General features: G+C 40.6%; 54 protein-coding genes and 1 other annotated feature (1 of these 55 cut by a window edge). Of the genes, 52 read left to right on the top strand and 2 right to left on the bottom strand.

Annotated features, from left to right (window positions below; translation table 11 throughout):
* Window positions 1-94: 94 nt before the first annotated feature.
* The 21 genes from JNUCC25_RS21435 (at window position 95) to pyrE (ending at window position 20993) form a co-directional block, all read left to right on the top strand.
* Window positions 95-349 carry a YlmC/YmxH family sporulation protein gene (locus JNUCC25_RS21435; RefSeq protein WP_013058951.1) on the top strand — a complete coding sequence of 85 codons (255 nt, stop codon included), beginning with the start codon at window positions 95-97 and terminating at the stop codon, window positions 347-349.
* Window positions 350-423: 74 nt separating this feature from the next.
* A complete protein-coding gene (pgeF, locus tag JNUCC25_RS21430) occupies window positions 424-1245 on the top strand; it encodes a peptidoglycan editing factor PgeF (RefSeq protein ID WP_029320498.1) in 822 nt (273 codons plus the stop codon).
* A gap of 7 nt (window positions 1246-1252) precedes the next feature.
* On the top strand, window positions 1253-1936 hold the full coding sequence (locus JNUCC25_RS21425; protein ID WP_053487709.1) for a YggS family pyridoxal phosphate-dependent enzyme: 684 nt from the start codon (window positions 1253-1255) through the stop codon (window positions 1934-1936).
* 16 nt (window positions 1937-1952) lie between these two features.
* Entirely contained in the window at window positions 1953-2417 is a 465-nt protein-coding gene (locus JNUCC25_RS21420) for a cell division protein SepF (protein ID WP_013058948.1), read from the top strand.
* A gap of 3 nt (window positions 2418-2420) precedes the next feature.
* Complete coding sequence (locus tag JNUCC25_RS21415) at window positions 2421-2690, top strand: YggT family protein (protein ID WP_013058947.1); 270 nt, start codon at window positions 2421-2423, stop codon at window positions 2688-2690.
* A 51-nt stretch (window positions 2691-2741) separates the two neighbouring features.
* A complete protein-coding gene (locus tag JNUCC25_RS21410; RefSeq protein WP_013058946.1) occupies window positions 2742-3515 on the top strand; it encodes a YlmH family RNA-binding protein in 774 nt (257 codons plus the stop codon).
* An 84-nt stretch (window positions 3516-3599) separates the two neighbouring features.
* Complete coding sequence (locus tag JNUCC25_RS21405; protein WP_013058945.1) at window positions 3600-4094, top strand: DivIVA domain-containing protein; 495 nt, start codon at window positions 3600-3602, stop codon at window positions 4092-4094.
* 69 nt (window positions 4095-4163) lie between these two features.
* Window positions 4164-4384, top strand: a binding site (T-box leader).
* A 70-nt stretch (window positions 4385-4454) separates the two neighbouring features.
* Window positions 4455-7220 carry an isoleucine--tRNA ligase gene (gene ileS, locus JNUCC25_RS21400; RefSeq protein ID WP_013058944.1) on the top strand — a complete coding sequence of 922 codons (2766 nt, stop codon included), beginning with the start codon at window positions 4455-4457 and terminating at the stop codon, window positions 7218-7220.
* Window positions 7221-7390: 170 nt separating this feature from the next.
* Window positions 7391-7678 (top strand): conjugal transfer protein TraR, encoded by a 288-nt coding sequence (locus tag JNUCC25_RS21395; RefSeq protein WP_013058943.1) that lies wholly within the window; start codon window positions 7391-7393, stop codon window positions 7676-7678.
* Between the two features lie 80 nt (window positions 7679-7758).
* Window positions 7759-8226, top strand: a complete 468-nt coding sequence (gene lspA, locus JNUCC25_RS21390) for a signal peptidase II (protein ID WP_013084844.1) — start codon at window positions 7759-7761, stop codon at window positions 8224-8226.
* Window positions 8223-9137: an RluA family pseudouridine synthase gene (locus tag JNUCC25_RS21385; protein WP_013058941.1), complete on the top strand. Its 915-nt coding sequence runs from the start codon at window positions 8223-8225 to the stop codon at window positions 9135-9137. The genes lspA and JNUCC25_RS21385 overlap by 4 nt, the downstream gene beginning before the upstream one ends.
* A 191-nt stretch (window positions 9138-9328) precedes the next feature.
* Window positions 9329-9871, top strand: a complete 543-nt coding sequence (gene pyrR, locus JNUCC25_RS21380; protein WP_013058940.1) for a bifunctional pyr operon transcriptional regulator/uracil phosphoribosyltransferase PyrR — start codon at window positions 9329-9331, stop codon at window positions 9869-9871.
* Window positions 9872-10027: 156 nt separating this feature from the next.
* Window positions 10028-11335: a uracil-xanthine permease family protein gene (locus JNUCC25_RS21375; RefSeq protein ID WP_013058939.1), complete on the top strand. Its 1308-nt coding sequence runs from the start codon at window positions 10028-10030 to the stop codon at window positions 11333-11335.
* A gap of 148 nt (window positions 11336-11483) precedes the next feature.
* Window positions 11484-12422, top strand: a complete 939-nt coding sequence (locus tag JNUCC25_RS21370; protein WP_013058938.1) for an aspartate carbamoyltransferase catalytic subunit — start codon at window positions 11484-11486, stop codon at window positions 12420-12422.
* A complete protein-coding gene (locus tag JNUCC25_RS21365; protein ID WP_013058937.1) occupies window positions 12385-13674 on the top strand; it encodes a dihydroorotase in 1290 nt (429 codons plus the stop codon). The genes JNUCC25_RS21370 and JNUCC25_RS21365 overlap by 38 nt, the downstream gene beginning before the upstream one ends.
* Window positions 13659-14744 (top strand): carbamoyl phosphate synthase small subunit, encoded by a 1086-nt coding sequence (locus JNUCC25_RS21360; protein WP_013058936.1) that lies wholly within the window; start codon window positions 13659-13661, stop codon window positions 14742-14744. Before JNUCC25_RS21365 ends, JNUCC25_RS21360 begins: the two co-directional genes overlap by 16 nt.
* Window positions 14744-17956, top strand: a complete 3213-nt coding sequence (gene carB, locus JNUCC25_RS21355) for a carbamoyl-phosphate synthase large subunit (protein ID WP_029320518.1) — start codon at window positions 14744-14746, stop codon at window positions 17954-17956. Before JNUCC25_RS21360 ends, carB begins: the two co-directional genes overlap by 1 nt.
* The gene (locus JNUCC25_RS21350) at window positions 17953-18726 is read left to right on the top strand and encodes a dihydroorotate dehydrogenase electron transfer subunit (protein WP_013058934.1); all 774 of its coding nucleotides are present in this window, start codon (window positions 17953-17955) and stop codon (window positions 18724-18726) included. Before carB ends, JNUCC25_RS21350 begins: the two co-directional genes overlap by 4 nt.
* The gene (locus JNUCC25_RS21345; protein ID WP_013058933.1) at window positions 18723-19664 is read left to right on the top strand and encodes a dihydroorotate dehydrogenase; all 942 of its coding nucleotides are present in this window, start codon (window positions 18723-18725) and stop codon (window positions 19662-19664) included. The genes JNUCC25_RS21350 and JNUCC25_RS21345 overlap by 4 nt, the downstream gene beginning before the upstream one ends.
* Complete coding sequence (gene pyrF, locus JNUCC25_RS21340) at window positions 19636-20358, top strand: orotidine-5'-phosphate decarboxylase (protein ID WP_013058932.1); 723 nt, start codon at window positions 19636-19638, stop codon at window positions 20356-20358. Before JNUCC25_RS21345 ends, pyrF begins: the two co-directional genes overlap by 29 nt.
* Window positions 20355-20993 (top strand): orotate phosphoribosyltransferase, encoded by a 639-nt coding sequence (gene pyrE / locus JNUCC25_RS21335; protein WP_013058931.1) that lies wholly within the window; start codon window positions 20355-20357, stop codon window positions 20991-20993. The genes pyrF and pyrE overlap by 4 nt, the downstream gene beginning before the upstream one ends.
* A 50-nt stretch (window positions 20994-21043) precedes the next feature.
* Here the strand turns inward: pyrE and JNUCC25_RS21330 are convergent, their stop codons facing one another.
* On the bottom strand, window positions 21044-22756 hold the full coding sequence (locus JNUCC25_RS21330) for an Rqc2 family fibronectin-binding protein (RefSeq protein WP_041816621.1): 1713 nt from the start codon (window positions 22754-22756) through the stop codon (window positions 21044-21046).
* Between the two features lie 141 nt (window positions 22757-22897).
* Here JNUCC25_RS21330 and JNUCC25_RS21325 point away from each other — a divergent pair, with 141 nt between their 5' ends.
* The 17 genes from JNUCC25_RS21325 to spoVM all read left to right on the top strand — a co-directional run bounded on the left by JNUCC25_RS21325 (window position 22898) and on the right by spoVM (window position 40770).
* On the top strand, window positions 22898-25576 hold the full coding sequence (locus tag JNUCC25_RS21325) for a cation-translocating P-type ATPase (RefSeq protein WP_064472096.1): 2679 nt from the start codon (window positions 22898-22900) through the stop codon (window positions 25574-25576).
* Between the two features lie 153 nt (window positions 25577-25729).
* Window positions 25730-26605: a YicC/YloC family endoribonuclease gene (locus JNUCC25_RS21320; RefSeq protein ID WP_029320527.1), complete on the top strand. Its 876-nt coding sequence runs from the start codon at window positions 25730-25732 to the stop codon at window positions 26603-26605.
* A 46-nt stretch (window positions 26606-26651) separates the two neighbouring features.
* On the top strand, window positions 26652-26912 hold the full coding sequence (locus tag JNUCC25_RS21315; RefSeq protein ID WP_013084831.1) for a DUF370 domain-containing protein: 261 nt from the start codon (window positions 26652-26654) through the stop codon (window positions 26910-26912).
* Between the two features lie 13 nt (window positions 26913-26925).
* Window positions 26926-27540 (top strand): guanylate kinase, encoded by a 615-nt coding sequence (gene gmk, locus JNUCC25_RS21310; RefSeq protein ID WP_013058927.1) that lies wholly within the window; start codon window positions 26926-26928, stop codon window positions 27538-27540.
* A gap of 2 nt (window positions 27541-27542) precedes the next feature.
* Window positions 27543-27764 carry a DNA-directed RNA polymerase subunit omega gene (rpoZ, locus tag JNUCC25_RS21305; RefSeq protein WP_013058926.1) on the top strand — a complete coding sequence of 74 codons (222 nt, stop codon included), beginning with the start codon at window positions 27543-27545 and terminating at the stop codon, window positions 27762-27764.
* Window positions 27765-27944: 180 nt separating this feature from the next.
* Complete coding sequence (gene coaBC, locus JNUCC25_RS21300) at window positions 27945-29162, top strand: bifunctional phosphopantothenoylcysteine decarboxylase/phosphopantothenate--cysteine ligase CoaBC (protein ID WP_029320530.1); 1218 nt, start codon at window positions 27945-27947, stop codon at window positions 29160-29162.
* Complete coding sequence (gene priA, locus JNUCC25_RS21295; protein WP_013058924.1) at window positions 29159-31573, top strand: primosomal protein N'; 2415 nt, start codon at window positions 29159-29161, stop codon at window positions 31571-31573. The genes coaBC and priA overlap by 4 nt, the downstream gene beginning before the upstream one ends.
* A 70-nt stretch (window positions 31574-31643) precedes the next feature.
* Window positions 31644-32117 (top strand): peptide deformylase, encoded by a 474-nt coding sequence (gene def / locus JNUCC25_RS21290; protein ID WP_013084828.1) that lies wholly within the window; start codon window positions 31644-31646, stop codon window positions 32115-32117.
* A 10-nt stretch (window positions 32118-32127) separates the two neighbouring features.
* Window positions 32128-33066 (top strand): methionyl-tRNA formyltransferase, encoded by a 939-nt coding sequence (fmt, locus tag JNUCC25_RS21285; protein ID WP_029320535.1) that lies wholly within the window; start codon window positions 32128-32130, stop codon window positions 33064-33066.
* Window positions 33059-34399: a 16S rRNA (cytosine(967)-C(5))-methyltransferase RsmB gene (gene rsmB, locus JNUCC25_RS21280; RefSeq protein ID WP_029320537.1), complete on the top strand. Its 1341-nt coding sequence runs from the start codon at window positions 33059-33061 to the stop codon at window positions 34397-34399. Before fmt ends, rsmB begins: the two co-directional genes overlap by 8 nt.
* Before the next feature lie 2 nt (window positions 34400-34401).
* Entirely contained in the window at window positions 34402-35493 is a 1092-nt protein-coding gene (gene rlmN, locus JNUCC25_RS21275) for a 23S rRNA (adenine(2503)-C(2))-methyltransferase RlmN (RefSeq protein ID WP_013058920.1), read from the top strand.
* Window positions 35494-35497: 4 nt separating this feature from the next.
* A complete protein-coding gene (locus JNUCC25_RS21270; protein ID WP_013058919.1) occupies window positions 35498-36241 on the top strand; it encodes a Stp1/IreP family PP2C-type Ser/Thr phosphatase in 744 nt (247 codons plus the stop codon).
* Window positions 36242-36246: 5 nt separating this feature from the next.
* Window positions 36247-38292: a Stk1 family PASTA domain-containing Ser/Thr kinase gene (gene pknB, locus JNUCC25_RS21265; protein WP_028410789.1), complete on the top strand. Its 2046-nt coding sequence runs from the start codon at window positions 36247-36249 to the stop codon at window positions 38290-38292.
* 13 nt (window positions 38293-38305) lie between these two features.
* Complete coding sequence (rsgA, locus tag JNUCC25_RS21260) at window positions 38306-39187, top strand: ribosome small subunit-dependent GTPase A (protein ID WP_013058917.1); 882 nt, start codon at window positions 38306-38308, stop codon at window positions 39185-39187.
* Between the two features lie 2 nt (window positions 39188-39189).
* Window positions 39190-39846 carry a ribulose-phosphate 3-epimerase gene (gene rpe / locus JNUCC25_RS21255; protein ID WP_013058916.1) on the top strand — a complete coding sequence of 219 codons (657 nt, stop codon included), beginning with the start codon at window positions 39190-39192 and terminating at the stop codon, window positions 39844-39846.
* 116 nt (window positions 39847-39962) lie between these two features.
* Entirely contained in the window at window positions 39963-40610 is a 648-nt protein-coding gene (locus tag JNUCC25_RS21250) for a thiamine diphosphokinase (RefSeq protein ID WP_013058915.1), read from the top strand.
* A 79-nt stretch (window positions 40611-40689) separates the two neighbouring features.
* Window positions 40690-40770, top strand: coding sequence for a stage V sporulation protein SpoVM (spoVM, locus tag JNUCC25_RS21245; protein WP_016765421.1), 81 nt, complete (start codon window positions 40690-40692; stop codon window positions 40768-40770).
* A gap of 57 nt (window positions 40771-40827) precedes the next feature.
* On the opposite strand, the gene rpmB is transcribed toward spoVM, so the two are convergent.
* Window positions 40828-41016 (bottom strand): 50S ribosomal protein L28, encoded by a 189-nt coding sequence (gene rpmB / locus JNUCC25_RS21240; protein WP_013058914.1) that lies wholly within the window; start codon window positions 41014-41016, stop codon window positions 40828-40830.
* Between the two features lie 314 nt (window positions 41017-41330).
* Between rpmB and JNUCC25_RS21235 the strand changes: the two genes are divergently transcribed.
* The 14 genes from JNUCC25_RS21235 to ftsY all read left to right on the top strand — a co-directional run.
* Window positions 41331-41693, top strand: a complete 363-nt coding sequence (locus JNUCC25_RS21235) for an Asp23/Gls24 family envelope stress response protein (protein WP_013058913.1) — start codon at window positions 41331-41333, stop codon at window positions 41691-41693.
* Window positions 41694-41709: 16 nt separating this feature from the next.
* Entirely contained in the window at window positions 41710-43377 is a 1668-nt protein-coding gene (locus tag JNUCC25_RS21230; protein ID WP_029320552.1) for a DAK2 domain-containing protein, read from the top strand.
* Between the two features lie 195 nt (window positions 43378-43572).
* Complete coding sequence (locus JNUCC25_RS21225) at window positions 43573-44601, top strand: PTS sugar transporter subunit IIC (protein ID WP_016765419.1); 1029 nt, start codon at window positions 43573-43575, stop codon at window positions 44599-44601.
* 213 nt (window positions 44602-44814) lie between these two features.
* The gene (gene sdaAB / locus JNUCC25_RS21220) at window positions 44815-45477 is read left to right on the top strand and encodes an L-serine ammonia-lyase, iron-sulfur-dependent subunit beta (RefSeq protein ID WP_013058911.1); all 663 of its coding nucleotides are present in this window, start codon (window positions 44815-44817) and stop codon (window positions 45475-45477) included.
* A 99-nt stretch (window positions 45478-45576) separates the two neighbouring features.
* Window positions 45577-46464 carry an L-serine ammonia-lyase, iron-sulfur-dependent, subunit alpha gene (gene sdaAA / locus JNUCC25_RS21215; RefSeq protein WP_014458410.1) on the top strand — a complete coding sequence of 296 codons (888 nt, stop codon included), beginning with the start codon at window positions 45577-45579 and terminating at the stop codon, window positions 46462-46464.
* Window positions 46457-48505 (top strand): ATP-dependent DNA helicase RecG, encoded by a 2049-nt coding sequence (gene recG, locus JNUCC25_RS21210; protein WP_140457038.1) that lies wholly within the window; start codon window positions 46457-46459, stop codon window positions 48503-48505. Before sdaAA ends, recG begins: the two co-directional genes overlap by 8 nt.
* A gap of 501 nt (window positions 48506-49006) precedes the next feature.
* Window positions 49007-49570, top strand: coding sequence for a transcription factor FapR (fapR, locus tag JNUCC25_RS21205; protein ID WP_013058909.1), 564 nt, complete (start codon window positions 49007-49009; stop codon window positions 49568-49570).
* Between the two features lie 20 nt (window positions 49571-49590).
* On the top strand, window positions 49591-50595 hold the full coding sequence (gene plsX, locus JNUCC25_RS21200; protein ID WP_028410795.1) for a phosphate acyltransferase PlsX: 1005 nt from the start codon (window positions 49591-49593) through the stop codon (window positions 50593-50595).
* Between the two features lie 3 nt (window positions 50596-50598).
* Window positions 50599-51543 carry an ACP S-malonyltransferase gene (gene fabD, locus JNUCC25_RS21195; protein ID WP_454222440.1) on the top strand — a complete coding sequence of 315 codons (945 nt, stop codon included), beginning with the start codon at window positions 50599-50601 and terminating at the stop codon, window positions 51541-51543.
* Window position 51544: 1 nt separating this feature from the next.
* Window positions 51545-52285 carry a 3-oxoacyl-[acyl-carrier-protein] reductase gene (fabG, locus tag JNUCC25_RS21190; protein WP_013058906.1) on the top strand — a complete coding sequence of 247 codons (741 nt, stop codon included), beginning with the start codon at window positions 51545-51547 and terminating at the stop codon, window positions 52283-52285.
* Window positions 52286-52423: 138 nt separating this feature from the next.
* On the top strand, window positions 52424-52657 hold the full coding sequence (gene acpP, locus JNUCC25_RS21185) for an acyl carrier protein (RefSeq protein ID WP_013058905.1): 234 nt from the start codon (window positions 52424-52426) through the stop codon (window positions 52655-52657).
* Window positions 52658-52836: 179 nt separating this feature from the next.
* On the top strand, window positions 52837-53583 hold the full coding sequence (rnc, locus tag JNUCC25_RS21180) for a ribonuclease III (RefSeq protein WP_013058904.1): 747 nt from the start codon (window positions 52837-52839) through the stop codon (window positions 53581-53583).
* 77 nt (window positions 53584-53660) lie between these two features.
* Entirely contained in the window at window positions 53661-57221 is a 3561-nt protein-coding gene (gene smc / locus JNUCC25_RS21175; RefSeq protein ID WP_454222439.1) for a chromosome segregation protein SMC, read from the top strand.
* 25 nt (window positions 57222-57246) lie between these two features.
* Window positions 57247-57671 carry the 5' portion of a signal recognition particle-docking protein FtsY gene (ftsY, locus tag JNUCC25_RS21170; protein ID WP_013058902.1) on the top strand. 574 nt of this gene lie beyond the right edge of the window, so the window shows 425 of its 999 coding nt (coding positions 1-425); it begins with the start codon at window positions 57247-57249; the stop codon falls past the right edge of the window.

Raw genomic sequence — 57671 nt, 5'->3', positions numbered from 1 at the left:
ATGGCAGAGAAAAAAATAAGCTTTTCCTTCATGAAATGAAAATTTGAAAATATACATAGGCTAAGGAATAAAGTTGGCTATAGGAGGAGAGAGCATGTTAAAGATTTCAGAATTTCAGCTGAAAGATGTAGTGAATGTAGCTGATGGCAAAAAACTTGGAAATGTAGGGGATATTGATATTGACTTAACAACGGGAAAAATACAGGCCGTCATTATCGGAGGCTCTCGTGTATTGGGCTTCTTTGGAAAAGATGATGAAATTGTGATTCCGTGGAAAAATATTGTGAAAATTGGTTCTGATGTCATTTTAGTACGTTATAAAGACGCATTTCAGCCTGAAGAGAATTAGTTTTTTGTCAACAGCACCTAGCAATCTGTGGTACAATATGTGAGAACAAATGAAACAAGGGATGTGTCACATACATGAATCCTGAGCCATTAAAAAAAAGTCATCACGAGTCGTTTATGTGGCTGAGCCCTTGGGTAGAAAAGAATGATATGCTTGTTGCTGGTTTCACCACAAAAAATGGTGGTGTGAGTAAACCTCCATTTGCTTCTTTTAACCTAGGGCTTCACGTAAACGATAACGTAGAAGATGTTATTACAAATAGAAAAATTTTAGCAGCCGAACTAGACATGTCTTTTGAAAGCTTTGTATGTGCTGAACAAGTACATGAAGCAACTGTTCAAAAAGTAACAAAAGCCGACTGTGCAAAAGGAATCTACAAGTATGAAGAGGGCATAAAAGCAACGGATGGCATTTATACAAATGAATCTGATATTTTGTTAGCTTTATGTTATGCAGATTGTGTTCCGCTGTACTTCTATGCGCCTGATCACCATTTAGTTGGTCTTGCTCATGCTGGGTGGAAGGGAACAGTGAAAGATATTGCAGGAAATATGATTCGACGTTGGGTAGAGCAAGAAAATGTTCCGGTTGAAGATATTTACGTGGCGATTGGCCCTTCGATTGAAGATTGCTGTTATGTTGTCGATAACCGCGTCATTACACAAGTAAACGAAGTAGTTGGCCAAAATGGATATCAAGAAGTAAGCCCTGGACAATACGCGCTTAATTTAAAAAAAGTCAATAAGCTGCTGATTCAAAACGCAGGCGTATTGCCGGAACGAATTTTAACATCGTCGTATTGTACAAGCTGTGAAGATGACCTGTTCTTCTCACATCGCCGCGACCAAGGGAAAACAGGACGCATGTTTAATTTCATAGGCTTTAAGGAGGAGTAATTACATAGTGACAGCTAGCGTAAGTGAAAATCTAGAAGCAGTTCAACAAACAATTGCTGAAGCGTGTAAAAAAGTTAATCGAAATCGAGAAGATGTAGAGCTGATTGCTGTAACAAAATACGTTTCCACAAAACGAGCAGCAGAAGCAGTGGATGCAGGCATTTTACATCTCGGAGAAAACAGGGATGAAGGTCTTCTAGAAAAGTATGAATCAATCGGTGAGAAAGCGACCTGGCATTTTATCGGAAGCTTACAAACAAGAAAAGTAAAAAATGTGATTGATAAAGTTGACTATATTCATTCACTAGACCGATTATCTTTAGCAAAAGAAATTGATAAACGTGCAGAACATCGTATAAAATGTTTTGTACAAGTTAATGTTGCCGAAGAACAATCAAAGCATGGCCTTGCTGTAGAAGATGTAATTCCATTTATTCAATCTCTTGAAGCATTTGCAAATATCCAAGTGGTCGGATTGATGACAATGGCCCCTCACACAGATGATGAGTCTACGCTTCGCAGCTGTTTTAAAGGTCTAAAGAAATTGCAGAATCGCATACAAGAACTAAACTTGCCATATGCACCGTGTACAGAGCTATCAATGGGAATGTCAAACGATTATGCAATTGCAATTGAAGAAGGAGCAACATTCATTCGACTAGGAACCACGTTAGTTGGGAATGAACGTTAAGGAGGTGTAATTCAAGATGAGTATGAAAAATCGCTTTAGAAGTTTTTTTGCTCTTGATGACGATACTGAATATGTAGAAGAACATTACGAAGAAGAAGAGTCGGTAGAAGAGCCTGTACAGCAGTCGAGACCAGCGAAAGCTAGTCAGCAGCCGAATCAGCAGCAAAACGTGATTAGCTTGCAAAGCGTTCAAAAATCATCAAAAATGATGCTTTGCGAACCTCGCGTCTATGCCGAAGCACAAGAAATTACGGATCATTTAAAAAATCGTAAAGTCGTAGTTGTGAATTTACAGCGCATTCAACGAGATCAAGCAGTGAGAATTGTCGACTTTTTAAGTGGTACAGTTTATGCTTTAGGCGGGGACATTCAAAAAATTGGAACCGACATCTTTTTATGTACACCTGATAATGTAGACGTAAGCGGAAGCATTTCAGATATGATGGGAGAACATGATACAACAAACGTAAAGAGGTGGTAGTTTTTGGACATCGTTTTTGGGATTCTTGGAAAATTAATTGGGCTTTACTCATGGGCACTAATTATTTACATTTTGATGTCTTGGGTACCCGATGTAAGGGCGTCTAAGTTTGGTCAGCTGCTTGGCAGTATTTGTGAGCCTTACTTAGAGCCTTTTCGTAAAATCATTCCGCCTATTGGCATGATTGATATTTCACCTCTTGTCGCAATCTTTTTATTGCGATTTGCGGAAAGAGGCGTGTATTCACTTAATAATGTGGTGGGGTTTATTTAAAAAAGGAATCGCTGGATTCCTTTTTTACATACCAATAGTAGGAGTAATAATATGTCTATTTATGAACATTTTAGGCAAGAAGAACATGGATTTATTGACCAGGTTCTTCAGTGGAAAGAAGATGTCCTACATCAATACAGCCCAAAATTAACGGACTTTTTAGATCCAAGAGAGCAGCAGATTGTGACGGCTATTGTCGGGACTGAAGGAGAGGTTCAAGTTTCATTTGATGGTGGACAACCGTTTGCTGAACGCAAGCGTGCGCTGCTATACCCGGATTACTATGTACCTGAAAGCGAAGATTTTCAGTTGCATATGTATGAGCTCAATTATCCTAAAAAGTTTGTGACGATTGAACATCCTCAAGTTCTTGGTTCGGCGATGTCCTTAGGACTGCGCCGTTCAAAATTTGGCGATATTTTGGTCGCGGGAGACGATATTCAGCTTGTAGCTGCAGAGGAAATTTCTTCTTATATTGAGATGAATTTAACATCAATTGGAAAAGCCAAAGTTTCACTTTCTTCTATTCAAAGGGAGCAGCTGCATGTGGTAAAAGAAGAGCTGATTGAACACGTTTATACAGTTTCTTCAATGAGGCTTGATGTTTTGCTGTCGACCATTCACAATTTATCAAGACAAAAAGTCCAGCCGTTTATTGCAAATGGAGCGGTAAAAGTAAATTTTAAAGTCATTGAACAGCCTTCTTTTGAATGTCATGAAGGTGATATTTTGTCACTTCGTGGTCACGGCAGAAGTCGTATCGTTTCACTTGAAGGTAAAACAAAAAAAGAAAAATGGCGAATTGTTGTAGGAAAGCAGAAATAAAGAAATCTACTAGCAGGAAATTTTAAAATTATGTCGAATAAACCATTACTAATGACGTAATGAGACAACACGGAGGTGGCCTAGATGCCTTTAACCCCTTTGGATATTCATAACAAAGAGTTTAATCGCGGATTTCGCGGATATGATGAAGATGAAGTAAATGAGTTTCTTGACCAAGTAATTAAAGACTATGAGCTGGTAATGCGTGATAAAAAGGAGTTAGAAGGAAGAGTATCTGAATTAACAGATCGTCTTGGACATTTTACTAACATCGAAGAAACGTTAAATAAATCAATTTTAATTGCTCAAGAAGCAGCGGAAGATGTGAAGCGAAACGCTGAAAAAGAAGCGAAGCTCATTATAAAAGAAGCAGAAAAAAATGCGGACCGTATTATTAATGAAGCACTGTCTAAGTCTCGTAAAATTGCGATGGACATTGAGGAGACGAAAAAGCAGTCTAAAGTATTTAGAACACGTTTCAAAATGTTAATCGAAGCACAGCTTGAAATGTTAAACAGCGACGACTGGGATCAGTTGATGGATTATGAGATGCCAGCGCTAGAAGAAAAAATTGACTAGTCAAGACATCATCTTGACTTCTCACGTTTTGTTGTCATATAATTTGGTAACAGATGAAATTTCATATCTAACAGTACGGAGACAGGGACAGTAGCTTTTTTAGTTTGTCAAAGCGAATCGAGGATGGTGTGAGCTCGATAACAAACAAAAAAGTGAAAATCACCCTAGAGTACCATTGCTGAACTGATGATAGTAAGCAGTGGCGGTTTATTCACGTTACGAATGCAAAGAGGATTTGCGTGCAGCAAATCTACTAGGGTGGTACCGCGGGAGGCCTTCTCGTCCCTTTTTGGGATGAGGAGGTCTTTTTGTTATGGTACAAAAAGATATGAAATTTACGTTTTTTTTGGAGGGTAAAACATGGAATATAAAGATACATTATTGATGCCAAAAACTGAATTTCCGATGCGTGGAAATTTACCGAACCGCGAGCCTAAAATGCAAGAACAGTGGGCTGAAATGAATATTTATGAAAAAGTACAAAAACGTACGGAAGGCCGTCCGCTATTTGTCCTGCATGATGGACCTCCATATGCGAATGGCGATATTCACATGGGACATGCATTAAATAAAATTTTAAAAGATTTTATCGTTCGCTATAAGTCGATGTCAGGCTTCTGCGCACCTTATGTACCAGGCTGGGATACACACGGTTTGCCAATTGAAACAGCTTTAACAAAAAATAAAAAAGTAAACCGCAAAGAAATGACGGTAGCTGAGTTCCGTAAGCTTTGTGAACAGTATGCTTGGGAACAAGTAAACGGCCAGCGTGAGCAGTTCAAGCGTTTAGGCGTACGCGGAGATTGGGATAATCCATATGTAACGCTTCAGCCACAGTACGAAGCGCAGCAAATCAAAGTGTTTGGTGACATGGCGAAAAAAGGCTACATCTACAAAGGGTTAAAACCTGTGTACTGGTCCCCTTCAAGTGAGTCTGCTTTAGCAGAGGCGGAAATCGAATACTATGACAAGCGTTCAGCTTCTATTTACGTAGCGTTTAACGTAAAAGATGGTAAAGGTGTGCTTGAACAAGATGAAAAATTCATCATTTGGACGACAACACCATGGACAATGCCAGCTAACCAAGGGATTGCTGTCAATCCTGAGCTTCAGTACAGCGTAGTTGAAGCAGATGGAGCGAAATATGTAGTGGCAACTGAACTGATTGAAACAGTTGCTAAAGAAATTGAATGGGCTGACTATAAGACGCTTCGTACGGTAAAAGGTTCAGAACTTGAGCGTGTAGTAGCTGAGCATCCAATCTACAAGCGCGATTCTTTAGTTGTTCTTGGCGATCACGTAACAACCGATGCTGGTACTGGGTGTGTTCATACAGCACCGGGACACGGGGAAGACGACTTTATCGTTGGTCAAAAATACGGTTTGGAAGTTCTTTGTCCAGTCGACAGTAAGGGTCATATGACGAATGAGGCGCCAGGATTTGAAGGATTATTCTATGATAAAGCGAATAAGCCGATTACAGACAAACTAGAAGAAGAAGGCGCGCTGTTAAAATTAAGTTTCATTACCCACTCATACCCACATGACTGGCGTACAAAGAAACCAACAATTTTCCGTGCAACGGCACAGTGGTTTGCGTCTATTAAAGATTTCCGTGAAGATTTATTAAAAGCAGTAGAAAAAACAAAATGGGTGCCTACTTGGGGTGAAACGCGACTTTATAACATGGTGCGTGACCGCGGAGACTGGTGTATTTCTCGTCAACGTGCATGGGGCGTTCCGATTCCGGTATTTTATGCTGAAAATGATGAGCCAATCATTACGGATGAAACAATCGAACACGTATCAAATCTATTTAGAGAGCATGGATCAAACGTATGGTTTGAGCGTGAAGCAAAAGACTTGCTTCCAGAAGGCTTTACTCATGAAGGAAGCCCAAATGGCCGCTTCACAAAAGAAACAGACATCATGGACGTATGGTTTGACTCTGGCTCTTCACATCAAGCTGTTCTTGAAGAGCGTGAAGACTTACAGCGTCCGGCTGATTTGTATTTAGAAGGTTCTGACCAATATCGCGGCTGGTTTAATTCAAGTCTTTCTACAAGTGTAGCTGTAACGGGTGAAGCACCTTATAAAGGGGTACTTAGCCACGGGTTTGCTTTAGACGGTGAAGGTCGCAAAATGAGTAAGTCATTAGGAAACGTTGTAATTCCAGAAAAAGTAATGAAACAACTAGGTGCAGATATTTTACGTTTATGGGTAGCTTCTGTAGATTACCAAGCTGATGTTCGTGTATCTGATAACATTTTAAAACAAGTAGCAGAAGTATATCGTAAAATCCGCAACACGTTCCGTTTCTTACTAGGAAACTTAGCGGACTTTAATCCAACAACTGATGCTGTAGCCGTTGAAGACCTTCGTGAAGTAGACCGCTACATGCTTGTGAAGCTGAACAAATTAATTGATAAAGTGAAAAAATCTTATGATTCATATGAATTCTCAAGCATTTATCACGCAGTGCATAATTTCTGTACAATTGATATGAGTTCATTCTACTTAGACTTTGCAAAAGATGTATTGTACATCGAAGCAGAAAATAATGTAGAGCGTCGCAGCATTCAAACGGTCCTTTATGAAACGTTATTATCGTTAACGAAATTAGTGTCTCCAATTCTTTCTCATACAGCAGACGAAGTATGGGTTCACATTCCAAATGTAACGGAAGAAAGCGTGCAGCTAGTTGATATGCCAGAGGTTCAAGAAATCGAAGGAGCAGATCAATTAGTAGAAAAATGGGATGCATTCATGGAGCTTCGTGATGAAGTATTAAAAGCGCTAGAACAAGCTCGTAATGAAAAAGTAATCGGTAAGTCTTTAGAAGCAAAATTAACGCTGTATCCAACAGCAGATACGAAAGAACTGTTAGCATCTATTTCTGAAAATGTAGGTCAACTCTTCATCGTTTCAGATCTTGAGGTAGCGGAAGGTGAAGCACCTGCTGAAGCACAAAAATTCAGCTATGCTTCAATTGTTGTAAGTAAAGCAGAAGGTGAGAAGTGTGAGCGCTGCTGGGTTGTATCACCAACAGTTGGCGAAGATCAAGATCACCCGACCTTATGTACACGCTGTGCGGATGTTGTAAAAAATCACTACGTTCAGCAGTAATTAACAAAAACACGTCCTTTTTGGGCGTGTTTTTTGCTGTACGAAATTCCCAAATACAATGGTATAAAGCATTTAAAGCCTTAGGAAAAACTTGTGTTGTAGATTCGATGGAAAACTCGGTAAACCTAACATCATTAATACTTCATCTTATCAGCACAGGAGGCGTTTGCATGTATGAAAATTATCTTTCCATTGGACAGGAATTAGCTCTTATTAAAGAAGAATTACAAGATCGCCTAGTGAGATATGCTACAGAACAATCTGGTTATATAGATGAAAAGGAACGTTATGTAATAGAAATGATTAAAGCAGATTTAAAAGATGTAGAACACGCGTTAGCAAAGCTTGACGTTGGTGCGTTCGGAATTGATGAACTAACTGGCGAAGTGATGTCTATTCATAAATTAAAAGTAATGCCGACGGCCCGCACAAACGAAGATTTATTTGTTTTATGGTGAGAAGCGAGAAAAAAAATGAATTATGTGCTAAAATGCTTTAGTATGGATTCGTTTGATTTTATTGCGGGAGGAAAACGTTTGTGTTTTATTATCTTATCGCTTTAGCTGTTATACTTATTGATCAGGTAACAAAATGGATGATTGTAAAAGAAATGTATTATGGACAAAGCATCACCGTAATTGAAAACTTTCTTTACATTACCTCTCATCGTAACAGAGGAGCCGCGTGGGGGATTTTACAAGGACAGATGTGGTTCTTTTATCTCATTACGGTGGTTGTGGTAGTCGGTTTAATAATTTATATTCAAAAGCTCAAAAAACAAGATAAATGGTTCGGTATTGCGCTAGCATTAATGTTAGGCGGCGCCATTGGAAACTTTATTGATCGAGTGGTCCGTAAAGAAGTAGTTGATTTCGTAAATACATACATCTTTACGTATGATTTTCCGATTTTTAACGTAGCTGATTCGGCACTTGTCGTCGGAGTAATCATCATGTTTATTATGACGCTGTTTGAAGGGAAAATGAAGAAGGAGCACAAAGAATGAATGTAATTGAAACAGTTATAAATGAAGAACAAGCAGGAGAACGTATTGATAAAGTACTTTCGACTGTAAATGCAGAATGGTCACGTTCACAAGTGCAGCAGTGGATTAAAGAAGGTCACGCAAAAGTGAACGATAAAACCGTCAAAGGAAACTATAAATGTAAAACAGGAGACGCTATTATTATTGAAGTGCCGGAACTAGAAGAGCTTGATGTGGTAGCGGAAGAAATGGATTTAGATATTTATTATGAAGATCAAGATGTGCTTGTTGTAAATAAACCTCGCGGCATGGTTGTACATCCAGCTCCTGGTCATCATAGCGGCACGCTTGTAAACGGCCTAATGGCTCACTGTAAAGATTTATCCGGTATTAACGGCGTTATGCGCCCTGGTATCGTTCATCGAATTGATAAAGATACATCCGGTTTACTTATGGTTGCAAAAAATGATTTAGCCCATGAATCACTAGTTAGTCAGCTTGTAGCTAAAACAGTGACGCGTCGTTATAAAGCTATCGTTCACGGAGTAATTGCGCACGATCACGGTACAATTGATGCGCCAATCGGCCGAGATAAGCAAGATCGTCAAAGCATGACGGTGACTGATGAAAACAGTCGTGATGCAGTGACGCACTTTACTGTATTGCAGCGTTTTAAAGATTTTTCACTGGTCGAATGTAAGCTAGAAACGGGGCGAACACACCAAATTCGCGTTCATATGAAGTATATTGGCTTTCCGCTTGCCGGGGATCCGAAGTACGGACCGAAAAAAACGCTTCCGATTGACGGACAAGCGCTTCATGCAGGCGTATTAGGCTTTATTCACCCTCGTACAAATGAATATATGGAATTTGAAGCACCGGCTCCAAAAGAGTTTAATGAGATGCTAGAGCTTATTGAAAAAAGAAGTTGACAACTGCCATAAGTGATGGCATACTTGTATTAACTTAATAAGAACCTTTAAGAACAGTCCAGAGAGGCTGAGAAGGAAACGGTGCAGAAAAGGCATACTTATAGCCTTTTTGAAGAAATATGTCTAAAACCAAATCCTCTTGCCTCAAGGCAAGAGGATTTTTTTATGTCAACAACTTGAGGTGAAAAACAGTGAACGTAAAAGCTACCGTACTTGACGAACAGGCTATTCGCCGCGCTTTAACTCGAATTGCACATGAGATTATTGAAAAGAATAAAGGAATCGAAAATTGTGTGCTAGTGGGGATTAAAACGCGAGGTATTTATATCGCAAAACGTTTAGCAGAACGAATTGCACAAATTGAAGGAAATACATTGCCAGTCGGAGAACTAGACATCACGCTTTACCGAGATGATTTATCGAAAGTGACAAGCAATGATGAGCCTCTCGTAAAAGGATCAGATATTCCGACAGATATTGCAAATAAGAACGTCATCTTAGTAGACGATGTGTTATATACGGGCCGTACGGTTCGAGCAGCACTTGATGCACTGATTGATATCGGCCGACCTGAACTCATTCAGCTGGCTGTTTTAGTGGATAGAGGGCACCGCGAGCTGCCGATTCGAGCAGACTATGTTGGCAAAAACGTACCGACAGCTAAAAGTGAAAAAATTGCGGTGCATTTAATGGAAGTAGACGAAAAAGACCACGTGTCTATTTACGAAAAATAAATTATATACCCTTTTAAATGGTAGTCCCGTGAGGCTGCAAAAGGGGGGTCACTATACAAGGAAAACTATACTGCGGTATAGCGTCTTCCTTGTATGCTGAAAACCTCTTTGCCTCTGCGTAAAGAGGTTTTTTAATAGTGATAGGAGGAAAAACATATGAGTCAACAACGAGATTTTGTACTTGATATACATGATAAACCAAAAGCTGTAAATTGGTTAACATTGAGTCTACAGCATTTGTTTGCAATGTTTGGGTCGACGGTGTTAGTGCCGTTCCTAGTCGGGTTCAGCCCGGCAATTGCTTTGATTTCAAGCGGGGTAGGAACGCTCGCTTTCCTGCTCATTACAAGAGGTCAAATTCCTTCTTATCTTGGTTCATCGTTCGCGTTCATCACGCCAATTATTTTCGCAAAAGCTTCGTTTGGACCTGAAGAAACGATGGTTGGCTGTTTCTTAGCCGGACTTGTTTATGGAATTGTTGCTTTGATTATAAAAGGAACAGGAATTAATTGGATTATGAAGCTGCTTCCTCCGGTTGTAGTAGGACCAGTTATTATGGTTATAGGCTTAGGACTAGCTAATACAGCAGTAGGCATGGCTATGAACGATGCAAAAGGAAATTACAGCTTAACTTACCTGATGGTTGCACTTGTGACACTAGCGATAACCGTTGCTTGCTCAATCTTCTTTAAAAATATTATCAGTCTGATTCCGGTACTGATGGGAATTATCGGCGGATACATCTTCGCTTATACACAAGGATTGGTAGACTTTTCAAAGGTAGTGAAAGCAGAGTGGATTGAAGTACCTCACTTCTACGTGCCGTTCGTCACATACACGCCGTCCATTTCATTAGGGATTGTGCTTATCATGGTACCTGTAGCAGTCGTAACACTCTCAGAACATATCGGACACATTCTCGTCTTAAATAAGATTGTGGATCGAAACTATATTGAAAAGCCAGGGCTGCACAGATCGATTTTAGGAGACGGAGTAGCAACTATGCTTGCTGCGCTGATCGGCGGACCGCCAAATACAACATACGGTGAGAACATCGGAGTGTTAGCCATCACAAAGGTGCTTAGCGTATTTGTGATAGCAGGAGCAGCAGTCTTCGCGATTTTGTTCGGGTTTGTCGGCAAAATCAATGCTCTTATTTCAAGTATACCAACGCCGGTCATGGGCGGGATTTCAATTCTCTTATTCGGAATCATTGCTTCATCAGGCTTGCGCATGATGGTGGATGCAAAGGTAGACCTTGGATCAAAACGAAACTTAATGATTGCTTCGATTATCTTAGTGTTAGGAATCGGAGGAGCACACTTAGATATCTCAGAACATGTAAAGATTGATAGCATGGCACTGTCTGCTATCATGGGAGTTCTGCTGAATCTAGTTCTGCCGAAAGAGAAGATAAAAGAAGCAGAAAACGTTCAACAAACGTCAGTACGAAAAATTTCATAGAACGCCTTTTAATTGAAATCCAGAGAGGTTTCTAAGGGTGTGTGAAAAGCGCGTTATAGACGAAGCTTGTTTTCTTACACCCTTTCTAAGTTAGAAAGGGTGTTTTTTATAAAGAAATGCGAGGAAAGCAAAAATGGAGGGAATCGATATGAAACATTTAGTGACAGTCTCAACACTAGAAACAAATGAAATTCTAGAGATTTTAGACAGCGCTGAAAACTATCGAACGAATAAACAAGGATGGAAACCGGAAGAGAAAATGTTTGTTGCCAACTTATTTTTTGAAGCGAGCACGCGTACTCGATGCAGCTTTGAAATGGCAGAACAGCAGCTAGGATTAACAACAATTCCGTTTGAAGTAACAACTTCAAGCGTCCAAAAAGGAGAAACGCTTTATGACACGATTGAAACATTAGCTTCAATCGGCGTTCAGTCAGTTGTTATTCGCCACCCGCAAGATCGTTATTATGAAGCACTGCAGGAAAAAGTATCGATTCCCATCATTAATGCAGGAGACGGATGCGGTCAGCATCCAACTCAGTGTCTGCTTGATCTACTGACGATTCGCCAAGAGTTCGGCTCGTTTAAAGGATTAAAAGTCGCAATAGTCGGAGATTTGCGACATAGCCGCGTAGCGAGATCGAATGCTGAAATGCTGACAAAACTAGGGGCGACCGTATATTTTGCGGGACCTGAAGAATGGAAAGATGAAGAGAACAGACACGGTACATATCTTGATATCGATGAAGCAATCGAAACGGTCGATGTTGTGATGCTGCTGCGTATTCAATTTGAAAGGCACGAAGAGAACACTTCAGAGCTTGCACAGAACTACCACAGCCGCTTCGGATTAACCGTTGAACGAGAGCGGAAAATGAAATCACATAGCATTATCCTTCATCCAGCTCCTGTAAACAGAGGAGTCGAAATTGCAGATGAGCTCGTTGAATGTGAACGATCAAGAATTTTTAAACAAATGCAAAATGGCGTGTACATTCGCATGGCAGTATTAGCAAGAGCGCTACAACCAATTGAAAGGGGACTTAATAATGACAACAATTATCAAAAATGCTACATGGTTAAATGAAGGGAAAATTGAAAAAGTCGAACTGAAAATTGAAAATGGTGTAATTGCTGAAATAGCTTCACACATCGATGTAGAGAATGAAGAAGTCATTGATGCAGGCGGGAACTTCTTATCACCGGGTTTAATCGATGTCCACGTTCACTTGCGCGAGCCAGGGGGAGAAAAGAAAGAAACGATTGAAACGGGTACTCTAGCAGCGGCAAAGGGCGGTTTTACAGCAATTGCTGCAATGCCAAACACGCGTCCAGTTCCGGATACTGTTGAACAAATGGAGTGGGTAAACAAGCGTATTGAAGAAACAGCACATGTTCGCGTATTACCATACGCATCGATTACCACTCGCCAATTAGGAAAAGAACTAACGGACTTTGAAGGCTTAAAAGAAGCGGGCGCATTTGCTTTTACAGATGATGGAGTAGGCGTTCAGTCAACAGGAATGATGCTGGAAGCGATGAAAAAAGCCGCTTCATTAAATAAAGCAATCGTTGCACACTGTGAAGATAATGATTTAATCAACAAAGGCTGCGTCCACGACGGAAAATTTGCAAAAGAACATGGACTAAACGGTATCCCTTCTATTTGTGAAGCCGTTCAAATTGCACGAGATGTACTGCTTGCTGAAGCAGCAAACTGTCACTACCATGTGTGTCACGTAAGTACAAAAGAATCCATTCGCGCCATTCGGGATGCAAAAAAAGCAGGAATTCGCGTAACCGCAGAAGTAACGCCTCATCATTTACTGCTAAATGAGGAAGACATCCCTGGGCTTGATTCAAACTTTAAAATGAATCCGCCGCTTCGAGGAAAAGATGATCAACAGGCATTAATTGAAGCTTTATTAGACGGAACGCTTGATTTTATCGCCACTGATCATGCACCGCACACAGCGGACGAAAAAGCAGCAGGCATGGAGCTTGCGCCGTTTGGGATTGTGGGACTTGAAACAGCTTTCCCGCTTCTTTATACAAACTTGGTATTAAAAGAAGTAATGACGCTAGAGCAGCTAGTATCATATTTAACAAACAAGCCTGCTGACACGTTCAACCTTCCTTATGGCACCATCGAAGTAGGGAAACCAGCAGATTTAACTATCATTGATCTTGAAACAGAAAAAGCAATTAATCCAGAAGAATTTGTATCAAAAGGTAAAAATACGCCGTTTGCTAACTGGGTATGCAAAGGTTGGCCGGTAATGACATTAGTAGAAGGTAAACGAGTATGGGAGGATGTTAAAGCATGCAACGTCAACTAATTTTAGAAGATGGAACAGTATTTATCGGAAAAGGATTCGGCAGCGACAAAGAAATGACAGGAGAAGTTGTTTTCAACACGGGAATGACAGGATATCAAGAAATTCTATCTGATCCATCATACTGTGCACAAATTGTGACATTAACATATCCTTTAATCGGAAACTACGGTATTAACCGCGATGACTTTGAGTCGATTGAACCAGCTGTACACGGTTTGATTGTAAAAGAAATTTGTGATGCTCCTTCAAACTTCAGAAGCGAACTATCAGTAGATGAATTTTTAAAACAAAAAGATATTCCAGGATTAGCTGGAATCGACACAAGAAAATTAACGAGAAAAATTCGTCAGCACGGTGCGCTTCGCGGACGCGTGTGCAACATGGAAGTCAATGTAGAAGAAGTGGTATCACAGCTTCAAAATCATGAACTTCCGACTGACTCAGTTAAAAAAGTATCAACAGTGAAGCCTTACCCAAGCCCAGGCAGAGGTAAAAAAGTGGTACTCGTTGACTTTGGAATGAAACACGGAATTTTACGCGAATTAACAGCTCGTCAATGCGACGTGATTGTGGTTCCTTATAACGTAACTGCGCAAGAAATTCTTCAATTAAATCCAGATGGCATCATGTTGAGCAACGGACCTGGAGACCCAAAAGACGTACCTGAAGCAATCGAGATGATTCAAGGGGTTTTAGGAAAGGTTCCTCTTTTCGGAATTTGTTTAGGACATCAGCTGTTTGCGCTAGCATGCGGAGCAGATACAGAAAAAATGAAATTTGGTCATCGTGGATCCAACCATCCTGTAAAGGATCTAAAAACCAATAAAGTAGCTCTTACATCTCAAAACCACGGCTATACAGTATGTGAGCCATCTCTTGTCAACACGCCATTAGAAGTGACGCACGTTGCGCTTAACGATGGAACAGTTGAAGGAGTAAAGCATAAAGAATATCCGGCATTTACGGTTCAATATCACCCTGAAGCATCACCGGGACCTGAAGATGCAAACGGATTGTTCAACGAATTTATGGATCTTATGAAAAACAATCAGAAAGTAGGTAATTGCTAATGCCAAAACGTCAAGATATTAACACAATTCTCGTAATCGGATCAGGACCAATCGTCATCGGACAGGCGGCAGAGTTTGACTATGCAGGAGCGCAAGCGTGTATTGCGCTAAAAGAAGAAGGATACAAAGTTATTCTTGTGAACTCCAATCCTGCAACAATCATGACAGACTCAGAAATGGCAGATAAAGTATATATTGAACCTCTAACGGTTGAATTTGTAAGCTCAATTATTCGTAAAGAACGCCCTGATGCACTGCTTCCAACGCTTGGCGGTCAAACGGGACTGAACTTAGCGGTAGAATTACACGAAACGGGTATTTTAGAAGAATTTAATGTAGAAATTCTCGGGACAAAATTATCGGCGATTGAACAAGCTGAAGACCGTGAGCAGTTCCGTTCACTAATGAATGAACTAAATCAGCCTGTCCCAGCAAGTGAAATCATTCATTCGTTAGACGAAGCTTATGCGTTTGTTGAACAAGTAAACTATCCGGTAATCGTGCGTCCTGCTTATACGCTTGGCGGTACGGGAGGCGGAATTTGTAACAACGAGCAAGAGTTGATTGAAATTGTAACAAGTGGATTAAAACACAGTCCTGTAACACAGTGCTTACTTGAGAAAAGCATTGCAGGCTTTAAAGAAATTGAATATGAAGTAATGCGCGATGCAAACGATAATGCCATCGTAGTATGTAATATGGAAAACTTTGATCCGGTCGGTATTCATACGGGAGATTCAATTGTTGTAGCACCAAGCCAAACGCTAAGCGACCGTGAGTATCAGCTGCTTAGAAATGCTTCACTAACAATTATCCGAGCGCTTAAAATCGAAGGCGGATGTAACGTTCAGCTAGCACTAGACCCAGAAAGCTTCCAGTATTACGTAATTGAAGTAAACCCTCGTGTAAGCCGCTCATCGGCTTTAGCATCAAAAGCAACAGGGTATCCAATTGCAAAATTAGCAGCAAAAATTGCGGTAGGCTTAACATTAGATGAAATGATGAACCCGGTAACTGGGAAGACATACGCATGTTTCGAACCGGCACTAGATTACATCGTATCTAAAATTCCACGCTGGCCGTTTGATAAATTTGAATCAGCTAACCGTAAACTCGGTACACAGATGAAAGCAACAGGTGAAGTAATGGCAATTGGCCGCACGTTCGAAGAGTCAATTTTAAAAGCCGTACGCTCACTAGAGTCAAACGTTCATCACTTAGAGCTGAAAGATGCGCATGAATTTGATGATGTAATTATTGAAAAACGTATTCGCAAAGCTGGTGATGAGCGATTATTCTACATCGCAGAAGCGATTCGCCGCGGCATAACGATTCAGCAAATTCACGAGTGGAGCAAAATCGATCTCTTCTTCTTAGTAAAACTTGAAAAAGTGATTGCTTTTGAAAATGTGTTAAAAGAAGAGATTCATAACGTAGAAGTTTTACAGGAAGCAAAAGAAATGGGATTTGCAGACTGTACGATTGCTAAGCTATGGAATCAAACAGAGCGTGAAGTATATGACTTCCGCAAACAAAATGGCGTGATGCCAGTGTACAAAACAGTAGATACATGTGCAGCTGAATTTGAATCTACAACACCATATTTCTACGGTACATTTGAAGATGAAAACGAATCGATTGTTACAGATCGTAAAAGCGTTGTAGTGTTAGGGTCAGGTCCAATCCGCATCGGGCAAGGAATTGAGTTTGACTATGCAACAGTTCACTCCGTGTGGGCGATTAAAGAAGCTGGATACGAGGCGATTATTGTCAATAACAATCCAGAAACAGTATCAACTGACTTCAGTATTTCAGATAAATTATACTTCGAGCCGCTGACGATTGAAGATGTGATGCATATCATCGATTTAGAAAAACCAGAAGGTGTGGTCGTACAGTTCGGTGGTCAAACAGCAATCAACTTAGCAGACGAGCTAGAAGCAAGAGGGGTCAAGATTTTAGGAACGTCGCTTGAAAGCTTAGATGCAGCGGAAGACCGTAAAAAATTCGAAGCGACGCTAGCGCGTTTAGAAGTACCTCAGCCTCTTGGAAAGACGGTTACATCCGTAGAAGAAGCAGTGGTTGTGGCAAAAGAAATTGGTTATCCGGTGCTTGTACGACCTTCATATGTACTAGGCGGACGCGCAATGGAAATTGTGTATAAAGAAGAAGAACTGCTTCACTATATGAAACACGCGGTAAAAGTACACGCTGATCACCCTGTGTTAATCGACCGCTACTTAACTGGAAAAGAAATTGAAGTCGATGCCATTTCAGACGGTGAAACAGTGGTTATTCCAGGGATTATGGAACATGTAGAGCGCGCGGGTGTACACTCAGGTGACTCCATTGCTGTATATCCACCGCAAACTCTGTCACAGGATGTAAAAGATACAATCATTGATTACACAACACGTATTGCAAAAGGCTTAAACATTATTGGACTGCTCAACATTCAGTTCGTCTTATCAAAAGGAGAAGTGTTTGTTCTTGAAGTAAATCCTCGTTCAAGCCGTACGGTGCCGTTCTTAAGTAAAATTACGCGTATTCCGATGGCGAATGTGGCAACAAAAGTTATTTTAGGAACAAGTTTGCGAGAGCTTGGTTATGAATCAGGCATGCACCCTGAAGAAGAAGGTGTCTACGTAAAAGTGCCGGTCTTCTCATTTGCAAAGCTGCGTCGCGTAGATATTACGCTTGGACCTGAAATGAAATCTACTGGAGAAGTAATGGGGCAAGATTCAACGTACGAAAAAGCATTATATAAAGGACTAATTGCGTCAGGTATGTCCATTAAGCCGTACGGTTCAGTACTTATGACAGTAGCGGATAAAGATAAAGAAGAGGCAACAGCGCTAGCGAAGCGTTTTGCTAACATTGGCTACCAGGTGATTGCAACGGAAGGAACAGCTTCAACGTTTACAAAAGAAGACATTCGCGTAAAAGTAGTAAATAAAATTCATCATGAAGATCACAATCTTTTAGATGTGATACGAAAAGGTGAGGCGCAGCTTGTCATCAACACGCTAACAAAAGGAAAACAGCCTGCGCGTGACGGATTTAAAATTCGCCGTGAAGCAGTTGAAAATGGTGTACCTTGCTTAACATCACTTGATACAGCAGAAGCGATTTTACGAGTGCTTGAAACGATCAGCTTCCATACAACACCAATGAAAAAAGTTCGTCCAACTAAAGAGGTGACAACCGTATGATCAAACATGAAATGATGCAAGTCGTCAGTCAGCGACCGTTAACACACAATGTATATGAATTAACCCTTCAAGGCGAGCTTGTTCGTTTCATGAATGAGCCGGGGCAGTTTGTGCATATCCGCGTCAACAACGACTATTTGCCACTGCTTCGCAGACCAATCAGTATTGCAGAAATTGACCAAACGCACGAACAATTTACGATGATTTACCGTGCAGAAGGGGCGGGAACATCGCTGCTTGCCGAAAAACAAGCCGGACAGTCGATTGACGTGTTAGGTCCGCTTGGCCACGGTTTTCCATTAGATACCATAGAGGCAGGTCAAACCGCTTTATTAGTAGGAGGAGGCATTGGAGTGCCTCCGCTCTATGAGCTTTCAAAAAGACTTCGTGAAAAAGGCGTGCAGGTTATTCACGTCTTAGGCTTTCAATCAAAAGCAGACGTATTTTACGAGCGAGAGTTTTTAGCTTTAGGAGAAACATATATTGCAACGGTAGACGGCTCTTACGGAACAAAAGGTTTTGTCACAACGGTGATTGACGAGCAGCAGTTTTCATATGATGTTATGTTTTCATGCGGTCCAACTCCGATGTTGAAAGCACTAGAAAATAATTATACAAACAAGCCGCTTTACATTTCTTTAGAAGAAAGAATGGGTTGTGGAATCGGTGCTTGTTTTGCATGTGTATGCAGAGAAAGTGAAGATTCTACGGCGTATAAAAAAATCTGCAGCGACGGTCCCGTCTTTCAAGCAGGGGAGGTGCTTCTATGAGCATGCTAAAAACGACATTGCCAGGATTAGATTTGAAAAATCCAATTATGCCAGCATCCGGCTGTTTTGGATTTGGACGTGAGTATGCTCAATTTTATTCACTTGATGCACTTGGAGCCATTATGATTAAAGCGACTACTGCTGAAACTCGTTTTGGCAATCCAACTCCTCGCGTAGCGGAAACATCTGCAGGAATGTTAAATGCAATCGGATTACAAAATCCTGGGTTAGAAAAAGTAATGAATGAAGAGCTCGTTTGGCTTCAGCAATATGATGTGCCGATTATCGCGAACGTAGCCGGTGCTTCAATTGAAGAATATGTGCACGTGGCAAAAGAAATTTCAACCGTATCAAATGTAAAAGCACTTGAATTGAATATTTCATGTCCTAACGTAAAAGAAGGCGGAATTGCGTTTGGCGTAGATCCTGTCATTGCTGCTCGTTTAACGAAAGCAGTAAAAGATGTTTCAAATGTTCCAGTTTATGTTAAACTATCACCAAACGTATCCAATATTGTAGACATGGCGATGGCTGTTGAAGAAGCTGGTGCCGATGGCTTAACGATGATCAATACGCTTCTCGGGATGCGTTTGGATTTGAAAACAGCTCAGCCGGTTTTAGCGAACGGCACAGGCGGACTGTCAGGCCCATCAATTAAACCGGTAGCGATTCGAATGGTATATGAAGTGAGCCAAAAAGTGAACATTCCAATTATCGGTATGGGCGGAGTGACGACTGCTGAAGATGCACTCGAGTTCCTATATGCAGGTGCAAGTGCAGTGGCGGTTGGTACAGCAAACTTTGTTGACCCGTATGTATGCCCAACCATCATTGACGAACTGCCAAGGCTATTAACATCATTAGGATACGAGCATGTTTCAGAATGTATCGGAAGGAGCTGGAAAAAGCGTGAAGCAACCGTTAATCATTGCTCTTGATTTTTCATCAATTAACGATGTACAGCAGTTTTTAATGCCTTTTCAACAAGAGTCATTATTTGTGAAAGTAGGCATGGAACTGTTTTATAAAGAAGGGTTATCCATTATTTCTGCATTAAAAGAGCAAAACCACCAAATCTTTTTAGACTTAAAGCTTCATGATATTCCCAATACGGTAAAGCAAGGGATGAAGTCTTTAGCTTCTCTTGAAGTGGATTTGGTTAACGTTCACGCAGCGGGCGGAATGAACATGATGCAAGCAGCCGTTGAAGGACTTGACTTAGGAACCGCTGCCGGCAAAAAGCGCCCGGATTGTATTGCGGTTACTCAGCTAACGAGTACATCTGATGAAATGCTAAAAGAGCAGCAGCTCATTACACATTCGATGCAAGAAGTGGTTACGCATTATGCAGCACTTGCTAAAAAAAGTGGACTTGACGGCGTTGTATGTTCTACTCATGAAGTGCCTTCGATTCGAAAAGCAGCAGGAGAAGACTTTTTGACCGTAACGCCGGGTATTCGTATGGGCACAGATTCAGTAGATGACCAAGTCCGTGTGGCAACACCTCAGCTAGCGAGAGAATATGGCTCAAGTGCCATTGTCGTTGGACGTTCTATTACTAAAGCAAAAGACCCGCTTAAAGCATATTATGAGATGTTACAGCAGTGGAAAGGGGAGCGTATTACGCGATGACAAAACTACGAAAAGAAATTGCAAAACAATTAATTGATATTGAGGCAGTAAGCCTTCAACCAAACGAGCCGTTTACGTGGGCCTCTGGAATTAAGTCGCCTATTTATTGTGACAACCGTCTAACGCTTAGCTACCCGAAAGTGCGAAAAGAAATTGCAAAAGGTCTGCAGCATTTAATTAAAACGTATTTTGCCAATGCAGAAGTGATTGCTGGTACCGCTACAGCTGGTATCCCTCATGCAGCATGGGTAAGTGAAGCGCTAGAGCTTCCAATGTGCTATGTGCGAAGCAAAGCAAAAGAACATGGCCAAGGAAATCAAATCGAAGGAAAAGTAACAAAAGGTCAAAAAGTTGTTGTGATTGAAGATTTGATTTCAACTGGCGGAAGTGTGTTTACCGCAGTCGATGCATTAAAAGCGCAGGGGTGTGAAGTGCTGGGAGTTGTGTCTATCTTTACATATGAGCTGGAAAAAGCGCGTCAGCTGTTTAAAGAAAAAGAACTTCAAGTTTATTCGCTAACAGACTACTCTACGCTAGTAGAAGCGGCAAACGAAGCGGGATACATTGAAGAAGAAGCTATGGACAAACTATTTAAATGGCGTGAAAATCCTTCAGACCCTTCGTGGATGAACTAAACTAGATCTATATAATAAAAACCCCCTTTCTCTATAGAAAGGGGGTTTTATTATGACTGACGCAGCTTCAGTACAAGTTCTTCGCTAGGCGTTACGTACACCGTTTGCTGGTTATCGTACGTCACAAAACCAGGCTTGGCACCACTTGGTTTTTTTACGTGGCGAATTTTTGTATAGTCCACGGGTACTGAACTTGAATTCTTGGCTTTACTAAAGTAAGCAGCAAGATGAGCCGCTTCTAAAATTGTTTCTTCTGAAGGCTCTTGGCTGCGGATAACAACGTGAGAACCCGGTATATCTTTTGTATGAAACCAAACGTCATCACGAGCAGCAAGGCGATTTGTTAAATACTCATTTTGCTTATTGTTTTTTCCAACTAAAATCGTCGTGCCGTCGCTTGAAACGTATTGTTCAAGTGTAGGCGTGGTGTTTTTTTGTTTTTTCGCTTGTTTTTGCTGACGGTTGCGCAAATATCCTTCTTCCACAAGCTCTTCACGAATCTCTGCAATGTCTTTGTGAGTAGCAGTATCCATTTGCTGAATAAGTGATTCAAAATACTGTACTTCTTCGTTTGCTTTTTCAATTTGTTCGATTACAATCGAAACGGAATTTTTCGCTTTTTGATACTTTGTGAAATAGCTTTGAGCATTTTGAGACGGTGATTTTTGCGGATCTAATGAAATCGTAAGTGTACCGCTATTTTCATCATAATAATTAATAACATCCACTTTCGCATCTCCTTTTTTGACAAGGTGTAAATTTGCGGTAAGGAGTTCACCGGCTAGCTGATATTCAGATGCTTTTTCTGCATTTTGCAGCGTTTGCTCAAGTTTTTTTATTTTTTTCTCATTTTTCTTTTTCTCGGTAGAAATAAACTGTACTAAGTCATGCGCTTGCTGCTTTACACGATCTCGCTCTGCTTTCCCGTAGTAATAGCGGTCAAGAAGCTCGCTGATGGTTGCATACGTTTTTTTCGTACCCTCTAAATGCGTTAATTCCAGTAAATAAAAGTAGTCTTTTTGATTAACGGTTGTCAGAGTTGGTGTAAACTGACCTTCTTTGATCAGCGTCATCGTTTCGACGAATGATTTTGGAAGGGTAGAACGATTCGCTAAGCCAGAGCGAAACACCACTTCATTTGCAATTAAAGGAGAAAGCCCCGAGAAGGTCTGCACTAGCTGGGTGGCTAACTTTCCGCTATTAAAATCGATTTTTTTAACCACGGTTTCTTCATCCGCTTCAAATGGATGAAGCTTATCTTGACTAGGAGGCAGTACGTAAGGTGCTCCAGGTAGAAGCGTACGGTGCCTGTTTAAGGCCATTGGAACGTGTTTAATGCTGTCGATAATCGTTTGTTTTTCTTTATCTACAAGCACAACATTACTATGTCTTCCCATGATTTCAATAATAAGCTGCTTGTACGTCACGTCGCCAATTTCATTTCGTCCTTTTGTTTCAATGACTAAAATGCGGTCTAATCCAAGCTGATATACTTGTTCAATAATGCTTCCTTCTAAATGTTTGCGAAGAAGCATACAAAACATAGGAGGCTCAGATGGATTTTCATAAGGCTCATTTGTAAAATGAACGCGTGAATAGTTAGGGTGAGCTGAGATTAAAAGTTTGCGGTTTTCACCTTTAGCGCGTACTTGTAAAATCAACTCGTTTGGAAACGGCTGATATATTTTTGAAATTCGTCCTGAAACCAAGGTCTCAGATAATTCTTGTAAAATGCCATATGTAAAAATACCATCAAATGACATAGTGCTCACATCCTTAAGTAATTGAAAATTGTCCTATAGAAAAGTATAGCATTTTTTAGGACGAGTCTGAATAAGCATACGATATAAGATTGTAACAATCTAATAGGTGCATTTACAAATAAAAGGGTGTGAAAAGATGCAATGAAATGGTATGAATTAGGTGAAAAAGCAATAGTAGAAGTAACAAAAACAGACAGACAGCATGGTCTTACACACAAAGAAGTAAAAGCACGTCAGCAGCAGCAAGGATTTAATGAATTGACTGAAGGAGAGAAAAAACCGGCCATTCTTGTGTTTGTAGAGCAGTTTAAAGATTTTATGGTGCTGGTTTTACTAGCTGCTACGCTTATTTCAGGTCTTTTAGGCGAATACATCGATGCGATTGCTATTATTGCCATTGTAGTAATTAATGGATTTCTAGGTTTTTTTCAAGAAAGAAAAGCAGAGAAATCTCTTCATGCATTAAAAGAGCTTTCTGCTCCTCAAGTAGCAGCTATGCGTGAAGGGAAATGGGTTAAGTTGCCATCTAAAGAGCTGGTAGTAGGAGACATTGTAAAGTTTTCGAGCGGAGACCGCATCGGGGCTGACCTTCGGATTATGGAAGCCAAAAGTCTAGAAATTGAAGAATCAGCGCTTACGGGAGAGTCTTTGCCAGTTGCCAAGCAAATAAAAGCTTTGCCAGGAGATGAAGTGCCGCTTGGAGATCAGGACAATATGGCTTTTATGGGTACGCTTGTGACGCGAGGAAGCGGAACAGGTATCGTTGTAGGGATTGGAATGAAAACAGCGATGGGACAAATTGCTGATTTGCTTCAAAATGCTGAAGTCATGATTACCCCTCTTCAACGGAAGTTAGAGCAATTAGGTAAAATTTTAATCGTTGTAGCGCTTGCACTTACTGTATTAGTGGTCGGGATTGGCGTGCTGCAAGGCCATGATTTATATAGTATGTTCTTAGCGGGAGTTTCCTTAGCTGTTGCTGCCATACCCGAAGGTCTTCCTGCCATCGTAACCGTGGCGCTATCTCTTGGTGTACAGCGCATGATTAAGCAAAGATCCATTGTTCGCAAACTTCCTGCTGTTGAAACACTAGGATGCGCGTCAGTCATTTGCTCAGACAAAACGGGCACATTAACGCAAAATAAAATGACAGTTACTCACCTCTGGTCAGGAGGAATGACGTGGAGGGTATCAGGGACAGGGTATGAACCTACGGGCGTATTTTCGCAAGAGGAAAGAGAAGTTGATACACGGAGTGAAAAACCGCTTCAGCAGCTTTTGGTGTTTGGTCTGCTTTGCAATCAAACGTCCATTTCGAGAAAAGATAAAGAATATGTCATCGACGGGGATCCTACTGAAGCGGCTTTGCTTGTTGCCGCAATGAAAGCGGGGCTGACAAAAGAAAACATTCAAAAGCAGTTTACGATTATTGAAGAGTTTCCATTTGATTCAACGCGTAAAATGATGAGTGTAGTCATTGAAGACGCATCTAATAAGCGCTATGTCATAACAAAAGGTGCTCCCGATGTGCTGCTTGTAAACAGCAAAAATATTTTGTGGGAAAGCAGACAACAAACGCTGTCGGTAACGGTTCATAATGAAGTAAAAGGAGCGATTGATCAGTTAGCTAGCCAAGCGCTTCGAACCATTGCTATTGCTTATCGTCCGTTAGGAGACCATGATAGCGTTCATACAGAGAACGAAGCGGAAAAAGACCTGACTTTCCTCGGGCTTCAAGGAATGATTGATCCGCCAAGACCAGAAGTCAAGCAAGCGGTCAAAGAATGCCGAGACGCAGGAATCAAAACCGTTATGATTACAGGTGACCACGTCATTACAGCACAGGCGATTGCAAAACAGCTAGGCATTCTACCGAAAAACGGTCAAGTCTTGGAAGGAACGGATTTATCCAAAATGACGCAGGAAGAGCTAGAAGAAGTAGTGGATGATGTTTACGTATATGCCAGGGTATCACCTGAGCATAAGCTTAAAATTGTTAAAGCTCTTCAAGCAAAAGATCACATTGTAGCCATGACGGGTGACGGCGTAAATGATGCACCTGCTATTAAAGCAGCAGACATAGGCATCGCGATGGGCATCACCGGGACAGACGTAGCAAAAGAAGCGTCTTCACTCGTTTTGCTTGATGATAATTTTGCTACTATTAAATCAGCAATCAAAGAAGGACGAAACATCTATGAAAATATTCGAAAGTTTATCCGTTACTTGCTTGCATCAAATGTAGGAGAAATCTTAGTTATGCTCTTTGCGATGATTTTAGCACTTCCGCTTCCGCTAGTGCCCATTCAAATACTATGGGTAAACTTAGTAACAGACGGTTTGCCTGCGATGGCTCTTGGCTTAGACCAGCCAGAAGATAACGTGATGAAGCGCCATCCAAGGCATCCGCGTGAAGGTATCTTTGCAAGAGGGTTAGGGTGGAAAGTAGTCAGCCGCGGATTTTTAATTGGAGCTGCTACACTTGCTGCATTCATGATTGTTTACGACAATGACCCAGATCGGCTGCAGTATGCACAGACGATTGCATTTGCCACACTTGTTATGGCACAGCTTATTCACGTATTTGACTGTCGAAGTGAAAAATCAATCTTTGATCGCAATCCATTTCAGAACTTATATCTTGTAGGAGCCGTTATTTCATCTATTATCCTTATGCTGGTGGCCATCTACTATCCGCCGCTGCAGCCTATTTTTCATACAATGGCCATTGCACCGCGGGAATGGCTCGTTATTTTAGGACTTGCAAGCCTTCCAACTTTTTTACTTGCCGGTTCACTTTTAACAAGAAAACCTTCATAAATTGTGCTATACTTTAATACAGGCTGTCCCAAATGAGAAAACTCATGAAGGCAGCCTTTACAGGTTGAATAAAGAAGAGAGATTTCTTTTTTTTGCTAACACTTTCTTTTATGATACTTTTTATGTAAGATGTACATAGTGGATGTGATGATAATGATAAAAAGTATGACTGGTTTTGGCCGCGGAAAAGCGGAAGTGGAAAATCGATCAGTGACAGTGGAAATGAAGTCTGTTAATCATCGTTTTTGTGAAATTGTTATTCGTATGCCAAGACAATTAATTGAAATTGAAGATAAAATAAAAAAAATCGTTCAAACATACATAAAACGTGGTAGAGTAGAAGTATTTGTTACTATTTCAGGTGAAGAAATGGCAAAAAAGAAACTGCAGACGGATTGGCAGCTGCTTGAGGAATACATGAATGCGTTGCAGCAAGTACAAGAAAAGCATGGGCTGTCACAATCTGTTCAAATTCAAGACATTTTACACATGCCTGAAGTGATGACAACTTATGAAGAAGAAGCTGATCAGACGAGTATTCATGGTGCAATCTTTGAAGCCGTTGACGCTGCTGTGCATCAGTTAGTGGATATGCGGAAACGAGAGGGATCAGAGCTGTATCACGATTTGATGGGGTACTTACAGGACATTCAAGACATTCGCGAAAAAATTACACAGCTTGCTCCTGAAGTTGCTGAACAATATCGCGAGCGTATTAAAAGAAAGCTGAGCGACTATTTAGAAGGTACTTTCGATGAGCAGCGAGTGCTGACTGAAGTAGCTATTTTTGCTGAAAAAGCAGATATTAGCGAAGAACTTACGCGAATTCAAAGTCATGTTTCACAATTTATTCAAGCATTAAATACACCTGATTCAGTAGGACGCAAGCTGGATTTTCTTGTTCAAGAGCTGAATCGTGAAATGAATACAATCGGTGCGAAGGCAAATAATGGTACTATTGCTCAGTATGTTATTAGTATGAAAGCACAATTAGAACGCATAAAAGAGCAGGTTCAAAATATTGAATAGCCTTCGTGTAAGATAAAGATTATATTGGTATAGCAGGAGGCTTCTTATGAGCGGTAAATTAGTGAACGTTGGATTTGGAAATTTTATTTCTTCTAATCGTATAATCTCTGTCGTTCATCCTGAATCAGCTCCAATCAAACGCATTATTCAAGATGCAAAAGATCGAGGCTCTTTAATAGATGCAACGCAAGGACGTAAAACACGATCTGTTATTGTTATGGATAGCGATCATGTTATTTTAGCTCCTGTACAGCCAGAAACTGTGTCACAGCGACTTATAAACAAAGAAGAATTATTAGAAGGGTAGGTCACTTGAACCGATGATTGAAAGAGGTTTATTAATTGTTCTTTCCGGACCATCAGGTGTTGGAAAAGGAACGGTACGAAAAGCATTGTTTGAGCAAGAAGACATTAAATTGCAGTATTCTATCTCTGCAACAACAAGAAAGCCCCGCGAAGGTGAAGTAGACGGTGTTGACTATTTCTTCAAACCACGCGAAGAGTTTGAGCGCATGATTGAAAACAAGAAATTATTAGAGTGGGCTGAATACGTAGGTAACTACTACGGTACCCCGGTTGATTATGTAGAACAAACGTTATCTGAAGGAAAAGACGTATTTCTAGAAATTGAAGTGCAAGGTGCTCTTCAAGTGAAAGAAGCGTTTCCAGAAGGTTTGTTCATCTTCTTGGCACCGCCGAGTTTGTCAGAGCTTAAAAGTCGTATCGTAAACCGCGGTACTGAAACAGAAGATTTAATCAATAACCGTATGCGCGTGGCAAAAGAAGAAATTGAACTTATGGACGCCTACGATTATGTTGTAGAAAATGACAAAGTAGAAAATGCTTGTGCTCGCATCCGTGCTATCGTAACGGCTGAACACTGCCGTCGTGATCGTATTTCTGCGCGCTATAAAAGAATGCTGGAGGTAGAATAAACATGCTTTATCCATCAATTGATTCCCTAATGGAAAAATTAGATTCTAAGTACACGCTTGTGACAGTAGCTGCAAAACGTGCACGTCAATTACAGCTTCACAATGATACGCCGATTGAAAAGCCGGTTTCTTATAAGTTTGTAGGCTGTGCTTTAGAAGAAATTAATGCTGAACAATTAAGCTATAAGCAAGGTGTAGCAGAAGAAGATTCTAAACATCAGTAAGTGAAAAAATAACAACCTACTTTATAGGTTGTTATTTTTTTGGTGCTTTTATCTGTGTTCAAGCAGGATAGTGAATGTCTCACTACAAAAATGGTATAATAATTAAATTGAAAAGCTTTAGATAGTTACCCGAGTAAACAAGCGGATGCTGGTTGAGCGGGATAAATAGATGGGGGCATAATGATGAAGGGAAAACGAATTTTATTATGTGTTAGCGGCGGAATCGCCGTATATAAAGCTGCAGCTTTAACAAGTAAATTAGTACAAGCGGGAGCGGAAGTTAAAGTAATGATGACTGCTTCAGCATGCGAGTTCGTAACGCCGCTTACGTTTCAAGCTCTGTCTCGAAACCCAGTTTATACAGATACGTTTGATGAAAAAGATCCATCTGTGATTGCACATATTGATTTAGCAGATTGGCCTGATTTAATTTTAGTAGCTCCTGCTACGGCAAATATGATAGGGAAAATAGCAAATGGTCTTGCAGATGATATGATTTCCACAACGCTGCTGGCTGCTACTGCACCTGTGTGGATTGCACCTGCAATGAATGTTCATATGTACGATCATCCAGCTGTTAAAAAAAATATGAGCACTCTTTCATCATTTGGTTACTCTTTTGTAGAACCTGGAGAAGGGTATTTGGCATGCGGTTATGTAGGAAAAGGTCGTCTTGAAGAGCCAGAAACAATTGTTTCACTAATCGGATCTTATTTTTCACAAGCATCACATATACAAAAGATCCTTGAAGGTGTTAATGTATTGGTTACAGCAGGACCTACGGTAGAACGCATTGATCCCGTCCGATTTTTTACCAATCGCTCTACTGGGAAAATGGGCTATGCCCTTGCAGAACAAGCTGCTAAATTAGGCGCATCCGTAACACTTGTAACGGGACCGACGAATTTAGAGTATCCAAAAGGAGTGCAGGTTGTTCAAATTGAAAGTGCACAGCAGATGCTTGAAGCTGTTATGCAGCGTTATCATGAAGCAGATGTTGTCATTAAATCAGCCGCAGTGGCAGATTACCGACCAAAGCATGTGTTTGATCAAAAGATGAAAAAGCAGCCTGGTGAAGCAGTACTAGAGCTAGAGAGAACAACAGATATTTTACGCACGCTTGGAGAGCGAAAAGAACACCAGCTTTTAGTCGGCTTTGCAGCAGAAACAGAACAAGTGGATGAATATGCACAAAAGAAACTTGCATCTAAAAACTTGGATATGATTGTAGCCAATAACGTGACGACAGAAGGAGCAGGTTTTGGGACGGACACAAATATTGTAACGCTCTATAAGCGAAGCGGAGAGTCTAAAGAACTTCCCATTCTTTCAAAACACGATGTAGCTACCGAGGTGTTAAAAGAAGTGAAGGAAATGTTAGAAGGGCTGAAAAAATGAGTGTAGCTAGTGTAATTGTGGACGTGGCTGCTAAGCAAACAGATCGAGCTTTTGACTACGCTATTCCCGACAAATGGAAAGGAATTATTGTTCCGGGTATGCGAGTTGTCGTTCCGTTTGGTCCTAGAAAAGTTCAAGGGTTTGTGGTGGCTCTTAAAGAAGAGGCTGAAGTTAAGCGTGTTAAACCAATCGCTGACCTGCTTGATTTAACGCCGGTTCTGACTCCCGAACTGTTAGAGATTGGGCACTGGCTAACGGAAAAAACGCTTTGTTTTATGATATCGGCTTTTCAAGTTATGCTGCCTGCGGCGATGAAAGCAAAATATGATAAAGAACTGTCACTCCTTTCAAAAGAGGCACACGAACAGCTTCATGAGCAAGTAAAGCCGTTTTTTCAGTCAAGATCCTCGCTGAAGTGGAGTGAAGTAGAAAAAACAGCCGCTGCTCCTGCTTTTCACCGTGATATTCAAAAAGGTCTAATTGAAGTCGTCTACGTCGTTAAAAACAAAGGAAACAAAAAAACGGCAAAAGGCGTAAAACTGAATCAAAGCCTTGAAGAAATTCAGCAGTTTATGAGCGAGTTAAATAAGCAGGCAGAAAAGCAAAAACAAGTGCTGTCTTTTATGCTGAATCGAAATGAAGAAGTAGCCATAAAAGAAATAGCGGAAGATTTGCAGATTACCTCCGCTCCTATAAAAGCGCTGATTAACAAAGGACTCTTGGCGGAAACGGAAATTGAAATATACCGTGATCCTTATCAAGATCGATACTTTAAACCATCACAGCCATTTCAATTGACCGATGAACAAGCTGAGGCAATCGCACCGATTCTGCATGACATCGAAGAAAATCTTCACGATGTGTTTTTAATGTACGGAGTAACCGGAAGCGGAAAAACAGAAGTGTATCTCCAATCAATTGATCAAGTGCTAAAAAAAGGGAAAGAAGCGATTATGCTTGTTCCGGAGATTTCACTTACCCCTCAGATGGTCAAGCGTTTTAAAGAGCGATTCGGCTCAAAAGTTGCTGTGCTCCATAGCGGCTTGTCTACTGGAGAAAAATACGATGAATGGCGAAAAATTCAGCGAAAAGAAGTATCCGTTGTAGTAGGGGCCCGCTCTGCTGTATTTGCGCCATTTGAAAATTTGGGCCTTCTTATTATCGATGAAGAACATGAGACGAGTTACAAACAAGAAGAAAACCCCCGTTATCATGCTAGAGATGTAGCCATTTACCGAGGGCAGCATCATCAGTGTCCAGTCATTTTAGGAAGTGCAACCCCAACGCTTGAGTCCTTTGCAAGAGCGCAAAAAGGTGTGTATAAGCTACTGACGTTAAAGCAAAGAATGAATAAGTCATCAATGCCGTCGGTGGATATCGTTGATATGAGAGAAGAGCTTCGCAGCGGCAATCGCTCTATGTTTTCAACTATGCTGTTTGAAAAGATGAAAGACCGTTTGGAAAAAGGGGAGCAAATCGTTTTATTTTTAAATAAAAGAGGTCATTCTTCTTTTGTTATGTGCAGAGACTGCGGTTACGTTCCGACATGTGAGCACTGTGAAATTTCACTAACGTATCACCGCTATCAAAATAAATTAAAATGCCATTACTGCGGACACGAAGAACATGTCCACACTGATTGCCCAGAATGCCACAGTGAACATATCCGCTTTTTCGGATCTGGTACACAAAAAGTGGAAGAAGAATTAACAAAAGTGCTGCCCGAGGCTAGGGTCGTTCGAATGGATGTTGATACGACAAGCCGAAAAGGCGCGCATGAAAAGCTCCTGAATAAGTTTGCAAGTGGAGAAGCGCAAATTTTATTAGGGACGCAGATGATTGCGAAAGGACTCGACTTTCCAAACGTCACGCTTGTAGGCGTTTTAACAGCAGATACGATGCTGAATTTACCTGACTTTCGTGCATCTGAAAAAACGTTTCAGCTTTTAACACAAGTAAGCGGAAGAGCAGGACGCCACAAACTTCCAGGAGAAGTAGTGATTCAAACGTACACGCCTGAACACTACAGCATTCAACTTGCGAGTCAGCATGATTACGATGCGTTTTATAAGCAGGAGATGGAAATTCGTAAAATGCATAAATATCCGCCTTTCTTTTACTTGGCGCTTGTAACGGTATCTCATGAAAATATTGCAAAAGTGGTGTCTGTTACAGACAAAATTTCGCAGTATCTGAGTCAGAAACTTTCGCCGCAAACAACGATCTTAGGGCCAGTCGCATCTCCGATTGCTAAGATAAAAGATAGATATCGCTATCAATGCATGTTAAAATACAAGCTGGAACCAAGCCTGATTCCGCTGTTGAAATATATATTAGAACGTTATCAAGCGGAAATGCAGAAGGAGAATTTAACGATCACTATTGATTTGAATCCATACTCGATGATGTAACTAGTCGTCTTGATGGCGTTAAAGAAGAAGCTTTTTGGATATAAATAGAAAGAATAAAGGAGGTGCCTATTTGGCTAAGCTTAAGCTTGTTTACCATCCTAATGAAGTACTTGAACAAGAATGTGAAGTCGTTAAAAACTTTGATAATAAATTAGCGAAATTACTAAACGGCATGTATGATTTAATGCTTGAAGCAGACGGTGTGGGTCTAGCTGCTCCTCAGGTAGGAGTTCTGCAGCAAGTGGCAGTGGTAGACGTGGATGACCGACACGGTAAAATTGAGTTAATTAATCCGGTAATTATTGAGCAACGAGGCGAACAAATCGGTCCAGAAGGCTGCCTAAGTTTTCCGGGCCTTTTTGGTGACGTGGCTCGAGCTGATTATGTGAAAGTACGTGCGCAAAACCGTAAAGGAAAACCTTATTTTATAGAAGCAAAAGGTTTTTTAGCACGAGCAATTCAGCATGAAATTGATCATTTACACGGTGTATTGTTCACGGAAAAAGTAACAAAGTATTACGAAGAGGATGAACTAGAAGGGTAGGTTTTACACGATGAAAGTCGTATTTATGGGAACGCCGGATTTTTCAGTGCCGGTTTTACAAACATTACTTAAAGATGGATATGAAGTGGTCGCAGTGGTTACACAGCCGGACCGACCAAAAGGACGCAAGCGCGTATTAACACCTCCTCCTGTAAAAGTTGAGGCGTTAAAGCATGAAATACCTGTACTGCAGCCAGAAAAGATTCGTTTAGAAGAAGAATATCAGCAAGTGTTAGCGTATGAGCCTGACCTAATTGTAACAGCGGCTTTTGGTCAAATTTTACCAACCCCTATTTTAGAAGCGCCTAAATACGGCTGTATTAACGTGCATGCTTCTCTGTTACCTGAACTGCGCGGAGGCGCGCCGATTCATTATTCAATTCTACAAGGTAAGCCGAAAACTGGTGTTACAATTATGTATATGGTAGAAAAATTAGATGCAGGTGATATCTTAACACAGGTAGAAGTTCCGATTGAAGAACGTGATCACGTTGGCACACTTCATGATAAACTCAGCGCTGCTGGTGCAAAATTGCTTTCAAAAACCATTCCTTCTCTTGTAAAAGGTGAAATTACGCCGGTTAAACAAAACGATGACGAAGCGACATTTGCTTCTAACATTAAGCGTGAACAAGAGAAAATTGATTGGGCCCGTACAGGAGAAGAAATTTATAACCATATCCGCGGACTTCACCCTTGGCCCGTTGCTTATACAACAGCAGACGGTCAGGTCATGAAAATTTGGTGGGGAGAGAAAGTATCCGCATCAGGCAAACCGGGTACCGTTTTATCACTTGAAGAGGATGGATTTATAGTAGCAACTGGAAATGAAACAGCTATTAAAGTGACGGAACTTCAGCCGGCTGGAAAAAAACGTATGGATGCAGCGCAGTATTTACGAGGTACATCCGTTGAAGTCGGAACAGTATTAGGGGATGTCAATGAGTAAGTACAACGTTCGAGACATAGCTTTAGATATTTTACTAGCTATTGAAAAAAATCAGGCATTCAGCAATCTATTGTTAAATAACAGCATACAAAAACGGGGTATTCAAGGAAAAGATGCAGGACTGTTAACGGAAATTGTGTATGGAACGATTCAAAGACGTGATACGTTAGATTACGGGTTAGCGCCTTTCTTGAAAAATCCAAAAAAGCTTCAGCCTTGGGTGCGAGTGCTGCTTCGTTTATCTCTTTACCAAATGGTATATTTAGACCGGGTGCCGGACCGGGCAATCCTTCATGAAGCAGTAGAAATTGCCAAAAAACGCGGTCACAAAGGAATTGCCTCAATGGTAAACGGCGTTTTACGAAATATTCAGCGCAGCGGCACGCCTTCTTTAGAAGAAATACAAAATCCTGTGGAGCGCTTGGCGATTGAAACGAGTCATCCATTGTGGCTTGTAAAACGCTGGGTGGAACAATATGGATTGGACAAAACACGCGGAATCTGTTTAGCTAATTTAATGGCCCCCAAACAAACAATCCGAGTAAACAGTGCACGCTTTACGCAAAATGAAGTAAAAGAAGCGCTTGAAAAAGAAGGGATTGTTGTAGAACCGGGCCATTTTGTAGAAGAAGCGCTAGAAGTTCAAAAAGGAAATGCAGCTCATACACAAGCATTTCGTGAAGGAATGTTTACCGTTCAAGATGAAAGCTCTATGTTAGTGGCTCATGCGCTCGGTGCAGAGGCAGAAGAGCTAATTTTAGATAGCTGTGCTGCACCGGGAGGAAAATCAACTCATATTGCAGAGCAGCTTAAAAACAGTGGTAAGGTTATTTCTTTGGACATTCATGACCATAAAGTAAAGCTGATTGCCCAGCAGGCAGAGCGTCTGCATCTTACCAATATTGAGCCGACGGTTCAAGACAGCCGAAAAGCGGGCGAACAGTTTGATAAAGAAATGTTTGACCGCATCTTAGTAGATGCCCCATGCTCAGGTTTTGGTGTAATGAGACGAAAACCTGATTTGAAATATACAAAAACTGAGCAAGATGTAAAGCAGCTGGCGCGTATTCAACAAGATATTTTAAATGCGGTTGCGCCTTTATTAAAAAAAGGTGGGACCCTTGTATATAGTACATGTACAATTGACCGAGATGAAAATGGGGATGTTGTAGCAGCATTTTTAACAGATCATGCTGATTTCCAAAAAGATGAAACACTTGCTGCACGGATGCCGCAAAAGCTTAAACAAAACGTAAAACATGGTGAAATTCAATTGCTGCCAGATGCACAAAGCGATGGATTTTATATTGCATGTTTACAGAAGAAGGTGTAAAAATGGAAGAAGTAGCTAAAAGAAAAGCAAAAGCAGAAGAAAAACCGCAAAAACCATCTATTTATTCATTAGAAATGCACGACCTAGAAAATTGGTTAGTAGAACACGGAGATAAGAAGTTCCGTGCTAAACAAATTTTTGACTGGTTATATGTTAAACGCGTAACGGACTTTGACGATATGTCAAACTTATCTAAAGGATTACGTGAACAATTAAAAGACAAATTTGCATTAACGACATTAAAAACAGTTGTTCAGCAAACGTCTGGGGACGGCACGATGAAGTTTTTATTCGAACTCCATGACGGTTATACGATTGAAACAGTGCTTATGCGTCATGAATACGGAAATTCTGTCTGCGTAACGACTCAAGTTGGCTGTCGCATCGGCTGTACGTTCTGTGCGTCTACTCTTGGAGGTTTAAAGCGTAATTTAGAAGCTGGAGAAATCGTAGCGCAAGTAGTAAAAGTACAAAAAGCGCTAGATGAACAAGGAGAACGCGTGAGCTCTGTCGTAATTATGGGTATTGGGGAGCCGTTTGATAACTATGATGAAATGATGCGCTTCTTAAAAACAATTAACAGTGATGATGGATTAAATATTGGTGCACGTCATATCACAGTATCGACAAGTGGAATCATTCCGAAAATCTATAAGTTTGCTGATGAAAAAATGCAAATCAATTTTGCAATTTCACTTCACGCTCCAAACAATGACATCCGCTCACGCTTAATGCCAATTAACCGTGCGTACAAACTTCCTGATTTGATGGAAGCTATTAAATATTATACGGATAAAACGGGAAGACGTATTAGCTTTGAGTATGGTCTATTCGGAGGAGTAAACGATCAAGTAGAGCATGCCGAGGAATTAGCGGATTTGATTAAAGACGTTAAATGTCACGTGAACTTGATTCCGGTAAACTATGTGCCTGAGCGTGATTATGTTCGTACACCGCGTGAACAGATTTTTGCATTTGAACGTACACTTAAAAAGCGTGGCGTTAACGTGACTATTCGTCGTGAGCAAGGTCATGATATCGATGCAGCTTGTGGCCAATTACGTGCGAAGGAGCGTAAAGAAGAGACGAGGTGATTGTATGGCAACTGTCTTCATGACAGACCGAGGGAGAGTTAGACAACACAATGAAGATAACGGAGGGGTATTTTTGAACCAACACAATCAGCTGCTTGCAATTGTGGCTGATGGTATGGGAGGTCATCGAGCTGGCGACGTCGCCAGTGAGATGGCGGTTCAAAAATTGCAAATAGCGTGGGAAGAAGCGGACAAAGTAACGTCTCCTGATGAGGCAACGCAGTGGATTCGTACGCATGTTTCGCAAATTAATCAAGATATTTATCAGTATGCTCAGGAGCATGAAGAGTGTAAAGGTATGGGTACAACAGTTGTACTTGCTCTATGCGCCGATACGTTTTGTGCGATTGGTAATATAGGAGACAGCAGATGCTATATTTCAAATGAATATGGATTTCAACAAGTAACAGAAGATCATTCTCTTGTGAATGAACTCGTAAAAAATGGTCAAATCACAAAAGAAGATGCTGAGCATCATCCACGAAAAAATATCTTATTGCGAGCACTAGGTACCGAAGAAAATGTTAGTTTAGATGTAAAAACAATTGAAGTGGAAAAAGAAGATCGATTATTATTATGTTCAGATGGACTGACAAATAAGGTAACGGAACAAAAGCTGAACGAAACGTTATCAACAAGTTCATCACTTCACGAAAAGGGTACGAGCCTGATTCAATTAGCAAATGAGCTTGGTGGAGAAGACAATATTACACTTGCAATTGTGGACTTTACATCTGAAAGTGGGTGAGAGTGTTGCTAATAGGTAGACGGCTAAACGACCGTTATAAGGTATTGCAAGTAATTGGTGGAGGCGGAATGGCAAACGTCTATTTAGGTCGCGACATGATTTTGGATCGTGATGTGGCAATTAAAGTGCTTCGTTTAGACTTTGCAAGTGACGATGCGTTTATAAAGCGTTTCCATCGAGAAGCACAATCTGCTACGAGTATTGCTCATCCTAATATTGTCAGCATTTATGATGTTGGAGAAGAAGAAGATATTTACTATATCATCATGGAATATGTACCGGGTATGACATTAAAGCAATACATTCTGCAAGAATCACCACTATCTCTTGATAAAGCCATACATATTATGACGCAGATTACATCAGCTATTGCCCATGCTCATCAGTACGGAATTATTCACCGGGATATTAAGCCTCAAAATATTTTAATTGATCATGATGATACCATTAAAGTTACTGACTTCGGCATTGCCGTAGCACTAAGTTCTACAACCATTACGCATACTAATTCTGTTTTGGGCTCTGTTCATTATTTATCTCCTGAACAGGCAAGGGGAGGGCTTGCGAATAAGCGGTCTGATATTTATTCGCTTGGCATCGTCCTATTTGAATTGCTAACGGGTCGAGTCCCTTTTTCTGGGGAATCGGCTGTGTCAATTGCATTAAAACATTTACAGACAGAAACACCTTCTCCAAAAAGATGGAATCCATCTATCCCTCAAAGCGTGGAGAATGTTGTATTAAAAGCAACAACTAAAGATCCATTTTACCGATACAGTTCCGTCGAAGAACTCGAAGCGGATTTACAGTCTGCTGTTCATCCAAATCGTTATAATGAACAAAGGTTTACGGTGCCTGATGATGAAGAAGTGACAAAAGCCATTCCAGTTATTAAGGAGGATTTTGTTGAATCCGAAGAAACGCACGTACCTGTGAGAAAACCACCTCACTTAGAGCGGGAAGAACAAGAGGAAGAAGAGTTAAAGCCGAAGAAAAAAAAGAAGAAAAAGAAAAAAGGCAAAAGCAAGCTGATTGTAACGCTTGTTTTAATTTTTTTGCTACTGGCAGCTGCTAGTGTAGCCGCTGTTACATTTATTCCGGCTTTATTACTGCCAAAAGACGTAAAGGTTCCTGATTTACATAATCAAGATTATGAATCAGCAGTAACCGATTTAGTTTCTTTAGGCTTTAAAGTCAAGAATCCTAAAGATATATCCGATAATGAGGTGGAAGAAGGCGACGTGGTTAAAACGATGCCAGAAGCGGGAGACGTTATCAAAGAAGGATCTAATGTCATTATTTATCGAAGTACAGGAAAGAAAAAAGAAGCATTTAACCGGTACATTGGAAGAAGCTTTACGGAAGTAAAAAGTCTGTTAGAAAAGCAGAATTATAAAGATATCCAATCCATCGAAGTTGAAAGCACAGAACCGAAAGGCAATATTACAGATCAGACGCCTAAAGAAACCGAACAAGTCGTGCCGGAAGATACAACGGTTACGCTATGGGTAAGTAAGGGTCCGCCGAAGATTACATTAAAGGATTTCTCGGGCTGGACGGAAAAAAGCGTAAAAGATTATGCATCAGATGAAGATATTGAAGTGGACGTAAAAACAGCGTATTCCGACACTGTTGAAAAAGGTCTTGTGATGTCTCAAAAGCCTGCAGCGGAGCAGAGTATCGAGCAAGGTGATAAGCTCACCATTACAGTCTCAATGGGCAAGGAGCCAAAAGCTCCTCAAACGGTGTCAGTGGATGTGACTATTCCGTATAAAGAAGAGACTGACACCGAAGCAAGTACGGAACAAGGCGACGCAACGGAAACAGGCGATGCCACCGGAACAGAAGAGGAAAAGCCAAAGCCGCAAAAAGTACAAATTTATATCGAAGATGCAGATAACGATATGTCCGTTCCTGCTAAAGAACTAACGATTACTGAAACAACAAAAGAATCGTTCGATGTTTTAGTTGATGAAAATGAAAAAGCGTCTTATAAAATTGTCCGAGACGGGGAAGTTATTGAAGAAAAAGACGTTGAATATCCAGAGTGATAGGAGTGAGGTTATGCCAGAAGGAAGAATTATTAAATCCCTTAGCGGATTTTATTATGTTCTTCATGACGGACAAGTAACGCAATGTCGAGGACGAGGTGTTTTTCGTAAAAAGAAGGTAACGCCTTTAGTCGGTGACAATGTAGTATTTCAGGCGGAAAATAAGCTTGAAGGATATATACTTGAAATTAAAGAACGTAAAAATGAATTAGTTCGTCCCCCTATTTCAAATGTTGATCAGGCGCTGCTTGTTTTTTCAGCGATTGAACCTGATTTTAGCACAATGCTTCTTGACCGATTTTTAGTGTTAGTGGAGTCTAATCATATTGAACCTATTATTTGTATTTCAAAAGTAGATCTTTTATCACAGCAGCAAAAGCAAGAAATCGAGCAATATGCCGAAGAATATCGTAAAATAGGATATGAGGTCATTTTAACGTCGACAGTCACAGAAAAAGGCATGGAACAAATTCAGCCGTTATTTGAAGATCGCGTAACGGTTATTGCGGGACAGTCAGGTGTAGGTAAATCTTCACTGTTAAATACACTTAAACCAGAGCTTGAATTAAAGACAAATGATATTTCAATGTCACTTGGAAGAGGAAAGCATACAACACGTCATGTAGAACTGATTTCGTTTGGTGAAGGTTTAGTAGCCGATACGCCAGGCTTTAGCTCACTAGAATTTTTAACATTAGAAGTAGAAGAGTTAACCGATTGTTTTCCTGAAATGTCGCGTTTGAGTGAACAGTGTAAATTTCGAGGTTGTTTGCATGTGAAAGAACCAAAATGTGCGGTGAAAGAAGCATACGAACAAAAAGAAATTCCGAGTTATCGCTACGAACATTACTTGCAATTTATTGAGGAAATTAAGCAAAGAAAGCCGAGGTATTAAAAATGACAAAAATCGCACCTTCCATTTTATCTGCCAATTTTTCAAAGCTTGCTGAAGAAATTCGTGAAGTTGAAGCAGGTGGAGCAGACTACATCCATATAGACGTTATGGATGGCCATTTTGTTCCTAATATTACAATTGGACCGCTTATCGTTGAGGCTGTACGCCCTGTTACAACACTGCCATTAGATGTGCATTTAATGATTGAAAACCCAGATCAATACGTTCCAATGTTTGCAAAGGCAGGTGCTGATATTTTAACGGTACATGCTGAAGCGTGTACTCATTTGCACCGCACCATTCAATTAATTAAAGAGCACGGCATGAAAGCAGGCGTTGCTTTAAATCCTGCAACGCCAATTGACGTGGTAAAGCATATCTTAGAAGATATCGATCTTATTTTATTAATGACGGTGAACCCAGGCTTTGGAGGACAAAACTTTATTCCAAGTGTGTTGCCAAAAATTGAGCAAATCTCTCAGCTTATTGAAATTCGTCACCTTTCTATTGAAGTAGAGGTTGATGGAGGAATTAATGAAGAAACAGCAAGAAAATGTGTGGAAGCAGGAGCAAATGTCTTAGTGGCTGGCTCAGCTATTTATAACCAAGAAGATCGAGCTGGCGCAATTAGTCAAATTCGCACAACTGTTCAAGCCTAAGTAATAAAAGCTGCTGTGTACAACGAGTAGAACTTGTACACAGCAGCTTTTTCTTTTAGGATAAAGAAAACATATTTATTTCGTCCATTTTTTAATAGAAAAGGAGCATATACATAATGAAAATTCATATTCTAGCAGGGGGACCGGATGAACATATGCCACCCCTGCACCAATCAAATGATGTAAAGTGGGTAGGAGTAGACCGTGGCGTATTCCTTCTTCTTCAACAAGACATTTTGCCCGTAAAAGCATTCGGAGATTTTGATTCCATTACAAATGCGCAGCTTAAGCTAGTGAGAGAAGCATTACAAGATGTTGAATTGTATCCTGCAGAAAAAGATGCAACGGATTTGGAACTTGCTTTTGAGTGGGCAATAGGGCAAAAACCGGACAGTATTTGTATCTTTGGAGCAACAGGTGGAAGGCTTGACCACATGTTTGGAAGCATTCAGCTCCTGTACAAAGGGTTAAAAAAGAAAGCGAATGTACAAATGATTGACAATCAAAATATCATTCAATTGTTTGAACCAGGCACTTATCATGTTGATCGTTTAAAGGAGTTTCACTATATTTCATTCGTTCCTTTTGCAGGCGGTGTAAAAGAGCTTACGCTAGAAGGTTTCAAATATCCGCTCAATAAGCATGAAGTAGAACTCGGCTCAACTTTATGTATTAGCAATGAACTTATTCAACAAAGAGGTACTTTTTCATTTACAAAAGGCATATTAATGATGGTAAGAAGCAATGATAAACGTTGCTTGTGATGAAGTATGGAAAATGAGAGCAGGACATAGGGCTTTCTTTAAAAGGAGATAAAGTGTGGAGACGGTTAGGAGGGACAGTATGAAATTCTATACAATCAAACTTCCAAAGTTTTTAGGTGGCATCGTAAAGGTCATGCTTAATTCGTTCAAAAAAGATTAACAACGCCGGAATAATAAAAGAAGCACCATAAAATATGGTGCTTTTTCATTATAAAGATTAAACGCGTTGAACTTTACCAGACTTAAGGGCTCTAGCTGAAACGTACACACGTTTTGGTTTACCGTTCACTAAGATACGTACTTTTTGAACGTTAGCACCCCATTTACGCTTAGTAGCGTTCATTGCGTGAGAACGTGCGTTACCTGAACGAGCTTTTCTACCAGTTACTACACATTTGCGTGCCATGATTTTCCCTCCTAACACCAAAAAAACTACTCAATTCTGTTTTGAGAAATACTATATTAATTTATCACAGCCTTACAGAGAATGCAATAGTTCTGGAGAAAAGCTTTCAAGAAATTTTCCTTGACATATAAAATGAATCTATGTTCAATAATATAGAGAGTAGAAATAGGTATAACCTGGGCTATTACTTATTTTAAGATAAGTTGATACCTAATACTGTCATCTTTAAAAGGGACAAGCTGGACGCCTCTTTTAAAACGAGATTGATTATAGTAGAATATTTATAACCTATGAAAGTAGAAAGGGGAACGAGTATGTCCATCGAAATGAAAACGAAGTATGGTCAAATTGATATCTCTACAGATGTAATTGCCACAATTGCTGGAGGAGCAGCTGTTGATTGTTACGGGATTGTCGGAATGGCTTCAAAAAATCAGCTTAAAGATGGTCTTACAGAAATTCTTCGCAAAGAAAACTTTACACGAGGTATTGTGGTAAGACAAGAAGAGGATGACGTACATATCGACATGTACATTATCGTAAGCTATGGAACAAAAATTTCTGAAATTGCTCATAATGTGCAAACAAAAGTAAAATACACACTGGAACAAACGGTTGGTTTAACGGTTGATTCAGTAAATATTTATGTGCAGGGTGTTCGTGTAACGAACGTTTAATTAAGGAGGAAGATTCGTGTCAATGACAACGTTGGACGGAAAGCGGTTTAGAGAAATGGTGCTTCAAGGAGCCCAGCATCTATCTAACAATGCAGATTATGTAGATGCGCTGAACGTTTTTCCTGTACCAGATGGTGATACTGGAACAAATATGAACTTATCGATTACGTCTGGTGCTAAAGAAGTGAAAAATAAACTATCTGATCACATCGGCCAAGTGAGTCAAGCTTTGTCTAAGGGCTTATTGATGGGGGCGCGCGGTAATTCAGGAGTTATTTTATCTCAATTATTCCGCGGTTTTGCGAAATCGGTTGAGCAAAAGTCAGCGATTACAACAGTTGAGTTTGCTGAAGCTCTTGAGCTTGGGGTAGAAACTGCTTATAAAGCTGTTATGAAACCAATCGAAGGAACTATTTTAACAGTAGCTAAGGATACTGCTAAAAAAGCAGCGGCTGTTGCTAAAAAGCAATCTGATATGATTCTGTTCATGGAAGAAGTACTTAAGGAAGCTAATGCTTCGTTAAATCGCACGCCAGATCTTTTACCCGTGTTAAAAGAAGTAGGCGTAGTGGATAGCGGAGGTCAAGGGCTTGTTTTAATTTATGAAGGGTTTTTAGCTGAATTAAAAGGTGAAAAACTTCCGGGTGTACCCATGTCAGCTCCTTCGATGAATGAACTCGTAAATGCTGAGCATCATAAGCATGCGCAAAGCCATATGAATACAGAAGATATTGAATTTGGCTATTGTACAGAATTTATGGTAAGGCTGGAAGAGGATAAGCCTGCAGCTAAAACATTTTCTGAAGAAACGTTTCGTCAAGACTTAAGTAAATGGGGCGACTCATTGCTTGTAGTATCTGATGATGAAATCGTGAAAGTTCATATTCACGCTGAGCATCCTGGAGAAGTGTTAAACTACGGGCAGCAATATGGAAGTTTAATTAAAATGAAGATTGAAAACATGAGAGAACAGCATAGCAGCATTGTTTCAGGTGAAGAAAAGCCTGCAGTAAAAAATGCTGAAAAACAGCCCTTTGGCATTGTTACTGTGTCAATGGGAAAAGGAATTGCTGAATTGTTCAAGAGCCTTGGGGCAACGGTTGTCATTGAAGGCGGACAAACAATGAATCCAAGTACGGAGGATATTGTCAAAGCGATTGAAGAAACAAATGCTGAACAGGTACTGATTTTACCTAATAACGGAAATATTGTGATGGCTGCTAACCAAGCGGCTGCTGTTGCCGGCAGTCACGTTTCGGTTGTCCCGTCTAAAACGGTTCCTCAAGGAATGACAGCGCTGCTATCATTTAATCCTCAGCAAAGCTTAAAAGAAAACGAGGAAGTAATGACAGAAGCTCTACAGCACGTGAAAACAGGACAAGTAACGTATGCAGTTCGCGATACAAATATTGATGGTCTTGAATTAGCTAAAGGCGATTTTATGGGTATTGCCGAAAAGAAAATCGTCGTAAAAGATTCAGAGAAATTAGAAGCAGCGAAAAAGCTTTTGACTTATATGATTGATGACGAAGCGGAAATCCTTACGATTCTTCAAGGAGAGGATGTCTCAGATGATGAAGCTGAAGCGCTAACATCGTTTGTAGAAGAAACGTTTGAAGAAGTTGAGGTAGAGCTTCATAAAGGAGATCAACCTTTATATTCTTACATTTTTGCAATTGAATAACAAAAAAAGAAGCATCCCTCCTGAGGGGTGCTTCTTTTTTGTGTTTTTTAAGTTAAATACGAACTATTTTACTTTTAAATGTTGTAATTGTTCGGTATGTTAGGTATATTAGTTGAAAAGAACCCGTTTGTATGGTAGTTTTGAAAACTGATTGAGTCAAATGTGAAAGAAAACAGCATGAGAGGAGAGACAACAGTGGATATTTTAAAAGGAACAGGTTTATTATTATTAGTTTTATTTTTATTTTGGTTGTTTAGCAACAAGGCACCTTATGGCATGAAAGCAATGGGGGCTCTGGCAAGCGGAGCGGTAGCTGCGTTTCTCGTAGAGGCCTTTCAGTCATATGTAGGAGGAGATTTACTAGGTATTTCATTCCTAGGTGAAGTAGGAAAGGCTGCAGGAGGAATGGGAGGAGTTGCGGCGGCAGCACTAGTTGCTTTGGCGTTAGGAGTATCTCCTGTATATGCTCTTATGATGGGGGTGGTGTGTTCAGGGCTAGGCTTGCTCCCTGGATTTTTTGCGGGATACCTCATGGCATTTGTAGTGAAATTTATTGAGAAAAAGGCACCTGCTGGTCTAGACTTATTAGGCAACATCTTAATTGCAGCACCTTTAACAAGATTAATTGGTAATGCATTCTCACCTATTGTAGATGCGACGCTTTTAAATATTGGAGGAATTATCAAAGATACAACAAGTGCTAGCCCTATTTTGATGGGAATTATTTTAGGGGGAGTGATTACAGTAGTAGCAACGGCTCCGCTTAGCTCAATGGCTTTAACGGCTATGCTAGGGTTAACGGGATTGCCTATGGCGATTGGAGCTCTTGCTGTGTTTGGTTCTTCTTTCATGAACTATGTGCTGTTTGATCGATTAAAAATTGGGGATCGTCGTACAACTATTTCAGTTGCAGTTGAACCTTTAACACAAGCGAATATTATTTCAGCAAATCCGATTCCTATCTACATTACAAACTTTGTTGGAGGTGCACTAGCCGGTGTAGTTGTGGCTCTGTTCGGATTGGTAAATGATGCTGCAGGCACGGCAACGCCAATCGCAGGACTTGCAGTGATGTTTGGGTTTAATGACCCTATGAAGGTCACAATTTGTGCAGTACTTTGCGCACTAGCGGGAGCACTAGCTGGGTTTATAGGTTCAGTTGTTTTTAAAAACTTTAAAATTAAAACAGTAGACGATGTAGCTTCCGAGCAAGAAGCAGCTTAAGTAATTCATCTTTTCCTGCATAATATAGCAAAAAAAGCGGTGTGCTTATCTTATTTTTTATGGATAAATACACCGCTTTTTTTATGCGTGAATCCCTAATAAAAATGAGAATTTTTAAATTTTTTAAGAGCGTGAAACAAAGCTTCCAAAAAGTCAAAAGCTCAAGTAACATATAAGTAATAACAATGTCTAAATAGCAGGGGGAAAATCCTTATGAAATATAAATCTGTCTTTGATATTATTGGTCCGGTAATGATTGGACCATCTAGCTCACATACAGCTGGTGCAGCGCGTATTGGACGCGTTGCCCGAACGCTTTTTGGCAAGCAGCCCACAAAAGTTGTGGTTTCACTGTACGGTTCTTTTGCTCAAACGTATAAAGGGCACGGAACAGACGTAGCGCTGATTGGCGGTATTTTAGATTTTGATACGTTCGACCAGCGTATTCCGCAATCTTTGGACTTAGCTAAAAAAGAAGGAATGGACGTCACATTTGTTGAGGAAGCGGCAATCACAGATCATCCGAATACTGCTCGCATCAAAATGAGCGACGGATTAAAGGAAATTGAAGTTGTTGGAATTTCAATTGGCGGAGGGAAAATTCAAATTACGGAGCTGAACGGATTTGAATTAAATTTATCAGGCATGAATCCAGCTATTCTCGTTGTGCATAATGACCGATTTGGTGCCATTGCGACCGTTACGAATATTTTGATGAAACATTCAATTAATATCGGACATATGGAAGTATCTCGTAAAGAGCGCGGAGAAGTAGCGCTTATGGCAATTGAAATGGATACGAATATTGAAGATGATGTCATTGAAGAGTTAAAAACATTGCCTCACATTATTCAAGTAACAAGAATGGTTGAATAGGATAGAACGAACGTGAACGGCCTGCAAAAAATAACAGAGGCCGAGTGATTGTATATGATTCTAAAGTGAAAATAAGACAGAATGATAGCGGAGGTTACTATGTTTCGAAACGTAGCAGAACTAGTAGAATTAGCAGAAAGTCAAAATGTAAAAATTGCAGAGATTATGATTCAACAGGAAATAGATATCACGGGAGTTACTCGTGAAGAAATCATGGAAAAAATGGACCGGAACTTAACGGTTATGGAAGAAGCGGTTGAACGCGGATTAAAAGGGGTACAGTCTGTTACAGGTTTAACAGGCGGAGATGCAGTGCTGCTTCAAAACTATATTCAAAGTGGAAAATCTTTATCTGGAAATTTAATTTTAGATGCAGTCAGCAAAGCTGTAGCGACAAACGAAGTAAATGCGGCAATGGGGACAATCTGTGCAACACCTACTGCTGGATCTGCGGGAGTAGTGCCAGGAACGCTGTTTGCAGTGCAAAATAAGCTAAACCCAACTCGTAAAGAAATGATTGAATTTTTATTTACATCAGGTGCTTTTGGGTTTGTTGTAGCCAATAATGCGTCTATTTCAGGAGCAGCAGGCGGATGTCAAGCAGAAGTTGGTTCAGCTTCAGGTATGGCAGCTGCAGCGATTGTTGAAATGGCAGGAGGTACACCGAGTCAGGCAGCTGAAGCAATGGCAATTACTCTCAAAAATATGCTAGGATTAGTATGTGACCCAGTAGCGGGGCTAGTAGAAGTTCCATGTGTGAAACGAAACGCAATGGGAGCGGCGAATGCAATGATTGCAGCAGATATGGCCTTAGCAGGCATTACAAGTCGTATTCCATGTGATGAAGTCATTGATGCTATGTATAAAATTGGTCAAACAATGCCGGTTGCATTACGAGAAACTGCACAAGGAGGCTTAGCGGCAACACCAACAGGTCGCGAGCTTGAAGCAAAGATCTTTGGTATTGCATTAAATAAAAGTGAATGAACTAACAACTATTTCAATTAAAACCATTAAAGGTATTGGAGAGGAAACAGCACAAGCATTAGAGGATATGCATATTCACAGTGTGCATGACTTGTTAGAACATTTCCCATACCGCTATGAAGATTATGAGTTAAAAGATTTGGCTGAAGCAAAGCATGACGAAAAGGTCACCGTAGAAGGAAAGGTTCACAGCGTCCCCTCGCTTACGTATTACGGAAAAAAACGTTCGCGCCTTACGTTTCGGCTGCTAGTAAACCGCTATTTGATTACGGTTACTTGTTTTAATCGCCCTTACTATAAATCAAAGTTAGAAATCGATCAAACTATTACGGTTACGGGGAAATGGGATCAGCATCGGCAAACGATTAACTTGCAGGAGCTTCAATTTTCTCCGTTTGTTAAAAATCAAACGATTGAGCCTGTTTACTCAGTTAAAGGCAGCTTAACGGTCAAAGGAATGAGGAAGTTCGTCTCTCTTGCGTTGAAGAATTATGGCAGTAGCATTCAGGATATGCTCCCGGCCTCTATTCGTTCTAGATACAAACTAGTAACGCGTGAAGAAGCGGTTAGAAGTATTCACTTACCTCGTGATCATGAAGATTTAAAACAAGCAAGACGTCGATTTGTCTATGAAGAATTTCTACTTTTTCAATTAAAAATGCAGGCGCTTAGAAAGCGCGAAAGAGAAGAAACGCCTGGAATGAAGCAAGTATTTGATTCAACTGAGCTGGTAAACTTCACGAACTTGCTGCCGTTTCCGTTAACAAACGCTCAAAAACGTGTAGTAAACGAAATTACGCACGATATGAAATCGCCTTATCGCATGAATCGCTTGCTGCAAGGTGATGTAGGGTCAGGTAAAACAGTCGTAGCAGCGGTTGCTTTATACGCTACTGTTTTAGCAGGGCATCAAGGTGCTTTAATGGTACCGACTGAAATTTTAGCTGAACAGCATGCTGAGTCATTGACTGCGATGCTTGAAAAGGTAGGAATCAGCGTAGGCTTGCTAACAGGGTCTGTTAAAGGAAAAGCAAGAAGAGAGCTGCTTCAGCGAGTGAAAGACGGAGATGTTCATGTATTAGTAGGTACACATGCCTTAATTCAAGACGAAGTTATATATAATAGTTTAGGGCTCGTCATTACGGATGAACAGCACCGCTTTGGAGTTGGGCAGCGCCGGGTTTTACGTGAAAAAGGAGAGAGTCCGGATGTACTGTTTATGACGGCGACTCCTATTCCAAGAACCCTTGCTATTACGGTGTTTGGGGAAATGGATGTGTCCATTATTGATGAAATGCCAGCAGGACGTAAGGCAATTGAAACATACTGGGTAAAACATGATATGCTTGAACGTATTTTACATTTCGTTGAAAAAGAAATACATGACGGCAGACAAGCTTACGTTATTTGTCCGTTGATTGAAGAATCGGACAAGCTGGATGTTCAAAATGCAATTGATGTACATGCAACACTCACTCACTATTTTAATGGAAAAGCAAGCGTTGGTCTCATGCACGGAAGATTGTCACCTGATGAAAAAGAAGAAGTGATGAAACAGTTTAGCGTAAATGACGTGCAGATTTTAGTATCAACAACGGTTGTAGAAGTAGGAGTGAACGTTCCGAATGCAACCGTGATGGTCATTTATGATGCAGAGCGCTTTGGGTTATCTCAGCTTCATCAGCTAAGAGGACGCGTAGGACGAGGAGATGCACAGTCGTATTGTATTCTGCTCGCGGATCCAAAATCAGAAGTTGGAAAAGAACGAATGACCATTATGACGGAAACAAACGATGGATTTGTATTATCAGAAAGAGACTTAGAGCTTCGTGGACCTGGTGATTTCTTTGGTAGAAAACAAAGCGGGATGCCTGAGTTTAAAGTAGCCGATATGGTGCACGATTACCGTGCGCTTGAAGTAGCTCGAGAAGATGCTGCTAAGCTTGTAAATTCCGACAGCTTTTGGACAGAAGATCAGTTTGCACTGCTGAGAATACAACTAGAAGCAACGGGCGTATTAACTGGAGAAAAATTTGATTAGTAAAAGAGACTGAAACAAAGTATTTTAGTTGAAGGAAAATCCGAACGATCAATCGTTCGGATTTTTTTCATTGTGATGATGAACGTAGATTTCATGTATGTGATGGGTATGCAGGTGCTTTTAACTGTTGAGTGAAGGGCAAGGCACTCCTGCGGGGAAAGCCGAATAGATGAGACCCCGCAGAAGCGTAAGGGACGAGGAGGATCACCGGCCGGCCGCGGAAAGCAAAGTCTTACACGGAAATCAGCAACGGTGTAACAAGCAATCTATACGAGCTCCTTTATCCCATTTGTTCATCTTTAGATTGAAGTGATCTAGTTATGTCTCAATCTCTTTTCGTCTATAAAGATAAAAAACGGCTTAGAGTGAAAGAGTTAGCGGCTGGTGGCCATTAATACTACGTTAATGCGCAGAATCCAGCATGTGAAAAATGTTGCAATTAGAAGGTAATGATTATATACTGCTATTAGTACCTAGTATTAAAAGTTCGGATGGTGGAGAATGAAGCGCAGTAAAAAAGAAAGACAGCAGCTATTAAAAACGACAATTGAAGAAAACCCATTTATTACGGATGAAGAACTAGCAGACCGTTTTTCAGTGAGCGTTCAAACAATTCGATTAGACCGCCTAGAGTTGTCGATTCCTGAACTGCGAGAACGCATTAAGCATGTAGCTTCAAAACAACTAGACGAGGAAGTGCGTTCGCTTCCGATTGAAGAAGTAATTGGAGAAGTTATCGACATTGAACTAGATCAATCAGCGATATCTATTTTTGATGTGAAAACAGAGCATGTGTTTCAGCGTAATCAAATTGCTCGTGGTCACCACCTTTTTGCGCAAGCTAATTCGTTAGCTGTCGCTGTTATTAACAACGAACTAGCGCTCACAGCAGATGCGTCGATCCGTTATCATCGCCCTGTTAAGCTTCATGAACGAGTGATAGCAAAAGCGAAAGTTCTGTCAACTAGTGAAGTGCGAACCACCGTTGAGGTAAACAGCTATGTAGGGCAAGAGCAAGTGTTCTCTGGTACTTTTAAAATGTATCGTTCTACAAAGGATAAATAATAAAAAGGATGAGACGCAACATGAAACTAGCTATTGATGCAATGGGCGGAGATCATGCACCGAAAGCCATTATTGAAGGTGTAGAAAAAGCTACTGCTCAATTTAAAGAATTACATATTACGTTAATTGGAAACGAATCAGAAATAAAAAAGTATTTAACAAATTCAGATCGTATTTCGATTATTCATACAGAAGAAACCATTGATGCAACTGATGAGCCAGTGCGAGCTGTGCGCCGTAAAAAACAAGCATCTATGGTATTAATGGCAAATGAAGTAGCCGAAGGTCGTGCTGATGCTTGTATTTCAGCAGGAAATACAGGGGCGTTAATGACAGCGGGGCTTTTTATTGTAGGTCGCATCAAAGGCATTGAACGTCCAGCACTTGCTCCGACGCTTCCGACACTAGATGGAAAAGGCTTTTTAATGCTAGACGTTGGTGCAAACGTTGATGCCAAGCCTGAACATTTGCTCCAGTATGCTGTGATGGGGTCTGTGTATGCCGAAAAAGTACGCGGCATTCAAGCTCCTAGAGTGGGGCTGCTGAACATTGGAACTGAGGATAAAAAAGGAAATGATTTAACAAAGCAAGCCTTTCAGCTGCTAAAGAATGCTGACCTCAATTTTGTAGGCAACGTGGAATCCCGTGATTTGCTAAACGGCGTAGCGGATGTGGTTGTAACAGATGGTTTTACAGGGAATATGACTCTTAAGAGCATTGAAGGAACGGCGCTTTCCTTGTTTTCTATGATTAAACAAGAATTAATGAGCACGTTAAAAAGCAAGTTAGCCGCAGCGGTGCTAAAGCCTCAGCTGCAGGGTTTAAAAGCGAAAATGGATTACAGTGAATATGGAGGAGCAGGGCTGTTTGGATTGCATGCGCCTGTTATCAAAGCGCACGGTTCGTCGGATGCGAATGCAGTATTTAGCGCGATTAAGCAAGCTGTGAATATGGTGGAAAACAATGTGTCTTCCACTATTCAAAAAGCAATCGAACAAACTGCTAATGAAGAAAAGGAGAGATAAGAAATGGGGAAAATTGCTTTTATCTTTCCAGGCCAAGGGTCACAAACTGTTGGTATGGGAAAAGATTTATATGATGGAACAGAGGAAGCGAAAAAGCTGATTCATACAGCTGACGAAGCTTTAGGGTTCAGTCTTTCAAACATTATTTTTGAAGGGCCTCAAGAAGAATTGACTTTAACTTATCACGCTCAACCTGCTCTTTTAACAACGAGTACAATGCTGCTTGAAGCATTTAAAACGAGCGGAATTACACCCGATTTTGTTGCGGGTCACAGTCTAGGAGAATATAGTGGGCTTGTGGCTGCTGAGGTTTTATCATTTAAAGATGCCGTTGTTGCTGTTCACAAAAGAGGTCGCTATATGGACGAAGCTGTACCAGCAGGTCAAGGTACAATGGCAGCAGTGCTTGGCATGTCAGCGGAAGATCTAGAAGCCGTTACCGCTCAAATTACAAGCGAAGGCGACGCTGTTCAGCTTGCAAATATTAACTGTCCGGGTCAAATTGTTATTTCTGGTACGGTAAATGGCGTAGAAAAAGCAGGAGCTCTTGCCAAAGAAAAAGGTGCAAAACGCGTGATTCCTCTAGTGGTAAGCGGTCCGTTTCACTCTAGTTTAATGAAGCCAGCTGCTGAAAAACTACGTGATACGCTAGAAACAGTGGGCTTTAGCGATGCGAAGGTTCCAGTTATAGCAAACGTAACAGCAAAGCCGGTTACTGACAGTCAAGATATTCAAAACAAGCTAGTGGAACAACTGTATTCTCCAGTGAGATGGGAAGAAACAGTTGAAACACTTCTTGCAGAAGGTGTAGATACATTTGTTGAAATTGGACCAGGAAAAGTATTATCAGGTCTTGTGAAAAAAGTAAATCGCCGTGCGACTGTGTATGCTGTTAATGATCTTATATCATTAAAATCAACGATTGACGCACTAAAAGGGGGAGAATAACATGTTACAAGGGAAAGTTGCGGTTGTAACAGGCGCTTCTCGCGGAATTGGTCGTGCCGTTGCAATTGAGCTGGGAAAGCTTGGTGCTAAAGTAGTTGTAAACTATTCTGGCAGCGAAGCGAAAGCTCTTGAAGTTGTGGATGAAATTAAAGGATTAGGAACGGATGCAATTGCTGTACAAGCAAATGTGGCAGAAAGTGATTCTGTACAAGCAATGATAAAAGAAGCGATTTCTACATTTGGTTCAGTAGATATTTTAGTGAACAACGCGGGCATCACACGTGATAATCTTCTTATGCGTATGAAAGAAGACGAATGGGATGATGTTATTAATACAAACTTAAAAGGCGTATTTTTGTGTACAAAAGCGGTTACTCGTCAAATGATGAAGCAGCGCGCAGGACGTATCATTAATATTTCATCAATTGTCGGCGTCAGCGGTAATGCTGGACAAGCAAATTATGTAGCAGCAAAATCAGGCGTGATTGGTTTAACAAAAACAACTGCCAAAGAATTAGCAAGCCGCAATATTACAGTGAATGCAGTTGCTCCTGGTTTCATCGCAACAGACATGACGGATAAATTGAATGAAGAAGTGCAGGCGGAAATGTTAAAGCAAATTCCTCTTGCAAGCTTCGGCCAGCCTGAGGATGTTGCGAACGCAGTTGCGTTTTTAGCATCAGATGCAAGCCGTTATATTACGGGTCAAACGATTCACGTTGACGGCGGAATGGTGATGTAAAAAATGCACTTTACGAAAAGTGTAATTTGGTGATAAAGTACAAAGGGACGTTTACTAGGCGACCGATAAACTTTATTATTCAACCATAGTATTTTAGATGGAAATCATCTATAATGACTTGAGGGGAGGTGAAGAACAATGGCAGAGGTACTAGAACGCGTAACAACAATCATTGTTGATCGTCTTGGTGTAGACAAAAGTGAAGTGAAACTAGAATCTAGTTTCAAAGAAGACTTAGGTGCTGACTCTCTAGACGTAGTTGAATTTGTAATGGAGCTTGAAGAGGAATTTGATATCGAAATTTCTGACGAAGAAGCTGAAAAAATTTCAACTGTAGGAGATGCAGTTAATTACATACAGAGCCAAATTTAATCTGTAGTATATGTATGAAAAGCCCCGTTAAACAGCGGGGCTTTCTCTTCTTTTTAAGAATTTCAAAAAAAGACCTCTTTTTTTGAAAAGGTAGTGTATCTTTTAGGATACCTCGTTTTATAATGAGAGATGTTAGGAAAAACTACGAAACAATTGAAGCATGTCAGCGGAGGTATTTTATGCCTAAACAATATTCAAATCGAGATCGAAAGATGAACGTGAAATTCAAGCAAAATTTTGCAGAGTTTCAAAAGGAAATTGGTATTCAGTTTACAAATGAAGCGCTTCTTTTTCAAGCATTTACACATTCATCCTATGTGAATGAGCATCGCAGAAGACCGTATGAAGACAACGAGCGTCTTGAGTTTTTAGGAGATGCCGTATTAGAGCTAACCGTATCACAATTTTTATTTAAAAAGTATCCAACGATGAGTGAAGGTGAGTTAACGAAGCTTCGTGCAGCAGTTGTGTGCGAACCGTCGCTTGTTACTTTTGCAAATGAAATGGATTTTGGTAAACTAGTGTTACTTGGAAAAGGTGAAGAGATGACCGGCGGCCGATCTAGACCGGCTTTACTGGCCGATGTGTTTGAAGCATTTATCGGAGCTCTTTATTTAGACCAAGGGCTTGATACGGTAGTAACGATTCTAAAAAAAGTTGTCTTTCCAAAAATTAATGAAGGTGCTTTTTCTCATGTGATGGATTTCAAAAGCCAGCTTCAAGAAGTGATTCAACGTGATGGAGTTGGACAATTAGAATACAAAGTTTTGCAAGAAAAAGGTCCAGCGCATAATCGCGAATTCTTATCTCGCGTATCGTTAAATGGTGAAGAGCTCGGCGTTGGTGTAGGCCGTTCGAAAAAAGAAGCAGAGCAAAAAGCAGCTCAAGTAGCTATTACGAAAATTAGAGCAAGTCAAACGAAATAAAATGATCCCCCTCTTAACGTATTCGTTATAAAGGGGGATTTGCTATGAAAAGATTACAAGTGTGAGGGGGGATTTCTATGTTCCTCAAACGATTAGATATTGCAGGATTCAAATCGTTTGCAGAAAAAGTATCGATAGATTTTGTGCCAGGTGTAACGGCGGTAGTAGGACCGAATGGAAGCGGAAAAAGCAACATTACGGATGCCATACGCTGGGTGCTTGGAGAACAATCAGCCAAATCGCTTCGTGGAGGGAAAATGGAGGACATTATTTTTGCAGGAAGCGAATCGCGCCGTGCTGTAAATGTTGCTGACGTAACCCTTACGTTGGAAAATGATGACCAGTTTCTCCCGCTTGACTATCATGAAGTTAGTATTACAAGGCGCGTGTACCGCTCAGGAGACAGTGAATTTTTTATTAACAACCAGCCGTGCCGCTTGAAAGATATTGTCGATTTATTTATGGATTCAGGACTTGGAAGAGAAGCTTTTTCGATTATCAGTCAAGGAAAAGTAGAAGAAGTACTAAGCAGTAAATCTGACGAGCGTCGTAAAATTTTTGAAGAAGCAGCAGGTGTATTAAAATACAAAACGCGTAAACGAAAAGCGGAGCTTCGACTTCTTGAAACGCAAGAAAATTTAAATCGAGTGGTAGATATTCTTCATGAAATTGAAGGTCAGTTAGAGCCTTTACAGATTCAATCGTCTATTGCAAAAGATTATTTGCAGAAAAAAGAAGAATTAGAGCACATTGATGTGGCTGTTACGGTATTTGAAGTTGAAGATCTTCATCAGAAATGGGAAAAATTAAAAGCTGAAATGGCTCAGCACGAGCAGCTTGAAGAATCTCTCGCGACGAATATTCGCACGCGTGAAGGAGAAATCCAGACCCTTCGTTTGCACATTCAGCAAATAGATGAACAACTAGACTCTTTACATAAAAAACTACTATATGTAAGTGAAGAAGTAGAAAAGCTAGAAGGCAAAAAAGAAGTATTAAAAGAGCGTAAGAAAAATGCCTTTCAAAATAAAGAGCAGCTGGAACGTTTAGTAAAAGAGTATACTCATAAGCATCAAGAGCTAAGTAAAGCAAAAGACAGCGAAGGAAAAGATCTTGAGCAATCTCAAAAAGAAGTACAAGAGATACGTCTGAAGCTTACTGAGCAGGAACAACTGTTCAGGCAGTACAGCGAGAATCTAGAAGAAAAACTTGAACAGATGAAAAGCGAGTATTTTGAATTAGCGAACGCTCAGACATCCGCCCGAAATGAAATTTCATTTTTAGAGCAGCAAAAATTGCAAACGTTTGAAAAAGAGCAGCGTTTAACAAAATCCAACGAGCAATACGTAGAACAGCGCCGTGAATTAACGCAGCGAAAAGAAGCGGCGATCAAAAGGCTTGCTCAGTTTCGTCAAGAGCTTCAGCAAGCTGTACAAGTGTATAAGCAGCAAGGAGAGAAGCTTGAGTCATTAAGGCAAGCCTATCGTAAACAAGAGTCTACGCTTTATCAAGCTTATCAGTACGTGCAGCAGACAAAATCACGAAAAGAAATGCTTGAAGAGATGCAAGAAGACTATGAAGGTTATTTTCACGGTGTAAAAGAAGTATTAAAAGCGCGTGATGAGAAGCTTGCAGGTATTAAAGGTGCCATTGCTGAGCTAATCAATGTTCCAAAAGAGTATGAAACAGCGCTTGAAATTGCGCTTGGAGGAGCAGCTCAGCATATTGTCGTTCAAGACGAACAAAGTGCACGTCAGGCAATTGGCTTTTTGAAACAAAACGGTTACGGGAGAGCTACATTTTTACCACTGACGTCTGTAAAAGACCGCTATGTTCCGGCTCAAACTATTTCTACGCTAGAGAGTCACGAAGCGTATGTAGGAATTGCTTCATCTCTTGTTAAATACGAAGCTACCTACGAACGAGTTATTAAAAATTTGCTTGGAACCGTTATTGTTGTCAATGATTTAAAAGGTGCAAATGAACTTGCCCGTCTTGTACAGCATCGCTATCGTTTTGTGACCGTTAAAGGAGATGTCGTCAACCCCGGTGGTTCGATGACAGGCGGTTCAATGAAGCAAAAGTCCAACTCTTTGTTAGGCCGTCAGCGTGAAGTGGAAGCCATTACGGCAAAAATAGAAGAGATGGAACAAAAGACGCTTGTGCTCGAGCAAGATGTGAAAGATAAAAAGTCACAGATTGAAGAACTTCAGCAGGAAATTAATAAACAGCAGGCATTTGTGGAACGCTTGAAAGACAAAGAGCAGGAGTCTGACCGAGAAGTAAAGCAAATTGACATCGAAGAAAAAGCAGTGAATGACCGCTTGACCATGTACGATCATGATATTGCTAGCTTTAGGCAAGATCAAACGAGCTTGTCCGCTCGAATTGATGAGCTGCATACGAGTTTGCAAGGAAATCAGCAGCAGGCAAATGTGTTAGAGAAAAACATTGAAGAGTTAGCTGCACGCAAGCATACACAGCAAACGTCTAAAGAAACGTTTCAACATGAGCTTACAGAAGTAAAAGTCCTTCTTGCGAAAAAAGAACAGTTCCTCGCAAATCAGCAAGAAAAATATGAAAGAGTGTGTTTTGAGCTTGATCAAACCATTCAGCGTTTATCTGAAACTACAGATGATCTTTCTCTTTTAACGAGTGAAATCACGAGCAACGACTCGGGTGAACTTCAGCTCGAAGAAGCGGCGCATGAACGAATAAAAGAAAAGACAGAAACGTTGAAATTAATGGATGACTGCAGATCAGAGCGGTTAAAAGCCCAGAATAAACTTGAAGACGAAGAGAGGATTGTAAAAGAGCTGCAGCGTCAGTACAAACAAATTGCGGATGCTTTAAAAGATGAAGAAGTCAAAATTAATCGAATTGACGTAGAGCTAGACAGCCGTCTGCAGCAGCTGACAGAAGAGTACGAAATTAGCTTTGAAGCAGCAAAAGAAAAGTATCCTTTAACATTAGATATTCAAGAAGCGAGGAAAAAAATCAAGCTCATTAAGTTGGCAATTGATGAATTAGGAACCGTAAACTTAGGTTCTATTGAACAATACGAACGCGTTTCAGAGCGCTATGAATTTTTAAATACGCAGCGAGCGGACCTTGACGAAGCGAAAAATACGCTGTATCAAGTGATTGAAGAAATGGACGAGGAAATGAAGAAACGTTTTTCTGATACTTTCTCTCGTATCCGCAATGAATTTGGTACAGTGTTCTCTTCACTATTTGGGGGAGGAAAAGCGGATTTGAAATTAACAGATCCGAAAGATTTATTAAATACAGGGGTGGAAATTGTTGCCCAGCCTCCTGGGAAAAAACTGCAGAATCTAGGGTTGCTGTCAGGCGGAGAGCGTTCGTTAACAGCCATCGCTCTCCTGTTTTCTATTTTGAAAGTACGTCCAGTGCCGTTTTGTGTGCTAGATGAAGTGGAAGCGGCGCTTGATGAAGCAAACGTTCATCGCTTTGCTACGTATTTACGCAAATTTAGTAATCAAACACAGTTCATTGTTATTACTCACCGAAAAGGTACAATGGAAGAAGCTGATGTACTGTACGGTGTGACGATGCAAGAATCTGGCGTATCGAAATTAGTCTCTGTTCGTTTAGAAGAATCAAAGCAATATGTTTAACTCATAGAATGAAAGGGTGGTACGAATGAGCTTTTTTAAGAAACTAAAAGAAAAAATTACAATGCAAACGGATTCTGTTACACAAAAATTTAAAGATGGACTATCAAAAACGCGCAATTCTTTTTCAGAACGCGTGAATGATCTAGTGTCTCGCTATCGTCAAGTAGACGAAGAATTTTTTGAGGAATTAGAAGAAATTTTAATTAGTGCTGATGTCGGTGTGGCTACCGTGTTAGATTTAATTGATGACTTAAAATCGGAAGTGAAACGCCGTAATATTAAGGACCCTCAAGATGTGCAGGCTGTCATCTCTGAGAAATTAATTGATATTTATGAATCTGGTGAAGAGCAGATTGGTGAACTGAATATGCAGCAAAATGATTTAACGGTGATTTTGTTTGTAGGGGTAAACGGCGTTGGGAAAACAACAACAATTGGGAAAATTGCGCA

The sequence above is a fragment of the Priestia sp. JNUCC 25 genome (assembly GCF_053667915.1).
The sequence above is the reverse complement of the archived record's forward strand: the minus strand, read 5'-3'. Positions and strand labels throughout refer to the sequence as shown.

Bases quoted from the DNA above. Each gene is read 5' to 3' on its own strand.
- JNUCC25_RS21435 (WP_013058951.1), top strand. From the start codon at position 95: ATGTTAAAGATTTCAGAATTTCAGCTGAAAGATGTAGTGAATGTAGCT.
- pgeF (WP_029320498.1), top strand. From the start codon at position 424: ATGAATCCTGAGCCATTAAAAAAAAGTCATCACGAGTCGTTTATGTGG.
- JNUCC25_RS21420 (WP_013058948.1), top strand. From the start codon at position 1,953: ATGAGTATGAAAAATCGCTTTAGAAGTTTTTTTGCTCTTGATGACGAT.
- JNUCC25_RS21410 (WP_013058946.1), top strand. From the start codon at position 2,742: ATGTCTATTTATGAACATTTTAGGCAAGAAGAACATGGATTTATTGAC.
- JNUCC25_RS21405 (WP_013058945.1), top strand. From the start codon at position 3,600: ATGCCTTTAACCCCTTTGGATATTCATAACAAAGAGTTTAATCGCGGA.
- ileS (WP_013058944.1), top strand. From the start codon at position 4,455: ATGGAATATAAAGATACATTATTGATGCCAAAAACTGAATTTCCGATG.
- JNUCC25_RS21395 (WP_013058943.1), top strand. From the start codon at position 7,391: ATGTATGAAAATTATCTTTCCATTGGACAGGAATTAGCTCTTATTAAA.
- JNUCC25_RS21385 (WP_013058941.1), top strand. From the start codon at position 8,223: ATGAATGTAATTGAAACAGTTATAAATGAAGAACAAGCAGGAGAACGT.
- JNUCC25_RS21375 (WP_013058939.1), top strand. From the start codon at position 10,028: ATGAGTCAACAACGAGATTTTGTACTTGATATACATGATAAACCAAAA.
- JNUCC25_RS21370 (WP_013058938.1), top strand. From the start codon at position 11,484: ATGAAACATTTAGTGACAGTCTCAACACTAGAAACAAATGAAATTCTA.
- JNUCC25_RS21365 (WP_013058937.1), top strand. From the start codon at position 12,385: ATGACAACAATTATCAAAAATGCTACATGGTTAAATGAAGGGAAAATT.
- JNUCC25_RS21360 (WP_013058936.1), top strand. From the start codon at position 13,659: ATGCAACGTCAACTAATTTTAGAAGATGGAACAGTATTTATCGGAAAA.
- carB (WP_029320518.1), top strand. From the start codon at position 14,744: ATGCCAAAACGTCAAGATATTAACACAATTCTCGTAATCGGATCAGGA.
- JNUCC25_RS21350 (WP_013058934.1), top strand. From the start codon at position 17,953: ATGATCAAACATGAAATGATGCAAGTCGTCAGTCAGCGACCGTTAACA.
- JNUCC25_RS21345 (WP_013058933.1), top strand. From the start codon at position 18,723: ATGAGCATGCTAAAAACGACATTGCCAGGATTAGATTTGAAAAATCCA.
- pyrE (WP_013058931.1), top strand. From the start codon at position 20,355: ATGACAAAACTACGAAAAGAAATTGCAAAACAATTAATTGATATTGAG.
- JNUCC25_RS21330 (WP_041816621.1), bottom strand. From the start codon at position 22,756: ATGTCATTTGATGGTATTTTTACATATGGCATTTTACAAGAATTATCT.
- JNUCC25_RS21325 (WP_064472096.1), top strand. From the start codon at position 22,898: ATGAAATGGTATGAATTAGGTGAAAAAGCAATAGTAGAAGTAACAAAA.
- JNUCC25_RS21320 (WP_029320527.1), top strand. From the start codon at position 25,730: ATGATAAAAAGTATGACTGGTTTTGGCCGCGGAAAAGCGGAAGTGGAA.
- JNUCC25_RS21315 (WP_013084831.1), top strand. From the start codon at position 26,652: ATGAGCGGTAAATTAGTGAACGTTGGATTTGGAAATTTTATTTCTTCT.
- gmk (WP_013058927.1), top strand. From the start codon at position 26,926: ATGATTGAAAGAGGTTTATTAATTGTTCTTTCCGGACCATCAGGTGTT.
- rpoZ (WP_013058926.1), top strand. From the start codon at position 27,543: ATGCTTTATCCATCAATTGATTCCCTAATGGAAAAATTAGATTCTAAG.
- coaBC (WP_029320530.1), top strand. From the start codon at position 27,945: ATGATGAAGGGAAAACGAATTTTATTATGTGTTAGCGGCGGAATCGCC.
- priA (WP_013058924.1), top strand. From the start codon at position 29,159: ATGAGTGTAGCTAGTGTAATTGTGGACGTGGCTGCTAAGCAAACAGAT.
- fmt (WP_029320535.1), top strand. From the start codon at position 32,128: ATGAAAGTCGTATTTATGGGAACGCCGGATTTTTCAGTGCCGGTTTTA.
- rsmB (WP_029320537.1), top strand. From the start codon at position 33,059: ATGAGTAAGTACAACGTTCGAGACATAGCTTTAGATATTTTACTAGCT.
- rlmN (WP_013058920.1), top strand. From the start codon at position 34,402: ATGGAAGAAGTAGCTAAAAGAAAAGCAAAAGCAGAAGAAAAACCGCAA.
- JNUCC25_RS21270 (WP_013058919.1), top strand. From the start codon at position 35,498: ATGGCAACTGTCTTCATGACAGACCGAGGGAGAGTTAGACAACACAAT.
- rsgA (WP_013058917.1), top strand. From the start codon at position 38,306: ATGCCAGAAGGAAGAATTATTAAATCCCTTAGCGGATTTTATTATGTT.
- rpe (WP_013058916.1), top strand. From the start codon at position 39,190: ATGACAAAAATCGCACCTTCCATTTTATCTGCCAATTTTTCAAAGCTT.
- JNUCC25_RS21250 (WP_013058915.1), top strand. From the start codon at position 39,963: ATGAAAATTCATATTCTAGCAGGGGGACCGGATGAACATATGCCACCC.
- spoVM (WP_016765421.1), top strand. From the start codon at position 40,690: ATGAAATTCTATACAATCAAACTTCCAAAGTTTTTAGGTGGCATCGTA.
- rpmB (WP_013058914.1), bottom strand. From the start codon at position 41,016: ATGGCACGCAAATGTGTAGTAACTGGTAGAAAAGCTCGTTCAGGTAAC.
- JNUCC25_RS21235 (WP_013058913.1), top strand. From the start codon at position 41,331: ATGTCCATCGAAATGAAAACGAAGTATGGTCAAATTGATATCTCTACA.
- sdaAB (WP_013058911.1), top strand. From the start codon at position 44,815: ATGAAATATAAATCTGTCTTTGATATTATTGGTCCGGTAATGATTGGA.
- sdaAA (WP_014458410.1), top strand. From the start codon at position 45,577: ATGTTTCGAAACGTAGCAGAACTAGTAGAATTAGCAGAAAGTCAAAAT.
- fapR (WP_013058909.1), top strand. From the start codon at position 49,007: ATGAAGCGCAGTAAAAAAGAAAGACAGCAGCTATTAAAAACGACAATT.
- plsX (WP_028410795.1), top strand. From the start codon at position 49,591: ATGAAACTAGCTATTGATGCAATGGGCGGAGATCATGCACCGAAAGCC.
- fabD (WP_454222440.1), top strand. From the start codon at position 50,599: ATGGGGAAAATTGCTTTTATCTTTCCAGGCCAAGGGTCACAAACTGTT.
- fabG (WP_013058906.1), top strand. From the start codon at position 51,545: ATGTTACAAGGGAAAGTTGCGGTTGTAACAGGCGCTTCTCGCGGAATT.
- acpP (WP_013058905.1), top strand. From the start codon at position 52,424: ATGGCAGAGGTACTAGAACGCGTAACAACAATCATTGTTGATCGTCTT.
- rnc (WP_013058904.1), top strand. From the start codon at position 52,837: ATGCCTAAACAATATTCAAATCGAGATCGAAAGATGAACGTGAAATTC.
- smc (WP_454222439.1), top strand. From the start codon at position 53,661: ATGTTCCTCAAACGATTAGATATTGCAGGATTCAAATCGTTTGCAGAA.